General features: G+C 35.8%; 55 protein-coding genes and 1 tRNA gene (1 of these 56 only partly in view). 24 read left to right on the top strand and 32 right to left on the bottom strand.

Annotated features, from left to right (window positions below; genetic code table 11):
- Nucleotides 1-312: the final stretch of a hypothetical protein gene (locus tag OMO38_RS14150; protein ID WP_264750843.1), read on the top strand. 453 nt of this gene lie to the left of the window's left edge; only the last 312 of its 765 coding nucleotides appear in the window; the start codon falls outside the window, past its left edge; the stop codon is at nucleotides 310-312.
- Nucleotides 313-734: 422 nt separating this feature from the next.
- On the opposite strand, the gene OMO38_RS14145 is transcribed toward OMO38_RS14150, so the two are convergent.
- The 3 genes from OMO38_RS14145 to OMO38_RS14135 form a co-directional block, all read right to left on the bottom strand.
- A tRNA-Arg gene (locus OMO38_RS14145) sits at nucleotides 735-808 on the bottom strand.
- 72 nt (nucleotides 809-880) lie between these two features.
- A complete protein-coding gene (locus OMO38_RS14140; RefSeq protein ID WP_264750842.1) occupies nucleotides 881-2,650 on the bottom strand; it encodes a TonB-dependent receptor in 1,770 nt (589 codons plus the stop codon).
- 88 nt (nucleotides 2,651-2,738) lie between these two features.
- On the bottom strand, nucleotides 2,739-5,702 hold the full coding sequence (locus tag OMO38_RS14135; RefSeq protein ID WP_264750841.1) for a tetratricopeptide repeat protein: 2,964 nt from the start codon (nucleotides 5,700-5,702) through the stop codon (nucleotides 2,739-2,741).
- 253 nt (nucleotides 5,703-5,955) lie between these two features.
- Here OMO38_RS14135 and OMO38_RS14130 point away from each other — a divergent pair, with 253 nt between their 5' ends.
- From OMO38_RS14130 to OMO38_RS14120, 3 genes are all read left to right on the top strand, one after another.
- Nucleotides 5,956-7,623: an APC family permease gene (locus tag OMO38_RS14130; RefSeq protein ID WP_264750840.1), complete on the top strand. Its 1,668-nt coding sequence runs from the start codon at nucleotides 5,956-5,958 to the stop codon at nucleotides 7,621-7,623.
- Nucleotides 7,624-7,743: 120 nt separating this feature from the next.
- Nucleotides 7,744-8,067 (top strand): DUF962 domain-containing protein, encoded by a 324-nt coding sequence (locus tag OMO38_RS14125; protein ID WP_264750839.1) that lies wholly within the window; start codon nucleotides 7,744-7,746, stop codon nucleotides 8,065-8,067.
- Between the two features lie 26 nt (nucleotides 8,068-8,093).
- Nucleotides 8,094-8,441, top strand: a complete 348-nt coding sequence (locus OMO38_RS14120; protein ID WP_264750838.1) for a DUF4377 domain-containing protein — start codon at nucleotides 8,094-8,096, stop codon at nucleotides 8,439-8,441.
- A gap of 38 nt (nucleotides 8,442-8,479) precedes the next feature.
- Here the strand turns inward: OMO38_RS14120 and OMO38_RS14115 are convergent, their stop codons facing one another.
- On the bottom strand, nucleotides 8,480-9,421 hold the full coding sequence (locus OMO38_RS14115; protein WP_264750837.1) for an SPFH domain-containing protein: 942 nt from the start codon (nucleotides 9,419-9,421) through the stop codon (nucleotides 8,480-8,482).
- A 71-nt stretch (nucleotides 9,422-9,492) separates the two neighbouring features.
- Nucleotides 9,493-10,848, bottom strand: coding sequence for a deoxyguanosinetriphosphate triphosphohydrolase (locus OMO38_RS14110; protein ID WP_264750855.1), 1,356 nt, complete (start codon nucleotides 10,846-10,848; stop codon nucleotides 9,493-9,495).
- Nucleotides 10,849-10,919: 71 nt separating this feature from the next.
- On the opposite strand from OMO38_RS14110, the gene OMO38_RS14105 reads away from it, so the two are divergent.
- The 10 genes from OMO38_RS14105 to OMO38_RS14060 all read left to right on the top strand — a co-directional run bounded on the left by OMO38_RS14105 (nucleotide 10,920) and on the right by OMO38_RS14060 (nucleotide 19,110).
- Nucleotides 10,920-11,651, top strand: coding sequence for a DNA-formamidopyrimidine glycosylase family protein (locus OMO38_RS14105; RefSeq protein ID WP_264750836.1), 732 nt, complete (start codon nucleotides 10,920-10,922; stop codon nucleotides 11,649-11,651).
- A 578-nt stretch (nucleotides 11,652-12,229) separates the two neighbouring features.
- Entirely contained in the window at nucleotides 12,230-12,730 is a 501-nt protein-coding gene (locus OMO38_RS14100; RefSeq protein ID WP_264750835.1) for a MepB family protein, read from the top strand.
- Nucleotides 12,731-12,900: 170 nt separating this feature from the next.
- Nucleotides 12,901-13,611: an AAA family ATPase gene (locus tag OMO38_RS14095; RefSeq protein ID WP_264750834.1), complete on the top strand. Its 711-nt coding sequence runs from the start codon at nucleotides 12,901-12,903 to the stop codon at nucleotides 13,609-13,611.
- A 169-nt stretch (nucleotides 13,612-13,780) separates the two neighbouring features.
- Nucleotides 13,781-14,635 carry an aminoglycoside 6-adenylyltransferase gene (locus tag OMO38_RS14090; RefSeq protein WP_264750833.1) on the top strand — a complete coding sequence of 285 codons (855 nt, stop codon included), beginning with the start codon at nucleotides 13,781-13,783 and terminating at the stop codon, nucleotides 14,633-14,635.
- A gap of 262 nt (nucleotides 14,636-14,897) precedes the next feature.
- The gene (locus tag OMO38_RS14085) at nucleotides 14,898-15,383 is read left to right on the top strand and encodes a YfbM family protein (RefSeq protein WP_264750832.1); all 486 of its coding nucleotides are present in this window, start codon (nucleotides 14,898-14,900) and stop codon (nucleotides 15,381-15,383) included.
- Nucleotides 15,384-15,386: 3 nt separating this feature from the next.
- Nucleotides 15,387-15,833 carry a hypothetical protein gene (locus OMO38_RS14080; protein ID WP_264750831.1) on the top strand — a complete coding sequence of 149 codons (447 nt, stop codon included), beginning with the start codon at nucleotides 15,387-15,389 and terminating at the stop codon, nucleotides 15,831-15,833.
- Nucleotides 15,834-16,314: 481 nt separating this feature from the next.
- Nucleotides 16,315-16,875, top strand: a complete 561-nt coding sequence (locus OMO38_RS14075) for a Crp/Fnr family transcriptional regulator (protein WP_264750830.1) — start codon at nucleotides 16,315-16,317, stop codon at nucleotides 16,873-16,875.
- 179 nt (nucleotides 16,876-17,054) lie between these two features.
- The gene (locus tag OMO38_RS14070; RefSeq protein ID WP_264750829.1) at nucleotides 17,055-17,387 is read left to right on the top strand and encodes a DMT family transporter; all 333 of its coding nucleotides are present in this window, start codon (nucleotides 17,055-17,057) and stop codon (nucleotides 17,385-17,387) included.
- A 191-nt stretch (nucleotides 17,388-17,578) separates the two neighbouring features.
- Complete coding sequence (locus tag OMO38_RS14065; RefSeq protein ID WP_264750828.1) at nucleotides 17,579-18,064, top strand: toxin-antitoxin system YwqK family antitoxin; 486 nt, start codon at nucleotides 17,579-17,581, stop codon at nucleotides 18,062-18,064.
- A gap of 314 nt (nucleotides 18,065-18,378) precedes the next feature.
- A complete protein-coding gene (locus OMO38_RS14060) occupies nucleotides 18,379-19,110 on the top strand; it encodes a hypothetical protein (RefSeq protein ID WP_264750827.1) in 732 nt (243 codons plus the stop codon).
- Between the two features lie 414 nt (nucleotides 19,111-19,524).
- Here OMO38_RS14060 and OMO38_RS14055 read toward each other — a convergent pair whose 3' ends face one another.
- On the bottom strand, nucleotides 19,525-22,530 hold the full coding sequence (locus OMO38_RS14055) for a LamG-like jellyroll fold domain-containing protein (protein WP_264750826.1): 3,006 nt from the start codon (nucleotides 22,528-22,530) through the stop codon (nucleotides 19,525-19,527).
- 389 nt (nucleotides 22,531-22,919) lie between these two features.
- Here OMO38_RS14055 and OMO38_RS14050 point away from each other — a divergent pair, with 389 nt between their 5' ends.
- The 4 genes from OMO38_RS14050 (at nucleotide 22,920) to OMO38_RS14035 (ending at nucleotide 26,029) form a co-directional block, all read left to right on the top strand.
- On the top strand, nucleotides 22,920-23,699 hold the full coding sequence (locus OMO38_RS14050) for an SDR family oxidoreductase (RefSeq protein WP_264750825.1): 780 nt from the start codon (nucleotides 22,920-22,922) through the stop codon (nucleotides 23,697-23,699).
- Nucleotides 23,700-23,816: 117 nt separating this feature from the next.
- Complete coding sequence (locus tag OMO38_RS14045) at nucleotides 23,817-24,173, top strand: hypothetical protein (protein WP_264750824.1); 357 nt, start codon at nucleotides 23,817-23,819, stop codon at nucleotides 24,171-24,173.
- Between the two features lie 93 nt (nucleotides 24,174-24,266).
- The gene (locus OMO38_RS14040) at nucleotides 24,267-25,106 is read left to right on the top strand and encodes a BRO-N domain-containing protein (protein ID WP_264750823.1); all 840 of its coding nucleotides are present in this window, start codon (nucleotides 24,267-24,269) and stop codon (nucleotides 25,104-25,106) included.
- A 14-nt stretch (nucleotides 25,107-25,120) separates the two neighbouring features.
- The gene (locus OMO38_RS14035; protein ID WP_264750822.1) at nucleotides 25,121-26,029 is read left to right on the top strand and encodes a helix-turn-helix domain-containing protein; all 909 of its coding nucleotides are present in this window, start codon (nucleotides 25,121-25,123) and stop codon (nucleotides 26,027-26,029) included.
- 137 nt (nucleotides 26,030-26,166) lie between these two features.
- Here OMO38_RS14035 and gcvP read toward each other — a convergent pair whose 3' ends face one another.
- The gene (gene gcvP / locus OMO38_RS14030; protein WP_264750821.1) at nucleotides 26,167-29,025 is read right to left on the bottom strand and encodes an aminomethyl-transferring glycine dehydrogenase; all 2,859 of its coding nucleotides are present in this window, start codon (nucleotides 29,023-29,025) and stop codon (nucleotides 26,167-26,169) included.
- Between the two features lie 458 nt (nucleotides 29,026-29,483).
- Here gcvP and OMO38_RS14025 point away from each other — a divergent pair, with 458 nt between their 5' ends.
- Nucleotides 29,484-29,639, top strand: a complete 156-nt coding sequence (locus OMO38_RS14025) for a hypothetical protein (RefSeq protein ID WP_191735664.1) — start codon at nucleotides 29,484-29,486, stop codon at nucleotides 29,637-29,639.
- A gap of 48 nt (nucleotides 29,640-29,687) precedes the next feature.
- On the opposite strand, the gene OMO38_RS14020 is transcribed toward OMO38_RS14025, so the two are convergent.
- From OMO38_RS14020 to OMO38_RS14005, 4 genes are all read right to left on the bottom strand, one after another.
- Complete coding sequence (locus OMO38_RS14020) at nucleotides 29,688-30,335, bottom strand: DnaJ domain-containing protein (protein WP_056080995.1); 648 nt, start codon at nucleotides 30,333-30,335, stop codon at nucleotides 29,688-29,690.
- 384 nt (nucleotides 30,336-30,719) lie between these two features.
- Nucleotides 30,720-30,989, bottom strand: a complete 270-nt coding sequence (locus OMO38_RS14015) for a hypothetical protein (RefSeq protein WP_264750820.1) — start codon at nucleotides 30,987-30,989, stop codon at nucleotides 30,720-30,722.
- A gap of 88 nt (nucleotides 30,990-31,077) precedes the next feature.
- On the bottom strand, nucleotides 31,078-31,416 hold the full coding sequence (locus OMO38_RS14010) for a hypothetical protein (protein ID WP_263002348.1): 339 nt from the start codon (nucleotides 31,414-31,416) through the stop codon (nucleotides 31,078-31,080).
- A 12-nt stretch (nucleotides 31,417-31,428) separates the two neighbouring features.
- Entirely contained in the window at nucleotides 31,429-31,983 is a 555-nt protein-coding gene (locus OMO38_RS14005) for an RNA polymerase sigma factor (RefSeq protein WP_128414330.1), read from the bottom strand.
- 172 nt (nucleotides 31,984-32,155) lie between these two features.
- Between OMO38_RS14005 and OMO38_RS14000 the strand changes: the two genes are divergently transcribed.
- Nucleotides 32,156-32,743: a DUF6915 family protein gene (locus OMO38_RS14000; protein WP_264750819.1), complete on the top strand. Its 588-nt coding sequence runs from the start codon at nucleotides 32,156-32,158 to the stop codon at nucleotides 32,741-32,743.
- Nucleotides 32,730-33,230, top strand: coding sequence for a hypothetical protein (locus OMO38_RS13995; RefSeq protein ID WP_264750818.1), 501 nt, complete (start codon nucleotides 32,730-32,732; stop codon nucleotides 33,228-33,230). Before OMO38_RS14000 ends, OMO38_RS13995 begins: the two co-directional genes overlap by 14 nt.
- Nucleotides 33,231-33,347: 117 nt before the next feature.
- Here the strand turns inward: OMO38_RS13995 and OMO38_RS13990 are convergent, their stop codons facing one another.
- The 19 genes from OMO38_RS13990 to tpx form a co-directional block, all read right to left on the bottom strand.
- Nucleotides 33,348-33,791 (bottom strand): SRPBCC family protein, encoded by a 444-nt coding sequence (locus tag OMO38_RS13990; protein ID WP_264750817.1) that lies wholly within the window; start codon nucleotides 33,789-33,791, stop codon nucleotides 33,348-33,350.
- 106 nt (nucleotides 33,792-33,897) lie between these two features.
- Nucleotides 33,898-34,326 carry an SRPBCC domain-containing protein gene (locus tag OMO38_RS13985; protein ID WP_264750816.1) on the bottom strand — a complete coding sequence of 143 codons (429 nt, stop codon included), beginning with the start codon at nucleotides 34,324-34,326 and terminating at the stop codon, nucleotides 33,898-33,900.
- A gap of 41 nt (nucleotides 34,327-34,367) precedes the next feature.
- Nucleotides 34,368-35,201 (bottom strand): SDR family oxidoreductase, encoded by an 834-nt coding sequence (locus OMO38_RS13980; RefSeq protein ID WP_264750815.1) that lies wholly within the window; start codon nucleotides 35,199-35,201, stop codon nucleotides 34,368-34,370.
- 283 nt (nucleotides 35,202-35,484) lie between these two features.
- Entirely contained in the window at nucleotides 35,485-36,348 is an 864-nt protein-coding gene (locus OMO38_RS13975; RefSeq protein WP_264750814.1) for a VOC family protein, read from the bottom strand.
- Nucleotides 36,349-36,505: 157 nt separating this feature from the next.
- Nucleotides 36,506-36,742 carry a DNA-directed RNA polymerase subunit alpha C-terminal domain-containing protein gene (locus tag OMO38_RS13970; RefSeq protein ID WP_082482455.1) on the bottom strand — a complete coding sequence of 79 codons (237 nt, stop codon included), beginning with the start codon at nucleotides 36,740-36,742 and terminating at the stop codon, nucleotides 36,506-36,508.
- A gap of 33 nt (nucleotides 36,743-36,775) precedes the next feature.
- Complete coding sequence (locus OMO38_RS13965) at nucleotides 36,776-37,189, bottom strand: SRPBCC family protein (protein ID WP_264750813.1); 414 nt, start codon at nucleotides 37,187-37,189, stop codon at nucleotides 36,776-36,778.
- A 186-nt stretch (nucleotides 37,190-37,375) separates the two neighbouring features.
- Nucleotides 37,376-37,813 (bottom strand): VOC family protein, encoded by a 438-nt coding sequence (locus OMO38_RS13960; RefSeq protein WP_264750812.1) that lies wholly within the window; start codon nucleotides 37,811-37,813, stop codon nucleotides 37,376-37,378.
- A 65-nt stretch (nucleotides 37,814-37,878) separates the two neighbouring features.
- Complete coding sequence (locus OMO38_RS13955) at nucleotides 37,879-38,403, bottom strand: DinB family protein (protein WP_264750811.1); 525 nt, start codon at nucleotides 38,401-38,403, stop codon at nucleotides 37,879-37,881.
- A gap of 147 nt (nucleotides 38,404-38,550) precedes the next feature.
- Nucleotides 38,551-38,958: a VOC family protein gene (locus OMO38_RS13950; protein WP_264750810.1), complete on the bottom strand. Its 408-nt coding sequence runs from the start codon at nucleotides 38,956-38,958 to the stop codon at nucleotides 38,551-38,553.
- 35 nt (nucleotides 38,959-38,993) lie between these two features.
- Nucleotides 38,994-39,398: a VOC family protein gene (locus OMO38_RS13945; RefSeq protein ID WP_264750809.1), complete on the bottom strand. Its 405-nt coding sequence runs from the start codon at nucleotides 39,396-39,398 to the stop codon at nucleotides 38,994-38,996.
- Nucleotides 39,399-39,475: 77 nt separating this feature from the next.
- Nucleotides 39,476-40,066, bottom strand: coding sequence for a Crp/Fnr family transcriptional regulator (locus OMO38_RS13940; RefSeq protein WP_264750808.1), 591 nt, complete (start codon nucleotides 40,064-40,066; stop codon nucleotides 39,476-39,478).
- A gap of 279 nt (nucleotides 40,067-40,345) precedes the next feature.
- A complete protein-coding gene (locus OMO38_RS13935) occupies nucleotides 40,346-41,557 on the bottom strand; it encodes a DUF763 domain-containing protein (RefSeq protein WP_264750807.1) in 1,212 nt (403 codons plus the stop codon).
- Nucleotides 41,558-41,690: 133 nt separating this feature from the next.
- The gene (locus OMO38_RS13930) at nucleotides 41,691-41,918 is read right to left on the bottom strand and encodes a hypothetical protein (protein WP_264750806.1); all 228 of its coding nucleotides are present in this window, start codon (nucleotides 41,916-41,918) and stop codon (nucleotides 41,691-41,693) included.
- Between the two features lie 78 nt (nucleotides 41,919-41,996).
- Complete coding sequence (locus OMO38_RS13925) at nucleotides 41,997-42,875, bottom strand: YitT family protein (RefSeq protein ID WP_264750805.1); 879 nt, start codon at nucleotides 42,873-42,875, stop codon at nucleotides 41,997-41,999.
- A gap of 7 nt (nucleotides 42,876-42,882) precedes the next feature.
- The gene (locus tag OMO38_RS13920; protein WP_264750804.1) at nucleotides 42,883-43,467 is read right to left on the bottom strand and encodes an HD domain-containing protein; all 585 of its coding nucleotides are present in this window, start codon (nucleotides 43,465-43,467) and stop codon (nucleotides 42,883-42,885) included.
- 227 nt (nucleotides 43,468-43,694) lie between these two features.
- Complete coding sequence (locus tag OMO38_RS13915; RefSeq protein WP_264750803.1) at nucleotides 43,695-45,698, bottom strand: adenylate/guanylate cyclase domain-containing protein; 2,004 nt, start codon at nucleotides 45,696-45,698, stop codon at nucleotides 43,695-43,697.
- A gap of 12 nt (nucleotides 45,699-45,710) precedes the next feature.
- Nucleotides 45,711-47,702 (bottom strand): adenylate/guanylate cyclase domain-containing protein, encoded by a 1,992-nt coding sequence (locus OMO38_RS13910; RefSeq protein WP_264750802.1) that lies wholly within the window; start codon nucleotides 47,700-47,702, stop codon nucleotides 45,711-45,713.
- A gap of 11 nt (nucleotides 47,703-47,713) precedes the next feature.
- On the bottom strand, nucleotides 47,714-50,041 hold the full coding sequence (locus OMO38_RS13905) for an adenylate/guanylate cyclase domain-containing protein (protein ID WP_264750801.1): 2,328 nt from the start codon (nucleotides 50,039-50,041) through the stop codon (nucleotides 47,714-47,716).
- Between the two features lie 87 nt (nucleotides 50,042-50,128).
- Nucleotides 50,129-50,626, bottom strand: coding sequence for a thiol peroxidase (gene tpx, locus OMO38_RS13900; protein ID WP_264750800.1), 498 nt, complete (start codon nucleotides 50,624-50,626; stop codon nucleotides 50,129-50,131).
- A 171-nt stretch (nucleotides 50,627-50,797) separates the two neighbouring features.
- Between tpx and OMO38_RS13895 the strand changes: the two genes are divergently transcribed.
- Nucleotides 50,798-53,017, top strand: coding sequence for an NADP-dependent isocitrate dehydrogenase (locus OMO38_RS13895; RefSeq protein ID WP_264750799.1), 2,220 nt, complete (start codon nucleotides 50,798-50,800; stop codon nucleotides 53,015-53,017).
- Nucleotides 53,018-53,272: 255 nt separating this feature from the next.
- On the opposite strand, the gene OMO38_RS13890 is transcribed toward OMO38_RS13895, so the two are convergent.
- Nucleotides 53,273-54,457 carry an MFS transporter gene (locus tag OMO38_RS13890; RefSeq protein WP_264750798.1) on the bottom strand — a complete coding sequence of 395 codons (1,185 nt, stop codon included), beginning with the start codon at nucleotides 54,455-54,457 and terminating at the stop codon, nucleotides 53,273-53,275.
- A 161-nt stretch (nucleotides 54,458-54,618) separates the two neighbouring features.
- On the opposite strand from OMO38_RS13890, the gene OMO38_RS13885 reads away from it, so the two are divergent.
- Together OMO38_RS13885 and OMO38_RS13880 are read left to right on the top strand one after the other, a co-directional pair.
- Nucleotides 54,619-55,920 (top strand): hemolysin family protein, encoded by a 1,302-nt coding sequence (locus OMO38_RS13885; protein WP_264750797.1) that lies wholly within the window; start codon nucleotides 54,619-54,621, stop codon nucleotides 55,918-55,920.
- 184 nt (nucleotides 55,921-56,104) lie between these two features.
- Nucleotides 56,105-56,392: a GNAT family N-acetyltransferase gene (locus OMO38_RS13880; protein ID WP_264750796.1), complete on the top strand. Its 288-nt coding sequence runs from the start codon at nucleotides 56,105-56,107 to the stop codon at nucleotides 56,390-56,392.
- 1 nt (nucleotide 56,393) lies between these two features.
- Here OMO38_RS13880 and OMO38_RS13875 read toward each other — a convergent pair whose 3' ends face one another.
- Nucleotides 56,394-57,485 carry an MBL fold metallo-hydrolase gene (locus tag OMO38_RS13875; protein ID WP_264750795.1) on the bottom strand — a complete coding sequence of 364 codons (1,092 nt, stop codon included), beginning with the start codon at nucleotides 57,483-57,485 and terminating at the stop codon, nucleotides 56,394-56,396.
- Nucleotides 57,486-57,671 lie beyond the last annotated feature (186 nt).

Below are 57,671 nucleotides of genomic sequence, written 5' to 3'. Positions count from 1 at the left end.
CGCGACCAAATGATTGCTCAAAGTACTGATGCTTTAGGTTATTATGCCAATGAACCCGGATTGCGGCTGCGGAAAGAACCCAACTCCGAAAGCGAAATAATGGGTTCGGTACGTGGAGATTTATTTGAAATTAAACTTACAAAAAACATCTCTGGACAATGGTGTAAAGTGAAAGTGAAAAAATACAAGGAACATCCCTGCAACACTGAATTGGAAGAAACAGAAAATATAGAATCGCAAACTGAAGGCTGGCTAAAAATCATTGATGATAACGGAGAACCCAATCTTTGGAACTATACAAAAGGTTGCTGAGAAAACTTTTTACAGTATTGGTTTTTGTTTTAATCATCGCATTGTTTTCAATGATGTCATCCAGCAATGAAGGCTACAATTAAATAGCATTTCAGGTTTTTTCGAATTTACATTTTGGGGATTTTGTATTTTTAGAATCTTTAGTACTTCTGCATTTTGGGATTCATTTTTTGATAAGAAAAAACTCATGCGGTCATATAAGTTCATCAATCCATTCACTATTATCCAAGTGACAGTAACTGTTCTGTTATTTAGACTAACAAATTTTGGTTTATGTGTTCAATTTTTAATGACAACTTACATTTTATGAAGATGCTTATCGAACACCCAACTAAACTCTTCCCAAACTTATATTTTACTGATTAACAACACTTATAAAAGCGAAAAAAGATCACTATTAAAAAGTGATCTTTTCTATAAAGTGACCTCGGAGGGATTCGAACCCCCAACCCTCAGAGCCGAAATCTGATATTCTATCCAGTTGAACTACGAAGCCATTTTTATTATTGATAAATGATAATAAGTGAGATTATAGTCATTCATCGATCATCATTTATCAATAATTATTTTAGAAAGTAATCTTCACACCTCCCACAACCTGCGCACCAAGAACTTTGTAGCCTTTGTACGTTTGGTATTTTGAGCTCAGAAGATTGTTTCCGAGTGCGAAAATACTGAAATTTTTGTGAATTTTATACTCTGCAGACAAGTTTAAATCTGCATAACCTCCAACTTTATCATTCGTATCTTCTGTTGACTGGAAAATCACCGACGGACTTCCCACGCCCTCAAGCATATACGAGTTTGTCGTTCTGTCACTTGCAAAAATTCCTTTGAAGCCTAAAGACAGTTTTTTTTCAAACATCGTGTATTTTGCACCGATGCTTCCTGTCAATAATGGAACGTTGTAGATATTGTCGTAGTTTTTTAAATCATATTTTAAAAATCTAACATCAGCATCAACGATCAGGTTTTCTAATGGGAAATACTGTAAACTTCCTTTGATGTCACTCACATTTCCATCGTCGTAAATCGCGGAAAACGTATTGGCGAAATCATAACCTGGTCTGTCTACAGTAAATTCATTCGTGAAAAGATTATTAGCTCCAAAGAACATAATGTTTCTCATCTTTCCGAATCCTGCAGAAACATCATATTTAAAAGTTTCGTCGATATCTCCTCTTAAACCTGCATAAAAATGATATTGTGTCTCCGTTGGTCTCAACATCTGATCTGAAACCAGGAAAGGGTTTGTCTGCAACAATTCGCTGTACGTGTTCAGTTTTAAACCACCATCAACTCCACCATAAAATTTAAATTCTTTGGCAGCAGCCACCTGAAATTCAGCCTGTGGAAACCAATACGTTTTATTGTTCTTCAATTCTTCAGCTAAGATTAAATTTGAATTTCTCGCATTTAAAAATGAAAATGAAGAACCCAACATCAAATACGATTCCCCTTTCGCAAATGTTACTTTCGGGGCAATATCTGCATTAAAGAATGTAGAGGAGTTTTTATTTAATAAAGCAAAATCTGTTTTTACTGTTTCTAAACCTAAGCCTAAATCAGCATTCAAAACAACTCCGCTTTTTCCCAGTTCTACAGCATGTTTCGAAAGGTTGGCCCAGATGGAAGCCTGATTTTCTTTTGCATCAAAATGATCGCTTAAAAATGAAGATTTTACTCTTACATCATTTAAAATTTCATTTGAATAAAAATCATAATAACCGTTTACCTTAAACTGATTCACTTTCTGCTTCAAATCTACATCCGCAGAAGGAGTCAGGGCGTAAATTCCGTAATAGTTGTAATTATCTAATCCGTATTCAGCATTCACATTGATTTTTCCTTTCTCCCCATAAGAATTTAAGAAAGCTCCCAGAGTTGCCGAACTCTGATTGGAATCCCAATCGTAAACCTTCTTCAAACCATTAGTAGAAAGAACATGAACATCTGCTCCTACTTCAAGTTTATTCTCAAGCGTTGTAGAAATATTCGCATCGGCTACAATTTTTCCGTAATTCCCCATTCCGAACTGGAAATAGTTATTCTGCGCCGTTCTGTCAAACTTCGGGGCAACATCTTCTCCCTGAATGGTAGAAGTCTTAAAATCTGAAACCGCAGGAACATCTGTTATATTATACTTCACAGGATTCGCTGATTTCTCTTCCGGCGGATAATTTTTCACCGTTTCTACTGAGGTTTTCTTCTTCTCAATTTTCTTTACTTCCGGTTCTCTTTTCTTGTTAAGAATCAGTTTTTCCTCTTTAATCTGAGAAAACGCCACCGACGAAATTCCCAGGAATAATATAGATAATATTTGAATTCTCTTATTCATTGTTTATTTTTTGTATGAATGTATCATGTCGGATGTAAAATGTATTCGATGTTACACTATACTTTTTACATATATACATTGTACTTTTTTACTTTTTAATCTGCTTTTTTACCTCCTTCGCTTCTGCTACAATTTCAGGGAAATCTGCGTAGTTTGAAATAATCTGATCGCAGGTATAACTCGCCTGATAATTATCTTTCAAACCAATATAATTTTTCGCCATCAAAACCAGTGCTTTTGCGCCCCAGTAATCTTCAGATGCATAATTGTTAGCCAGCTTAAAAATGGTTTCATTAGAAGATTTAAATGCTTTTCCTTTATTCTGATAGAATGCTTTTGCGTAAAGAGCTTCTGCCGCAACTTCAGTGTTTGAAGATTTTTCAAGTGATGTATACGCAGTCTGCGCGTCTTTATCTTTTCCTGAGTTCATCAGACTTCTCGCCTTAATAACCTTTGCAGTTTCAATAACCGCCGCAGAGTTTTTATTGTTGGCGATTACAGCGTTCGCTAATTTTTCAGCTTCTGAGAAATTCTTTTCTTCGGCATACATTTTCATCAACTCAACATTCGCATAATTTCTCACGTTAATATTGGATGAATTTTTAATGTTTTCTAAATATTTTTTAGCTTCAGCAGAATTACCCTGCGCTATATAAATCTGAGAAACTCTCGTGGCAGCATCATCCTGATAATCATTCTGAATGCTGGCAATTTCCTGTAAAACCAATAATGCTTTCGTTGGATTATTCGTTTGATAATAACTTTCTCCCAATTCATATTTAGCCTGATAAAGACCTTCTCCGCTAGGATTTTGAGTTAAATATTTCTCGTAATATGAAATTGCATTTTTATAATCTTTCTTCGTGAAGTATTGTTTCCCGGTTGACAAATTGATTTCGTCGATTTCTGAAGCGTCGATATTAACTCCCACATTTTTTGCAAAATCAGCATATCCTGAAACGTCACCAGTTTTGGTGAAAATAGGTTTCGCAGCCTGAACAATCTTCTGTGCGTAAGCTGTATTTTTATATTGCGTTCCTAAAGATTTTAATTCAGATAACGCTTTGTCATTTTGATTTTGGTCGATATAATTCTGCGCTCTGTAAATCGATGCATTTGCCACCAAATCTTTATCCGAAGATGATTTTATGACCTTTCCGAAGAAATCATTAGAGTTGGTAAAGTCATCCTGAGTAGCATAAGCAACACCAATCTCGTACTGAGCATCATCGATATACTCAGAACCTGGATATTTAGAAATCAAAGACTTTAAGTTGGTGATTTTCGCAACATTATCATTTTTAAATCCTAAAGCCAATGCTTTTTGGTACAATGTATAATCAGTTGCATCTTCGTTTTTATCGTAAATTGCAATCGCCTGATCTAAGTCGTTGTTGGCGTAATTGATATCCGCTAAGCGAAGCTCAGCATCATTTTTAAATTCAGGTTTCGGATTTTTCAAATATTGTGTAAAATACTGTTCCGCCTGATCGAATTTTTTAGATTTAAAATAAGCGTAACCCAAATCGTAAGGCAACTGCTGCTTTTCAGGGAAAGTTTCGTTGGTCAGTTTTTCGTAACGGGTAATCGCAGAAGGATAATTTCCTTTCTGATAATACACCTGACCCAGCCAGTATAAAGCTCTGCTGTTGAATTCTTTATTAATATTAAATTCTAAACTTCTCAGGAAATATCTTTCCGCTTCGTCGAAATTACCTTTATTGAATTCTTCCGTTCCTAATAAGTAAGAAACTTCCTGATCAACTTTATCGGTTTCCGGAGTAGAGTTTGGCAATTTATCAATCGCATTCAAAGTTTCCTTAAAGTTCCCGGAATACAGATAAGACTTCACCAAAAGCGATCTCATTTCCGCATTTTTAGGACCACTAGGGTTGGACGTAATGTAATTTTGAATGACCGTGGTCGGACTTTCAAACGGGTTTCCGATGTCGTAACCCAATTTTGCATACTGCTCATGCGCCAGCTGTTTTACACTCGCATCATAATCCATCTGATAAGACGAACGGAATGCTGAAAGCGCTTCCTGCTTTTTATCAACCGCCAAATACGCATTTCCCAACTGATAATACGCATTCTGAGCCAACGCCGAATTACTGTTGATCAATTGGTTGTAATAAGAAACCGCTTCATCATATTTTTTAAGCTGAGCCGCCACAAATCCCATTTCATACAGATCATTTTCTGATGGGTTTTGCTGAACACTCAGATAATCTTTCAAGTGTGGGTAAGCAGATTCGTAATCATTCTTCATGAAATAAGATTCACCGATGATTTTATGAACTTCCGCTTTGTAAGACGCAGAAATATCTTCATTCAGCAAAGCATTTCCTTCCGAAATCGCCTTATCGTAATCTTTATCGTTGTAATGCATCTGCACATAGTACGGACGCACCAGTTTTGAAAATTTAGGCTGATCTTTTATCGAATCAAAATACTGAAACGCCTGATCGTTCTGCTTGCTTGAATAGTACAAATGACCCAACATATAAGCAATATCACCTTTCTGAGATTCGTCTGCCGTTTTGTGAGCTTCTTCCAGCGCATCAATTGCTCCTTTAGAATCGCCCATCATAAATTTGGCGTAACCCAGTTTCAGAATATACTGTGTATTTTCTTCCTTGGTCAGTTGGTATTGATTAACTTTTTTTAAAGTCTTTAAAGCTTCCTTAAAATCTTTTTTAGCCAAATAATAATCCGCCAAAGGTAAATTGGCCTGAGCAAAATATGCCGAGTTCGGGTATTCTTTCATAAAAGCCGTCAAACCATCTTCTGCATGATTTTTCTGAAGGATTACTCCGATCACATTATCGAAAAACTGAGCCGCCTCTTTTCTCGACTGCTCCAGATTCTGATTGTAGAAATACTGACGTGCATATTCGTATTGTGAAGCGTTGTATATTTTGGTTTGATAGAGATTCTGAGCAAGATTAAACCTGTAGTTTTCTTTTTGCGTAAAGTATTGAGACTGTTGCGCTTCGGAAACCCCGAAATAGAAAACAGCAGCCGCTAAAAGTATTTTTTTTGATTTCATTAACATCAAATTTTAAAAATGGATAAGCCTTCAAAAATAAGACCAAATATTTTAATTTTAAGATAAGATTTTATCCACAAATTATCAACGAAAATATCGAAAAGATATTGCATAAACAAGTCTTTTCACATAATGTTAGTTTGTGGATTATTTTTTAATACTAATTAACTTTTCAACAAGAAAACTTAAGAAAATCTTAATTATTTATCAGAAATAATTACATTTGTTTTTTTCAACTTTATATAATCATTGAATGAATCAACTCTTCAGAAGGAAAAACTATTCAGCAACAGATACTTCCACCAATCTTTTGCGGGTTTTAGGAACTTGGGACATCGTTTTTTTTGGAATTGCCGCTATCATTGGAGCCGGAAGTTTCAGCAGTTTGGGTGAAGCCGTTTTCAGAGGCGGCCCCGGCGTTATCCTACTCTATCTGATCTGTGGTTTTGCCTGTGGTTTTACCGCTTTATGCTATGCAGAATTTGCGAGCAGAATTCCTACAGCGGGTTCCGCTTACACCTATGCCTATGCAAGTTTTGGTGAATTGATGGCCTGGGTGATTGGCTGGGCATTAATTATGGAATATTCTTTCGGAAATATTTATGTCGCTTTCTCATGGTCGGATTATTTTACAAGCTTTCTTGAGCGGCTTGGAATGCATATTCCAGATTACCTCACGTGCAGTTATACTGAAGCGAAAAAAGCATTTCAAAACGGTTCTGAAAATAAAGAACTGATTAACGCCTGGACGTCTGCTCCGTTACTTGGAAGTTTAAAATTTATCGTTGATATTCCGGCACTGGTGATCAATGGTTTGATTACCTGGCTGTGTTACCGTGGAGTGAAGGAAAGCAAAAACTTCAACAATTCTTTAGTAATTTTAAAACTGGCCGTTATCGTTTTGGTGATCTTGGTTGGCTTTTCATATATCAATACCGAAAACTGGACACCTGTAAGTATTGAAGGTACCCGGTCTTTTATGCCGAACGGTTTTGCAGGAGTTATGAGTGCGGTTTCAGGAGTTTTCTTTGCTTACATCGGTTTCGATGCTTTAAGTGTACTTTCAGAAGAAACAAAAGATCCACAGAAAACACTTCCGAAAGGAATGATTATTTCTTTGGCTCTTTGTACCGTTATTTACATCTGCCTGACTTTGGTTTTAACCGGAATGGTCGACTACAGAAAATTTGACGGCGTCGGTGATCCTCTCTCTTTTATATTCGAAAAAACAAATGCCAATGTTGCCTGGATGGAACTGACGGTTTCATTCGTAGCAATTGTAGCGATTACCACAGTTTTATTGGTATTCCAAATGGGACAGCCAAGAATCTGGTACGCGATGAGCCGTGACGGTTTGATGCCGAAAAAGTTTCAGGAAGTACACCCAAAATTCAAGACACCGGCTTTTGCAACGATCGTTACTGGTATTGTGGTGGGAGTTCCTATTATTTTCACAGATAAAAGTTTCATTTTAGATTTTACAAGCATCGGAACTATTTTCGCTTTCGTGCTTGTCTGTGCGGGAGTTTTAATGCTTCCTGCAAAAGAAAAAATCAAGGGCAGATTCCACCTTCCTTACATTAATGGAAAGATTTTGTTTCCGGTAATTTTCATCGGAGCTTTAGTAGGTTTTTACTATTTCCAATCTGAATTTTTTGATACGTTAATGGATTGGAAAGATCCTAAAAACGGTGAATTCAGAGCTTCAATTTTCTTTTTTATCTTAATTAATTTAGGATTGTGTGTTTTGACATTTATTAAAAATCTGTCACTGATTCCATTAATTGGTTTAAGCTCCTGTCTGTATTTATTAACAGGAATGAGCCACGAAAACTGGTTCTATTTCGGAATTTGGTTTGCCGTAGGACTGGTTATTTATTTCTGCTACGGATATCAGAACAGCAAACTGAGAAACCCTTAAATTAAATAAATATAAAATATTGAGAGTCAAAATACATTCACGTATTTTGACTCTTTTTTTAGAAAAATGTATTTGGCGAAATAATTGCTAAAGCTTTTTAAGAACTTTAAAATTAATGCCATGTCTGAAAGAATCAAAACATTCAAAGAGTTCTACGGGTTTTATCTTGATGAACATAAAAAATTAGGAACGAGAATTTTTCATTTTCTGGGAATTCTGTTTGTTTTTATTGTCATCGGCTTTGTCATTTACACCGGAAAGGAAAGATTTCTTTGGTACATTCCGATTTTCGGATATGGTTTTGCTTGGCTGAGTCATGCATTTATTGAAAGGAATAAACCCGCCACATTTAAATATCCACTTTGGTCATTGCTTTCGGATTTTAAATTATTCTTTGAACTGTTGACTGGCAGACAGAAATTCAAAACGCAGGAAAAAGCTTAACTTTGATCACCCTTAAAATTTTAAATATGAAAAATATACTGAAAGCACTTTCCATCATAACTCCGATGGTGATGCTGTTTGTTTTAGTTCAGTGCAAACCGATGCCGGGTTCATCGTCAGGAGATGAAAAAACCTTTATTGTGGCTTCACAAACCGTCGACTGCACCGGAGTTGCGCCGATGAAATGCCTTCAGGTAAAAGAAAAGGAATCTGACAGCTGGGGAAATTTCTACAGTAATATCGAAGGATTCACCTACGAACCCGGATTTGAATATGTGTTAAAAGTAAAAACAGAAAAAATTCAAAACCCACCAATGGATGGTTCCTCCATAAAATATACTTTGGTACAGCAGGTTTCCAAAACCAAGAAATAAAAAAACCTCTCAGAATATTCTGAGAGGTTTTTCAATTTTTATTTGCCTGAGTGTCCAAAATCTTTCGGAGGTTTCGGATAATTTGCAGTGTTTAGTTCATCCATTTTTTGCGTGGCCGCCATTGAAACAACCAGGTCATTCAGCATAGAACTCGCCGCTGTAGGAGAATTGGGAAGTAAAACCAAATTACTTCTGTTATTAGCTCCAATAGACTGTAAAGTATCATAATGCTGTGTCACAACGATTAATGCAGAAGCTTCCTGAGCATTAATATTAGCTGCATTCAGCATTTTCACAGATTCTTCAAGACCTTTGGCAATTTCTCTTCTTTGATCTGCAATACCCTGTCCCTGTAACTTCTTAGATTCTGCCTCAGCTTTTGCAACCGCAACAATTCTGATTCTTTGCGCCTCAGATTCGTACTCCGCAGCAGTTTTTTCACGTTCTGCAGCGTTGATTCTGTTCATCGCGTGTTTCACCTGCTCGTCCGGATCAATATCGGTCACCAAGGCCTTGATAATATCGTAACCATAACTTTGCATGGCCTCCTGCAGTTCACTTTTTACCGCAACTGCGATATCATCCTTTCTCACGAAAACATCATCCAGTTTAGTCTTCGGAACCTCTGCACGTACAACATCAAACACATAAGAGGTAATCTGATTTTCAGGATTTTCCAAACGGTAATATGCGTCTTTCACGTTTTCTCTGATCACCTGATACTGCACAGACACTTTCATTTTAATAAAAACGTTATCCAAAGTTTTAGTATCAATGATTACATCCAATTGCTGAATTCTAAGATTCAGACGCTTTGAAATCTGATCCAGAAAAGGAATTTTTAAATGTAAACCGGCGTGGCTTACTTTTAAGAATTTGCCCAGTCGTTCTACAACCGCTGCAGATTCCTGCTTGACGGTAAAGAAAGAAGCAAATAATGTTACGAGTCCGAAAAAGACTAAAATGCCTAAATAAATCATATTATATAGTTTATGAGTGAAGTGATAAGATACAGCTTTTAAGGCAATAAATCAAATTAAAATGAATAAAATTACATCGTCATCCCAATATCAATCCCTTTTATTTTTCTATACAAATCTGTTGCATAGTTGTCGGTCATACCAGAAACAAAATCAATAACCCCCAAAACTTTCTGATATTCGCTTCCATCTTCGTACACAAACTGTTGTGGAAGAAGTTTGAGCGCCATTTTATCATAAGATTTCCGCTCATCTTTAGGTTTTAATATAGATGGAATAAAATGATCTAACAATTCGTACATAACATTATAACCTGCATTTTCAATCTCCACAACCGCTTTGTGATTGTAAATTTTTGCAATTGAATAAGTTTCTATTTCCTGCAACGCTTTATTTCCGTCACGATAGATATCAAGCAGACCTTTATCTAAATTACCTTCTAAAATCGTATCGAAATTTGTTTTAAAACTTTCAATCGATTTATTGATCAGGGCATTGATTACTTTCGCTCTCAGATAGGAAACCCTTTCATTGTCATTCGAGATGGCAACCAGTTTATCTTTCACTTTTTTGATGTCCTGATTTTCAGATTCAATAAGATCAAGGAATAGGTTTTCGCAGTCTGCACTTGAGATAATTCCGAGACGGTGCGCATCTTCCATGTCGATAATGTTGTAGCAAATATCATCGGCAGCTTCCACAAGCCAAACGAAAGGATGTCTTTTAAAAATATAAGGCTCATCATTTTCCTGAATCAGATTGACGCCTTTTGCAATTTCTAAAAACGTTTCTTTTTCATTCTGAAAAAACCCGAACTTCTTTCTGTGAATAATTCCCTTTTTCTTGGCAATGGCTTCACAGGGATATTTGGCAATACTCGCCAAAGTGGTAAACGTAAGCTGCGTTCCACCCAAATCTTTTCCCTGCTGTTGATGAGCGAGAACTCGAATTGCATTGGCGTTTCCTTCAAAATTCACCAAATCTGCCCATTCTTTTTCAGAAAATTTGGGTTTCAGATCATTTTCATTTTTATCAAAATAACTGGCAATTGCATCTTCACCCGAATGTCCGAACGCGGGATTTCCCACATCATGACAGAGACACGCCGCAGCAATGACATTTCCTAAATTATGCCGATAAAAATTTCTGGATTCCTCAGTAAGATCACTTGTATGATTTTCTGAAATATATTCTCCGATTACACTTCCTAAACTTCTTCCCACAGAAGAAACCTCCAGTGAATGCGTCAGACGGTTATGTACAAAAACACTTCCAGGAAGCGGAAAAACCTGCGTTTTGTTCTGCAGTCTTCTGAATGCTGAAGAAAAAATAATACGGTCAAAATCTCTTTGAAAATCTGTTCTTGAAGCAACAGTATTCGGATTGTTACCGGTGCGCTGACTGGTAAAAATCTGGTTCAAATTCATCATTTTCCAAAATTAATTCAAATTTTACTTTTAAAGGAATAATATTTGAGTTTTTCTTTAAAAACAAAGCCATGCCTGAAGGTCCAACTATTGTTCTCATGAAAGAAGATCTGCAAAAATTTGTAGGTGAAAAAGTTACTGATGTAAGCGGAAGCGAAGTTCCCAAAAATTTTAAAATTAAAGGAGAGATCTTACGCGAAATAAAAACATTTGGAAAACAGACCTTTCTGATTTTCGATACGATTATATTTAAAGTTCACCTGATGATGTTCGGTTCCTACAGTTTTTATAAAAGGAAAGATATTGATACATTACGTTTGGGATTGACTTTTAAGGATGAAGGAATGTTTTTTTACACCTGCGTTGTAAAAGTCGTGGATGAAAGTTTTCTTTCAAAAATAAACTGGGAAGCTGACATTATGAGCAAAAAATGGAGTGATGATAAAGCAATTGAAGAAATGCATCAGCATCCAGAAATGATGATCTGCGACGCATTGATGAATCAGGATATTTTTGCCGGCGTTGGCAATATCATTAAAAATGAAGCACTTTTTCGTGCACAAATTCATCCGAAATCTTTAATTAAAAATCTCACCGAATCAAAACTTAAAAGGATTATCAAAGAAACCAAAGAATACGGCTTCGAGTTTCTCAAATATAAACGAACAGAAACTTTAAGCAAAACATTTCAGGTATACCACAAAAAAAAATGTCCGAAATGTGGCGGAGAAATCATCAAGAAGGAAACCGGGAAAAGCAAACGAATGAGTTTTTTCTGTCAAAATGAACAGAAATTATACTGATCTCAAAAATTTCTTCAGTACAATTCTGATCATTAATTTTTATTCATCTTACATAAATAAGGCATCATTAAATGATGCTTTTATCTTTATTATGCAATGCATTTTTATATTATTTAGATTATCAACTCTGAAATACAAAATACAAATACATTAACAGATTCACATTATTTTACGAATTAAATAATTTATTCTTTAGACATTTTCCATTAAAAATTTAAAAATACTTAATCAAGATTCAATCTAAAATAGCTTAACAAGCTCGTAACAAACTGATATACATCATAATATTTGTATTGCCTGTACAATTTGAAAGCCGTAATATTGCATTACAGAATTCGCAACAAATAGTTAAATAAATAAAAATTCAAAAATTATGATCGCAATCGTCGGAGTAGCAACATGTGCAGTTTTAGTTTCATCTTACATCGCAACAGTGAAAAAAGAAAACAACTAACACTTTTTAAATAGTCTGCCTATAAAGCAAATTTATCAGTTAGTATTATTTATGTTTGCAGTCTCACTGACTGCCCGCTGTTTTACTCAACCGGAGTAAAGCAGCGCAAAAAAACATAAAAATAATGATTACAGAACTTGAGCAACTTAACAATTCCGTTTTTTCAAAGCTTAATGTAATTATTTCCCATCTCCTACCGGATCTTGAATGTGATGAATACCTGGGTTACAATTTCCAGTTAGATCAGTTCAGCATAAAATTCAGAAAGGCTAAAATCACACCCAAAAAAATCGGACAGTTTGTGACACTATGGAAGAGAAATCCTGTAAACAAACAGACCGAACCCTTTACGTACCAAGATCCTTTTGATTTTTATATTATCTTTTGTAAAAATGATGGCAGAACGGGCTTTTTCTTTTTTTCTAAACAAATTCTTATTCATCAAAATATTCTCACTACTCATTCCAAAGATGGAAAGAGAGGTTTTAGAGTATATCCAACTTGGGATTCTCCGGCAAGCAGACAGGCTTTAAAAACTCAGGCTTGGCAACAGTATTTCTTTATTGATTTTTCAGATAACAATTTCCTCGAAAAACTCCGTCAGTTAGACTGTTTTGCATTATAAAATAATGAAAAACATATCGAGAACCCGTGAACCAAGGAGATCAGTCTAATAATAGACGAATAATACAATTTTTCAAGACCAACTCAAAGTGACTTTAGTCAAAATCTAACATTCAAAAGTTTCTAAAGAATTATCTTTGTCATTCTAAACTCCCGTAATTAAAGCTAAAAATGAATCTTTACGACCTCATCATTCAGGACAAAGAAAAAGTAATGCTCGATGATGTTTTTCTTGAACCCCGAATAAGGGAACAGTTTGTACAGCTGATAAAAGAACAGACCTACGCCAAAGAACTGATGGAATACGGACTTCCCGTCAACAATAAAATCCTTCTCGAAGGCAGTTCAGGTTGCGGAAAAACCATGACGGCAAAAGCGGTTGCAAATGCACTAGCTAAAAATATCATCATCCTCAACCTCAGCAATATTGTATCTTCACGTATCGGCGAAACGTCTCAAAACATTAAAATGATTTTTGATAAAGCAGCTCGTGAAAGATCAGTTTTATTTCTCGACGAGCTCGATCAGATCGGAAAAGCCCGTGGAAGCGATGACAAAGATGTCGGTGAAATGAGAAGACTGGTAAATACTTTAATCCAGCTGATAGATTATTATCCTGAAAATGCGTTATTACTTTGCGCCACCAATCATGCAGAAATTATTGATACGGCGATCATCAGGCGCTTTCAGCTGAAAATAAAATACGAAATGCCATCCAGACAATTTTTAAATTCTTTCTACGACAGTCTTCTTGCAAAATTTCCGGAAGATTTAAGGAATATTGAAAGGAAGTATGAAGTTTCTTTCGCAGAAGCTAAAGACTATGCCTTTACGGTGGTGAAAGGGAAATTGATAAAAAAACTAGAAGGAAAAAAAATTTAATCATTTTGTGAAATTAGAAAATCGAAATTCGCTTCATTACCCACAAATACTTAGCTTTCTACCCAGTCGGAAATAAAATTGTTATTTATTGAAAATTAATTATTTTTAAACATAATCGTTTGTAAAGACCTACTGTATAATAATCAAAGTCTGCCACAAATTTTAAAACATGCGTAATCAAATCGAAATTTACACTACAATTCTCGACTTTGCAAAAGCTGATGACAGAATCAGAGCCGTACTTCTTAACGGTTCGAGGGCTAACTCTAACGTAGCTCCAGACAAGTACCAGGACTTTGATATTATGTTTATTATCAACGATCTTGATTCTTTCATTATTGACAGAAGCTGGATCAATACATTAGGAAAACCCCTGTTACAACAGCTTCCTGATGAAATGGAATTGGGAAAAGATGCCCATGATGAAAATTTCTCTTTTAGATTTCTAATAATGTTTGAAGACCAAAACAGAATAGACCTTACCCTGTTTCCCTATGAAAAAATCAAGACAGACTTTAAAACAGACAGCTTAACCATTGCTTTGCTTGACAAAGACTATCTATTTAATAACATTCCCAAACCATCTGATAAAGATTATCATATTACTAAACCAAATCAAAGAGAGTTTTCAGAAGTATGCAACGAATTTTGGTGGTGTATAACAAATGTTGCAAAAGGCTTGAAACGGGGAGAAATGATCTACGCAAAAGATATGTTGGAAACCGTAGTAAGACCAATGTTTTGGCAAATCATCGAATGGAATATCGGAAATGAAAATGATTTCAAAGTGTCCATTGGTAAATCAGGGAAGTTTGCAAAAAACTTTTTAACACACTTTTTTTACGAAAATATTTTAAAAACATATTCTGATTCTAATATCGAAAACAATTGGAACTCTTTAGAGCTAATGACTACAATATTTAAGGAACAGCAGGAAAAATTAGCAAAAGAGCTGAACTTAAAAAACAACCTACTGGAAGCAGAAAATTCAATAAAATATATAAAGAATATACGGACTGAGTAACGTACCGCCAACTGAAATTAGTGAATTCCTCAGCTGCAGTTAAATCCTCTAACACTGCCAAAATTTAAGTCACAGCGACTGCTCCTTCGCAAATTTTCCATCTTTGATCTTTTTTCATTTAGGTTTGAAAATGAGAATAGCTTTTTATTATATATTTAATTATTTTTAGCGCAATTAGTTGGAATTGACGCAATGCGTAAATCCAAAAGTTATGGGCAATTTTACAAAACCTTGGTATTGACAGACAAAAAACTAAAAAATTATGGGATTAAGAATGAGATTATTTCAACTGAACCAAGATAAACTTGACGAAATTATTGAAAATCCTGAAGAACTTTTTGAGATAGATTATTCAGAACAACAATACAACTCAATAGAGATTGACAAATCTTGGGGCGGGCTAAAATTTATGCTTTCAAAAATAGAAACAAGTAATCCGCTTAAATTATCAATGCTCATTTCAAGTGAACAAGAAATTGAGGGCATTGATGAATTAACGTCAGACCTTTATGATGTAAATTTTCTTACCAAAGAACAAGTTAGGGAACTAACAACGTTTTTAAATAAATTAACGGAAAATAATTTGAAAAATAATTTTGACTTCAAAACAATGAATGAAAACGACGTTTATGGAAATCCATTCGACAAAACTTATTTTTCATACTTTGCTGAATATTTTGAACATTTAAAGAAGTTTTATCAAACAGCTACAAAAGAAAGAAAAGCTGTAATAACATTTATTTCTTAACAGATGGCAAAAATTGACAAAAATTCTGTTTTAAATTATCGTAATAGCGATGAGTTAATTGATTTCATTGCTATGAATAGATATGAAGCTGAAAATCAGGACATACTTACAAATGGAATATTAAAAACTCTTCCAAGTTTTGTTCAAGATGTAATATTTATCATTGACTTTGAAACAGAGTTTGAAATGCAAGGACTTTTTACTTTGTTAGAAAATACGACAGGAAATTATCTTACTAAAATATCAAAGAGCTTCTATAATACAAAAAATATTGATATTTCAACTTTAATTAGTGAGTTACATACAAATGCAAGAAGACCAAATAGAGCAAATAGAAAAACAAATAACGAAACATATTTTGGAGAAAGAATTTTGGAAAAATGTATCAGAAACTATAAACGAAAACATAAAAAACTGCCCATAACAAGGATTTTGCGTCAGGCGGGCTGAAGTGCAAAATTCAACGGTAGTTTTTCAATTAAACATTAGTAACAAAACCAGCTTTTGTGCTTCGAAATCCCGCCCGAACGCAAAGCCCCCGAAACGTTGGTGGCAAGGCTAACAGATACTCTATAAGTATTGAAAAGTGATAAAATCAAATTACATAACAGACATTATAAATCTATTACTTGACAGTGAAAAACTTGGGCTTTTTTATTGACCTTAAATAAAATTGGTTCCGAATGAATATTTATTTATTTTTAGGCTAATTAGTTTTGATCGGCGTATTGCGTGAATCAATAAGTTTACGCCAACCTTTGAAAAAATCGCACAAAAAAAAAGAAAAGACAGACTCATCGAAATAATTATAAACAATGACATTTAACGACTGCCAACCCAAAAGTTTGAAATCCTTCGGTACAACTTTTTATTAATAAAAATTACACTTTACTAGACGATCTTTTCAAAAACACCAACATGACATCCCAAAATGAACCCGCTCATCTCCAAATTCAAAACGTACGGAAACCTACCTCCCGAAGTTGAAAAAGAAGTTGCACAATATGTAAAGTGCCAGACAAAACAAAAAGGCGATTTCTTTTTAAAAAAAGGACAAATTGTGTCAAGTCTTTTCATCATCGAAACCGGGCTTGTACGCGCCTTTTACCTCAAAGATGACTGCGAAATCAATTCGTGGTTTGGTTTTGAAAACATTATTTTGGGTTCTGTTTTTCCAATCTTTTATGACCAGCCATCTTCCGAAAGCATTCAATTTTTAGAAAAGACGACGTACCATTATATTTTAAGTAAAGACCTCAACGAACTTTACAGAAGATTTCCTGAAATGAACACCATCGGACGAAAGATGACGGAAGAATACTGTGTTATTTTAGAAGAAAGAATCAATTCGCTTCAAACGCAGACTGCGGAGGAACGTTACCATACTCTGCTCAAAAATGAACCTTCTGCCACACAGAGAATTTCATTGGGTAATATCGCTTCATATCTGGGAATTAAACCGGAAACTTTAAGCCGAATCAGAAAAAAGTAACCTTAATTTGACTTTTGTCAAATTCGTCCCTTCAATTTTACACTTTATTTGCACTGTTAATATTGCTAAACAGAAATTGTTACAGGCTGCCGTTGCAAGATTTCATTTTTAGATCTTTCACGGACAGGGATACCTGTGTAAAACTGAAAACAGATTGATAATAAAATAATAAAAATCAGATGAAATATTTCTTCTTAATTATGGCAATCGTCAGTGAGGTTGCTGGCTCTAGTTTTCTAAATGCTTCAGATCAGTTTAAAAAATTACCTTTTACACTCGGTGCAATCATCGCATACATCGGCTGCTTCTATTTTCAGGGGATGGCTCTGAAATATATTTCAGTAGGTATTGCATACGCATTATGGAGTGGACTTGGGATTATACTCACCGCCCTCGTCGCTGTACTTATATTTAAAAACAAATTAGACTTGCCTTCTGTCATTGGTATTGTTTTAATTCTTGCCGGAGTTATTGTCATTAATATTTTTTCAAAATCAATAGATCAAAACTAGTATAAGCTAATATATCAAACAACGGTTGGCCAAAAAAGGAAAAAGCTGAAGTCAGAACTTTGGCTTTTTTCATTTGTGCTTAAAATAAAAATTGTTAGTGATCGGAAATTTATTTACTTTTAGTAGAATTAGTTTGGATTGACGCATTGCGTCAATCCAAAAGTTATCTGTAATTTTAAACAAAGACCCCGATGAAAAGAATATTACTGACATTAACTTTTTCAATTCTAACTTTTGGAAATTTATTTTCTCAAAACATAAACTTAGATGAATACGAAATTTATGTGGAAGACACACTAATTGGAAAATCTGACTTTATTAAAAATGGACAAAATTTATCACCTGAAAAAGCAAAAAAACTTGAATTTAAACCAATAACTGATGGAGATAAAACATCTTATTATTTTAACGGAAATATATATTCCAAAGGTTTAATTAAAAATCTTAAAGAAAACGGGAATTGGGAATATTGGCACTCTAACGGGACTAAAGCACGTGAAGGTGAATTTATTGATGGAAAACCAAACGGGACGCACAAATATTGGTATGAAAACGGACAATTACGAGGAATTGGAGATTGGAAAAATGGTGTTTACGACGGAAAATGGGAAATGTATAACGAAAATGGAAAAGATAAAATAATTCAAAATTATAAAAACGGAAAACTAACTGACTAAAAAAACCACAGCTAACAAGGGTTTTGCAATAGTGGGGCGAAACTGCAAAGTTCAACGGTATTTCTTCGATTGAACTTTGTGCAAAATTGAAGATTTGTGCTTCGATTGCCCCACCATCTGGCGCGAGCGTCCCGCTCGTGCCCACCTCTTAGCAACACTTCACCTGCTACCGCAAATTCCGTCATCTGACCATAAAACAAAAAAAACTTCGTCCCCTGGCGAGGTTTTTCCATTTTAAAAATTCTGTCGCAATAACACTCACTTCAAAAATATTTTTATATTTGTTATGCTAACAATTTAAACACAAATGACTTATGGCATCAACATCCGAAACCGGACACGCAAAAAATGTTGCGAATTTCCACACACTAATCGAATTCGTTAAAGGGTATGGTACAGCCTACAATCCTTCAAAACAAAGCATTCAAATGCCGGCTTTACTTGCTCTAAAAGATTCTGGAGACACAGAAATGGCAAATACTTTATCAAAGAAAAACAATTACCAGAACAGAGTAAATGAAAGACAACTCGCATTTAGCGATGTTGAAAACCTGGCTTCAAGATTGGTCAACGCCTTAGAAGCAACAGATGCAGCCACAGGCAGCATTAAAAATGCAAAATCTTTCCGACAGAAAATATTGGGTAAACGTGCCACCCAACCCATAGAATCCACAGATCCCAATGCTCCTGATTCCAAAACAATTTCTGTAAGTCAGAACTCTTTTGATCAAATCACAGAGCATTTATCCGGACTGAAAACCGTGCTGGAAGCAGAACCCAACTACACACCCAATGAGACAGACCTGCAGGTAGTCACCCTATCAGCAAAAATTCAGAATTTATACGCCACGACAACTGCTGTCAACACAGCCCTTGCAGAACTTAGCACTTCCAGAATCAGCAGAAATAAAATTCTGTACACCGAAGAAAACAGCATCTACGAAACAGCTAAAGACGTCAAAAAATATATCAAATCAGTATTCGGTGTTAGCAGCCCGGAATTTAACCAGATAAAAGGTTTAAAATTTACAGGTTTAAAAAAATAATCTTATATATAACGCCGACAGGTTACAAATGGTCGGCGTTTTTTTTCCTCCTGGTTATCCCTACAGTCAATCTTATACCACCCAAAAGAAATCTCGCGCCACCTCAAAGAATTCTCATTCCACTCATAAGCAATCTTACCCCACCGTAGAGCAATTGTTATAATGAACAAAGCAAATTCACTTCGTAAAACAGCAATCCTTTCATTACAATAAGCAATCCAACTCCCGTAAAAAGCATTATTAGTTTCTCAAACAGTAATAACGTAACCACCCACCATTCCTCTTCCTCTCAGGGGTGGATTCTTCCGAAGAAAAATGGCGGTGTGATTAAAATTTAGCACAAAAAAAATCCTTTCAAATAAATTGAAAGGATTCTTCTAATAAATATGAAAATTAACTAAGTGTGCTCTTTTTTTACTGAACAATAATTTTAAAATTACTATTCAGATTATCTCCTGAAACATTCAGAATATAATTTCCTGAAACCTTTCTGCCTCCAAAATTTAAATTAAATAATCCGTTTCCGTTAGCATTCAATTTCTCTTTGATGATCACTTTTCCGCTCATATCAAGAACCGTCGCTGTCAGGCTTGATTTTTTATACTCAGGAAGTTTAATAAACAGTTGATCTTTCACAGGATTCGGATATACGGTTCCTACATTTTTGCTGATGCTGAATTCCGCATTCCCCAATACTGCCTGATTATACAGTGCAGACACTTCTGTAGCCGTCAATGCGTAGTTATACATTCTCAGTTCGTCAAATGCACCTTTGTAAGGAGCTGACGGATTGGCTGTTCCCAGGAACTCGAGTTCACCAATATTTCCGATAATGAAATCACTTGTTTCACCAATTCCGGTTACTGCCGTTTCATCTCCTTCAGCACTCAAAACGCCGTTCGTATAAATTCTCATTTTATGCGAAACAACATCCCTCTGAATAACCACATGCACCCAATTGTTGGTAAAATAATTGGCAACCGGAGATGTAATTTCTTTTTTCGTGACATCATCATCAATGGCGTATCTCAACTGTCCGCCCTTGATTTCTATATTAAAACGTTTCCCCGTTGCTCCTGTCGTAATATTTTTAGTGATCGAACCTTTACACAAAACGTAAAGACTCGTTGCCGACGACGACGGAATCATACTTGCCGGAGCCTTCATCCAGTAAGAAACGGTAAATGAATTGGTATTAAATAAAATATGATCCTGATGCGGAATACTCGCAATATAAGGCGGAGTAGCCGGAGCAGTTGCCAGATCTATAGCATTATTCTCTTTTCCGGGTACTCTTACATTCGAATTATCATAGGCTACATTTAATGTTCCATGATTGGCGTAAGAAGTTACATCTGCAATCTGTTCACCGGATAACGGAGCTTCAGCAAATGGCCAGTTCCCTACAAGACTTGGAGTAATCGCACGGAAACTCCATACATTTCCGGTTACAGCACCCAGTGCATTGGAAGAATCAATTCGCCAGTAGTAATTAGTCGAAGTACTCAATCCGGTCAGTTGGTGCGATGGTGTTGTAGAATACGGTACTGTCGCAACATTTGTTAAATTCTGAGGATCTGTTCCAAAATGAACGGTATAGGTTGTAGTATTCGTACTGCCTGTCCACTTTAAAAGTAGATTACCGTTATCAAGCTGAATATTGGTATTTCCATTGGCAGGAGTCGGATTCGCTGCCTGTGCCGGAGCCGATGGTACCGGTGGTGTAGTCACCGTTGCATTAGCGGTATACACAGAAGATTCCGTAGCATTGGTCGCTTTTACTCTGTAGTAATACTGAGTGTTTGGCGTTAAACCGGTTTCATTATAAGTTGTCGTATTTGCAGGTAATGTAGCAATTACCGTGAAAGCAGTACCGTTTGGAGATCGCTCCAGTACATAATTCGTTTCGTTCGTAGCATTGTCACTCCAGTTCACAGTTAAAGAACTTGCAGTAGGAGTTCCCGATGTCAGTGCATTGGTGAAATTTAAATTAGATGGCGGAATGATAAATGCCGGTGGAGCTACATTAGGTAAGTTATTTATATAAACTTCAATGTTCAGGTATGGTGCGTGTACAGTGCTCACAGCTAATGCGTCAGCAACGTTTGGGTTTAGTCCGTTGGCAGTTTCCCATGCGTCAGGCATTCCGTCATTATCGGTATCCAAAGGAGCCGGAGCACCATAAATGTGACCTGCACCTCCATTCGTAAACCCGAATTGAGTCGTTAAATCAGTCTGCACATAAACATAAGTCGCTGCTGTTCCTTTCGAAGAAAGATCTGAGATCATTAACTGATCTACCTGATCACGTACCGGATAAGATGCTCCAACACCTGAAACAATATTATTAAATGCAGCCTGTGCCGTCAGTGTCGGATTTTTCATCGGATAATCGTAGGAAGTGGGCTGTATGGCAGTGATGTCTCCTACAGGATATCCTGTTAAATCTTGTGGAACCAAAGTTCCGTCTAAAACACCGTTTTTATTGTTATCAAAATAATTCCCGGAACCGTATAAATTAAAATTCGCATTTCCTACACTGAAAGGGGTGGTAACAGCACTGTTTGTATTCGGTCCTCCGATAAAATAGTTATTGATAATGTTGGCATAAGAAGCTCCAGCGGAATCTCCACCCATAATATAGGCTTCACCTGATTGAGTATGTCCGTATGTATTCCCATAATTCCCCCAGTTGTAAACAACATTATTCACGAATTCGTTGATTCCTTTAATCTTATTATTACGTGTTTTATTACAGATGTATAAATTTCCGATCAGACTGATCTTACCTCCCGGTGGCGGCTGCATTAATCCTCCTGCAGAGTGATTGTGACGGTGCATTCCCTGTCCGATAATAGAATTCTGGATCGTAATATTGTCCGGAGCTGTTCCATTATTATCCCAGTTGACAGAAAATACCTCATCTGTACCCCATGTAAAAGTCATGTGATCCAAAATAATATTGGCTCCGTTGGCAATTCCTGATGCATCCTGATTCTGAGCCGTTCCTCCATAACGGATTCGCATAAATCTGGCGATGGTATTATTAGCTCCCGAAAATGAAACTCTCGGTCCTAAAAATAAGATTCCCTCTCCTGGAGCGGTCTGTCCAGCGATCGTGGTATTGGCGGCTACGGCGACAACAGACTGTAGATTAACAATCCCTCCCACTTTAAAAATCACGAAACGTCCAGGCTGGCTTACGGCATCACGGAAAGAACCGGCACCGCTATCGTTCAAATTGGTCACCAAATAGATTTGAGGATTGGCTGCTCCTCTCGCTCCTGTGGTATATCTGCCAAAACCGGTAGCTTCCGGAAATGCCAGTGTCTGAGCATCTAAATTAACTGCGGATAAGGTGACTCCACAAAGCAGTAAAGATTTAATTACCTGCTTAAAAAGTAAAGATTTATTTTTCATGGATATTAATTATTTTGTGTTTACCAAGCTAAACACAAACCCAAATATGAGCATCCTGCCCCATCCTGCTGAGGTATTAGAAATCAATCATTTACCTAAAGCTTTTTCAATAAAACTTCATTTTAAAGCAAAGATTGCATAGTGGCTACGGATTAGTAGAACGGTATAAACAGTAAAAAAAAACTCACTTGGAGTAACCTGCTCATACATGTTTTTAAAAATTTTTCTTCATGATTTTGGGGTTACAAGCAATTTTTATCCATTTATTGATGTTAAAAAAGTAGAACTGAATTAAAAAACACCTTCCACTTTGGCTACAGAATTCAGAATTTCGGCTACATCCACCAGTTGTTTTCTACAGAACTTTGCTTCAACAAAAAATAACAGCAATGGATTTAAAAAACAGCACCATCCTCATCACCGGAGGAACCAGCGGAATGGGTTTGGAATTTGTAAAACAGCTCACTGAAATCGGGGCTAAAATTATCGTAACAGGCCGTAACCTTGAAGCGTTATATGAAACGAAAAAGCAGTTTCCCAATGTGCATACTTTTCAAAGTGATGTAAGCAATCCCAAGGATATCAAAGATTTGTTTGACAACGTCACCACACTGTTCCCGGATTTAAATATCATCATCAACAATGCCGGAATGATGCGTCTCATCGATTTGCAGGATCAGTCTTTAGATCTGGAAAATATCAACCGTGAAATTGCCACCAATCTTACAGGAACAATTCAAATGGTACATCAGTTTTTGCCTCATTTGTTCAAGCAAAAATCGGCAGGTATCGTTAACGTAAGTTCAGGAATTGCTTTTATGAGTTATTCACCTGCACCGATTTATAGTGCCACAAAAGCCGGCATCCGTGCATACACTCAGGCTTTGCGACTTCAACTGGAAAATACAAATGTGAAAGTTTTTGAAATGATTCCACCGGGAGTGAAAACAAATCTCCAGAATGATTGGGTAAAACAACCTAATCCTGCAATGATGATGAATGCCGATGAAATGGTAAAAATTTCCATTGACGGACTTCTGAAAGATAAAAAAGAATTGAAACCTTTCCCTATCAGAATTATAAAGTTGGCCACCCGACTCATGCCAAATGTCCTGTTGAACATTGGTCACAGGGAATTCAGAGAAATCAAAAAATTGAAAAGTAAATAAGTTATTATTACTTCATAAATGATGTTTTAAACCTTTCGGTAAAATGATTTTTTTTAAATTTAAATATTTAAAGATTATTACATTCTTTACAAAAAATGTAAATTAAAAATAAAAACAATGGTAAAAAGTATTATTTCTCTGGCATTATTGCTGGTTTCAGTTTTTCTGGCATTCAAACATGGTTGGGACACTCTGAATTACAAGAAACATCCCGAATCTTTAAAGATGATGAACGAGCTCGGCATCACCGAAACTATGATTCCCATCTTTGGTGGATTGACGATATTGATTGGTATTTTGCTGATCATTCCTAAAACTTTTTTCCTGGGAAATATGCTGAATGCAATCTCGATTGTGATCATTATGGCATTGGCAGTAAAATCAGGAAATTTCAAAATGGTTTTAATGGAAATTCCGTTCTTGATTATGCCTTTGGTGTTGATCTGGTTGAAATATCCTTTTGTAAAATCTTAATATAATTTGGATTTTTTCGAACACAATAAACTCATCAGTACAGATTTTTTACGGAGTAATTTTGTAAATTAGTGGAAACAAAAACTCAAAAAAATGAAAGAAAACGCCGTAAAAATATTTGAGCAAAAGAAGGTGCGTACACATTGGGACGAGGAGGAAGAAAAGTGGTATTTTTCTGTTATTGATGTGATAGAAGTTTTGACAGGAAGCAGTATTCCGAAGAGGTACTGGAGTGACCTGAAAAAGAAACTTACCAATGAAGGAAGTCAGTTGTACGAAAATATCGTACAACTGAAGTTTCAATCATCTGATGGTAAAAAATATGCTACAGATTGTTTAGATACACAGAATTTGTTACGACTCATCCAATCCGTTCCATCGCCTAAAGCGGAGCCTTTCAAACAGTGGCTTGCAAAAGTCGGTTACGAAAGAATGCAGGAAATCTCTGACCCTGAACAAAGCCTTGACAGAGCACGGGAAAACTGGCAAAAACTGGGGAGAAGCGAAAAGTGGATACAGCAACGAATGAGCGGTCAGGAGACCCGCAACAAACTCACTGATTACTGGAAAGAAAATGGTGTGGAAAAATCTGACGAATTTGCTTTTCTAACCAACATCATTCATCAGGAATGGACAGGTCTGAAGGTAAAAGAGCATAAAAATTTAAAAGGTTTGCAAACTCAAAACCTTAGAGACCATATGAGCGAGGCAGAACTTATTTTCACTGCCTTAGCCGAACTCTCGACCAGGCAAATTGCTGAAGTTGACGAAGCCAAAGGAGTACCACAAAATGCCGTTGCTGGCAAAAAGGGCGGAAAAATTGCGAAAGATGCAAGACTTGCATTAGAAGATCAAACCGGCAAAAAGGTCATCACATCAGAAAATTTTCTTCCACCACCGACAGAAAAGAAAAAAATCAGTAAAAAGAAATAAGCATATAAACTATAATGAAAAAAGGCAGCCCACTCCGGATAAAATCTATTTCTGAAGTTCACAAAATTGCAGGACTTCCCCAGCCCAACCATCCTTTGATCAGCATTGTAGATGTTTCAAAATTTACAAATGATTCTGATGTGAATGCTGTGGTTTTTGATTTTTACGCAGTGTCTCTGAAACGGGGTTGTGATAATTTATTGTACGGTCAGCAGAAATATGATTTCGATGAAGGGTTGATGGCCTTTATGGCGCCCGGACAAATTTTGAGAGGCGAAGAAAGTGGGATTCCGCCAAATCTGGAGGGCTGGATGATGTTTATTCATCCCGATTTTCTGTGGAATTCTTCACTGGCAAAAAAGATAAAGCAATATGAATATTTCGGATACGCCACCAACGAAGCCTTGTTTCTTTCCGACAAAGAAGAAACGATGATGAACGGGATCATAGAAAATATTCGTGGCGAATACAATTCGAATATTGACAAATTCAGTCAGGATGTGATCATTGCCCAACTGGAATTGCTTTTTACTTATGCTCAACGCTTTTATGAACGACAATTCATTACCAGAAAAATCACGAATCATAAAGTTTTGGAACGGTTGGAAGATGTATTGAATGATTATTTTAACAACGAAGATTTGGTCTCAAAAGGTTTGCCTTCAGTGCAATTTATTGCTGATACGCTGAATATTTCAAGTAAATATTTAGGAAGTTTGTTAAAACAGCTGACTGGGCTTTCCACACAACAGCATATCCACGAAAAGCTGATTGCAAAAGCAAAGGAAAAATTATCAACATCAGAATTATCTGTTTCAGAAATTGCTTATGAATTGGGATTTGAGCACTCACAGAGTTTCAGTAAATTGTTTAAAACGAAGACCCAGCAAAGTCCTGTGGAGTTTAGGGCGGGATTTAATTAGATAATGAATGTTTTTTGTAATTAAAAAAATTAACCAGCAAGTAGAATTGGTTGTTCTGAATTATTAATCAATCAATTTCGTTTACAAAAAATCCCTCTCAAAACTGAAAGGGATTAATTATATAAAAAAACTTTTAATTACATATAAGCTTCAATCGGCTCACAAGTACAAACTAAGTTTCTGTCTCCGTAAGCTTCATCAACTCTGGAAACTGAAGCAAAGAATTTGTGCTCTCTAACCCAGTCTAATGGATAAGCTGCTTTTTCTCTGCTGTATGGTTTATCCCATAAGTCAGAAATTACCAATTGCTCGGTGTGAGGAGCGTTTTTCAATACGTTGTTTGCCTGATCAGCTTCGCCGTTGGCAATCTCGTCGATCTCATATTTGATAGCGATAAGAGCTTCTGCAAAACGGTCGATTTCAGATTTGCTTTCAGATTCTGTAGGCTCGATCATCAATGTTCCTGCAACCGGGAAAGAAACCGTAGGTGCGTGGAAACCGTAATCCATCAATCTTTTCGCAACATCAGCCACTTCAATTCCTAAAGATTTGAACTGACGGAAATCTACGATACACTCGTGCGCTACTCTACCTTCTGTATTTGAATATAAAATAGGGAAATGCTCCGCTAAGATTTCTTTTAAATAGTTTGCATTTAAAATCGCGTGCTCAGTTGCTTTTTTCAAACCTGAAGTTCCCAACATTTTGATGTAAGCATAAGAAATATTTAAGATCAATCCAGAACCGTAAGGCGCTGCAGAAATTCCTTCGATTGCTTCTTTTGAACCTACTTTAATGTTGGCATTGGTTGGTAAGAAAGGAACCAAATGTTTCGCAACACAGATCGGACCAACACCAGGACCTCCACCTCCGTGAGGAATAGCAAAAGTTTTGTGAAGATTTAGGTGACAAACGTCTGCTCCGATGTTTCCTGGACTTGTATATCCTACCTGAGCGTTCATGTTGGCACCATCCATATAAACCTGTCCGCCGTGATCGTGAACCAATTGGGTAATTTCTTTAATATTGGCATCAAAGAATCCGTAAGTTGACGGATATGTGATCATTACACAAGAAAGATTTTCAGAGTGCTGTTCCGTTTTTGCTTTGAAGTCTTCAAAATCAATTTCTCCGCTTTCAAGGTTTTTAACGACAACAATTTTCATTCCTGCCATAGCTGCAGAAGCCGGATTGGTTCCGTGTGCAGACTGAGGAATCAACACCACATTTCTGTGACCTTCACCTCTTGAGATGTGATATTCTCTGATCACCATTAATCCTGCATATTCTCCCTGAGCTCCAGAGTTGGGCTGAAGAGAAGTTCCTGCAAAACCAGTAATTTCAGAAAGATCTTTCTCTAATTCTCTAATCATTTCCTGATAACCTCCTGCCTGATTTACCGGTACAAATGGGTGAATACTTCCCCATTCTGCCCATGAAAGCGGCAACATCTGAGTCGCAGCATTCAGTTTCATAGTACAAGAACCAAGAGAAATCATTGAATGAGTTAATGATAAATCTTTTCTTTCAAGACGCTTGATGTAACGCATCAATTCTGTCTCTGTATGGTATTTGTTGAATACTTCTTCCGTCAAAATCTCATCTTTTCTAAGATTTTCTTCAGGAATGCTATATCCTTCTTTTATTTCTAATTTAAAAGTCTGCTTGTCTTTGAACTGAGCGAAAGAAGCCATCAAAACATTCAGTTTTTCAAGCGTTGTACTTTCGTTGATCGCAATGCTGATAACGCCTTCTGTGAAATAGTTCAGGTTTAATTTATGATCAAGCATCATTCTCATTAATCTTGCTTTCTCATCTTCAGCCATCACGATTTTTACCGTATCAAAGATCGGCTCTTCAACCGTCTGATAACCTAAAGCTTTCAATCCGCCTTTCAAAGCATTGGCTTTAAAGTGAATCTGGTCAGCGATATAATTTAATCCTTTTGGACCGTGATAAACAGCGTACATTCCGGCCATAACCGCTAAAAGAACCTGAGCAGTACAGATGTTTGAAGTCGCTCTTTCTCTTTTGATGTGCTGCTCTCTCGTCTGTAAAGCCATTCTCAATGCACGTTTTCCGTACATATCTTGAGAAACCCCGATGATTCTTCCCGGAATATCTCTTTTATAATCTTCTTTACAAGAGAAAAACGCTGCGTGAGGACCACCGTACCCCAATGGAATACCGAATCTCTGCGAAGTACCAACTGCACAGTCAGCGCCCATTGATGCAGGAGATTTCAATTTAACCAAAGCCATAGGATCACAGGCAACAACAACCTGTAAGTCTAATTTTTTGTAGTCAACGATATCTTCTGTGTAGTCTAAAACGATTCCGTTTTTTCCTGGATATTGCAGTAAAACTCCGTAATATGATTCGTCGAACTGGTGCGTTTTGTGATCACCTTCAACGATTTCGATTGCTAAACCTTCAGCTTTTGTCTTTAAAACAGAAACGGTTTGAGGTAATACCAAATCAGAGATAAAGAACTTGTTGGCTCCTGCTTTTTTCTGATCTTTAGTTCTGTTGTTGAAGAACATGTGCATTGCTTCTGCAGCTGCCGTAGATTCATCCAACAAAGATGCATTTGCCAAAGCAAAACCTGTCAAATCGCACACAACAGTCTGATAGTTAAGCAAAGCTTCTAATCTTCCCTGCGCGATTTCTGCCTGGTAAGGCGTGTACGCTGTGTACCAGCTTGGGTTTTCAAAGATATTTCTCTGAATCGCCGATGGCAACAGGGTATTGTGATATCCAAAACCGATATAGCTTGTATAATCAGTGTTCTTCGCCGCCAATTCTTTCGAATGGTTCAGCATCTGATATTCTGAAAGCGGTTCTGAAATGTTCAGATCATTTTCTAAACGGATTGATGATGGAATGGTTTGAGAAATCAATTCTTCGATACTTGAAACGCCAACTTTTTCCAACATTGCCTGCTTATCGGCTTCGTTTAGGGAAATGTGACGGCTCACAAACTGCTCTGTATTCATTTTTATATATTAGATTTTGTTTGAAAAAAAAGATTCGTAAAATTACGATTTTTAAAATGATTTCGCAACCTAAGTCTCTGTCGGAGATTGCCTTTTTATAATTGGCTTTAAAATATGGGTTTTGAATCTTACTAATCTGTGATTATAATTAGTAAAGCAGAATTTATTTAAATCTTCTATCGGAACGATTTTAGTCATTAAGTTGTTGATAGAAGCCTAATTTTAATACTAAAAACATTAGGTTTTTGCTTATTAGCGGTTCTTAAGTTTCACAAAGCCGTTTGACATCGTCGAATTTTCGATCTAAGTTATAAAAGCTGAAGGTTTTTGTGATTAATTAATGAAAATCATCTATAAATATTCCCACAAAATATTGTCTCAAATCCTTTGCTAATCAGCAATTAAAGAAATTTTAAATTTTATTAATTATATTTATTCTAAATTAATATATTTGCAGTATGAATAACATTACTCCGTTTAAAGTTCCGCCATTGACTCCGGTATTTTCTTTCACGAATGAAGAAATGTTCTGTGGCGACAAAAAATCTTGCTGTAAAAAATTCAAGAAAGGTAAACGATGCAAAAAATGTCCGGGAAATAAAAAGCTGGCTTAATTTGGTTGGAGTGTTTTAGTGTCTGAGAGTTTTTGGATTTCTTAAATCTTAAATAAAATTGCTGATCCAGAAATAGATAGCAATTGCTAAAATAATAATTCCCCAAATCAGCAACATAATCTTTGGATAACCTCGTCGGTTGATAACCGTTCTGGGTTGTGGCTTAAATAATTCCTCCGCTCTGTCTCTGAACTTTTCTCCGTCAGATTCAAAAACTTCCGTTATTGTAATACCCTGAACTACAGTTTTATGCAAAAGCGAATTGGTCGCATGCAGCAGCAACTGAAATTTTCCGTTTTTAAATTCAGTAATCTTAAAAATTCTTTCTCCATACGCCTTTTCCAAACCAAACGGTAAAACTTTCACCACATCAGCATTCTGAGTTTGCCAAGTGATGATGATTTCCTCACCTTTTTTCGCATGAATTTTATTCGCAGAAAAAGTCTTAATTGAAGGTGGAACGGTATATCTGAAACTTTTCTGAAGGCTTTCTAAATTCTGGTCGTAAGTAATCCTTCTCCCTTTATCGCTCAGCGTTTCGTACGCTTCCTGAATTTCTTTAAAACGTTCGGCAAAAAAATCGTCGTTCTGGTTTTTATCAGGATGGTATTTTAACGAAAGTTTTCTGTAGGATTTTTTGATGTCTTCATCTGAAGCATCACGAGAAATCCCGAGAAAATAATAGTAGTCTTTCATTTAGGCTAACAAAAATAAGGATTTTGTTCTTGCGGGCAAAAATAATGATGCCGCGAATGCACGAATTTTATCAGAATGCGCATATTATTTTAACGCAAAGGTCGGTAAGATCCTTTCTAATTCTTTGCGAATCTTTTCGTTTGCAAAGGTGTTCTACTCAGCAGATGATTGCGGCATTATTCAGTTTTTATTTTGAGTGAACGATTATCGTATTTGTTATTTTTTCAGGAATTTAAGGATCCATTTATCTTCGTTGACAAGATTCCTCCGGAATAACAAACTTTGTGTTGATTTAAATTTAAATAAAATTCGTGCATTCGTGGCAAACAAATTCCGACACATTTTTTGCGCCGGAATTAACAATTTCATTTAGTTACTTTCTATTTATGCTTCTGCAAAATCTTCTTTTCCCGCATCTTTTCTGCAGCATCTTGAAGCAAATTCTTTCTTAAACTTTCCTTTCAGTTCCTGATACTGCTCCTCATCCATTTCTCTGATCTTGTCTGCCAATCCGAAAGGCGATTTTTCTTTGATTCCATATTCATTAAAAATACCTCTTACAAATCTTTTTCTTTCAATTACTTTTTTGGCAACCACTGCAACTCCTGCAACGGCAAGTGCTCCAAGAACACCTTTTAATACTGAATTTTTCATTTTCTTAAATTTTAAATTTTACTACTTCTTGTTTTTTTATAGAGACGAATTTGTTTCAGTTTTTACTTTACTACTTCAAAAATTTAAACTATTCGTTATTTCTGTTGAAAAATCCGCTTGAACATTTCTGTCTCCAGACTTCTTTGAATTTTTCTTTTTCCTCGTCAGACATCCCTTCCATCTTATGTTGCAGATGTTTCTCTTTCATATCTCTCATTCCTCTCCCGAATTTTCCGTGAAATCCACCAAAAAGAATTTTACTCAACACCAGAATTCCCATTGCCTGCCAGTAACTGATACTTTTCACACCAAGAACTTCTGGTAAAATGCAGTTCCAAAGCCACATTACAATCAGCGCAACAGCAAGGAAAATCAAGGGCGGACATAAAATCAGAAGTGCCCAGCTTTTTTTATATTTATTGTTCATTTTGCTTTATTTCTAATTATTTAAATCTTCGTACAACTGTCTCAGTCTGTTTCTCAAATGCTTTACTGCGTAATTTTTACGGCTGATGATCGTTTTGATATTTTCTCCCTGTTCATCAGCGATCTCCTGTAAAGTTTTATCATTTAATTCATTTTCCATGTAAACCAGTTTCTGTTTTTCCGGAAGTTCTTCTAAAGCTTCAAACAGTTTTTTCCAAATTTCATCCTGAAACATCTTTACATCGGGTCCCGCACTGTCGTCGAGCAACAGAATATCTTTTATCGAAAACGATCCGTCTTCATCTTCGTAGACAAAATCTTCAAGGTTTTCGGTTTTCTTTTTCCGGTATTTATCAATGATTTTGTTGGAAGTAACGCGGTATAACCATCCGCCGACATTTACAATTTCAGAAAGATTGGTCAAACTGCTGAACTGATACCACACCTCCTGCAGAATATCTTCCGCATCTTCGGTATTTTTCACTTTCGGGCGAATGAAAGACATCAGTTTTCCACCGTAGTTTGATACGGTCTGCGAAATAATGTTTTCCTTTTCCTTCTGTGGCATTGTTATTTTCTCGGCAATCTCCATATTGCTATGACGATTGTTGTTTTTGTTTTACTTTAATGATTTTAAAATAATTTTGTGCAGTAACACAAATTTAGATTTAATTAAAAAAATAATGAGATAAATTATCAGGTTTAGAACTAAAAATAATATTTTCACAAAAAATTACGGGATGAATTATTGGAAGCACAGCCTATTATCCAGGAAAAAATTTGGCGGAAATCCTGAAGATTACCTGTCAGTTCATAAATTTTTAGATTCGAGCAAGCTTTTTTATTACCATTTAAAGCACCGCATACTCCTTCACAATACTTATGGAATGGAAATCTGCATATCTAAATTTGGAGAGTTAATCACGAACAGTGACGGAAAAAAGATTCTTGTAAGAGACATCGTTGCCGAACATTGCAAAGAAGATCTTTATGGTGTGGTTCCTACGCTGAACAATTGGTTTAAATATTACGATGAAAGAATTTTTGAAGATTTTGATTTAATAGAAACTGATGACAAGGTTTTAAATGACTTCTTACTGAAACCGTTAATGATGTCCGGCTTAAAATCATCACTCATCATCACACATAGTAATTTCGGGGTCTACTTAGCCAAAGAAATTTTAGGAGTTGATCAAGCTTTAAAATTGTCAGAATCAGTAAAAAATAAAAGTATTAATGAACTTTTACAACACATTAAACTTAAAGAAAAATGGCAATTCACGCCGAACATGGAAGAACTAAAACAAATAAATGATGAGCATATTTAATTTTTTTTCAAATCTCTTTTCCAGGAAAAACGATTTCCAAAACGCCTCTGATCTACAGACTTTCCAACCTTCAGCGGATTACAATCCTGATGCCTGGGAAAAGGAGCAGTTATCAAGAATAAATGAACTTGAACTTAAGATAAAAGACAGATTTGTGGATTTAATCAGGTCTAAAAATAACCATTTAAAATTTTCATGGGACAGTGGAAATGATGAGGCTTTTTTAAATTTTGAGGGTCACGAAAATACTTTTGATAACGAAGAATTTTGGGAACTTGAGGAATATTTAATTTTAAAGTTGGATATCCCAGATGCAGGTGAATTTGAGATGCATGGTGAAGGTTTTCTGACGATCGAAAACCATACTATTGTCGCAGATTTTTGGTCGACTTTACGATTTATGGAAGATTATGATGAGGAAAAAGAAGAAGAAATATGGTCTGAGGCCGAAACAGAAAAGAAGGTTGAAAAACTATTTCAGATTTGATAAAGATTTTTGATTTCTAACTTTTACAAATTTTGAAATCTTACTGCTAGAAACAACCCTGCCAGCGTGTGAAACGCTGGCAGGGTTGTGTAATTGAATTGTAATTAAAAATATATTTTACTTCGCTTCTGAAAGATTTTTCACCACTTCCAGACCTTTGGTAAAACCATTCTGCATGTGCTCTTCCCAATCTTTCTCGGTCTGAACTTCCACATGAAGTTTGGTTTTGCCATCATAGTCAATGAGAATATACTTTTCAAAACATCCGCTCCATTGCTTGATTTCCATGCTTTCAGTGTCTTCTACCCCATTTTCATCAATCATTCCAAGATGTTTAAAAATCATTTGATCCGGTTCTTCAATATTGTCGATGGTAGAAACCATTCCTGCACCTTTGGGATTTACGAAATAAGTTTTGCCACCAACTGTCCAGTCGGTTTTCATTTGCGATCCCGGACCGAAAAATTGAGTCCATTCGCTGTAAGTTTCTTTTCCAAATAACACATCCCATACTTTTTGCTTGGGTGCGTCAATTACGGTTTCATAAGATAATGTTTCCATATTTTTAATTTTTGTGACTAGTTTAAACATGAGCAACACTAATTTCCACACTGAGAACACAGGTGATAATTGTATTTTGGTGCTGATTTCGTGAAACTTGTGTTATTTATAATTGATTTTCAGATAAATTTTTAACATTTTGAAGAGCCTGAGGAAATTTATCTTCGAAAAACTCTTTAAACTCTTCTGATGTCTTGATTCTTGCAATCAATTTCGTTCCTTCTTCGGTTTCTTCCAGTAGATAAGTCTCGGTCGCATCGCCCCAATCCTGTGGAACTTCCACCCCATCAAAAATTTCACCCAAATGTAGAAAAACCATTTCTTTATTCGGATCATTTTTCAGTACACGGCTGAACATTCCATTGTTTTCAGGATCTAAAAATTTCATCATGCTCTCCTCTTCCCATGTTCCTAAATAAAATGAGCCTTTTGTAAATGCAGAAGTCCACTGTCGGTAACTGGTTTCGTCCCACAGTGCTGTCCATACTTTTTCCGAAGTAGCGTCAATTTCGATTGTATATTCTAAAGTTTCCATATAATTTATTTTTTAATGTTTGGTGTTGGTGTTAAAATTGATTATCCGCCTACAAAATCTCCGCCGTTAATGTGAATAATTTCTCCGGTGATAAAACTTGAATCTTCTGATGCAAGAAAAACATAAGCCGGCGCAACTTCACAGGGCTGACCTGCTCTTTTCAGAGGAGTGTCTTTTCCGAAAGATGCAATATCTTCAAACGTTTCTTTCACTAATGGCGTCCAGATTGGGCCTGGTGCAACTCCATTCACGAGGATTTTCTTTTCTGCTAAATTGACGGAAAGCGATCTGATAAATGTTGCAATTGCACCTTTTGTCGAGGAATAATCGATAAGGTGATCGCTGCCACGATAAGCCGTAACCGACGTTGTGCAGATAATTCTTCCGCCCTTATTCATTAGTTCTAAACAATCTCTGGTGAAAGAAATCATGGAAATAATATTAACATCAAACGTTTTTGAAATTTGGTCATCCGTTATTTTTTCAAAATCGGTTTTCGGAAACTGAATTCCTGCATTATTAACTAAGATATCTAAAGTTTTCCACTGTTTTTTAACGCGTTCAAGACATTTGGTTCTGAACGCTTTTTTAGAAATATCACCTTTCATTAGAATGCACTGCTGACCTTCTTTTTCAACGAGTTTCTGAGTTTCCCTGGCGTCCTTGTCGTTTTCCTGATAAATAATGGCAACATCAGCACCCTCGCGGGCGAAATGAACTGCTACCGCCTGACCAATTCCGCTGTCGCCACCTGAAATAATGGCTTTTTTATTAAGTAATTTTTTACTTCCGAGATAATTTTTACGGATAATCTCCGGATGAAGTCCATCTTTCGGGACTTTTGATAATGATTTTGACTTGTTCTGCGTCTTCATAGGCAAATCTTTTTTCCACTGATAACAACAAACAGCAAGCCGAAACGGGGTGAGAGATTCAAGATTCAAGATTTTGAATTTGAGATTTGAGATTTGAGATTTGAGATTTGAGATTTGAGAAAGTAAATATTTTATTATTTGGAATCATTCAAATATTACTTATTCATCATCGCTTGAAATTCCCTTCAATATCCAAAACCCGGATTTCGAATTCTCCATCTAAATTTTTATAAAAGATAACCCGCTCCCAAATCCCGATCTTCAAACCAGAAACCCGTATTTCTCAACTCATGTAAGCCAGCTCCAAATCCTTAATTACAATTTTCTGCATTTTCATCATCGCCTGAACGACTTTGTGTGCTTTTTCCTGATCAGAATCATTCATCAGCTGAATCAATTTTTTGGGAACAATCTGCCAGCTGACGCCAAACGGATCTTTCAGCCAGCCACACATGCTCTCTCTGCCGCCATTTTGGGTTAAAGAGTTCCATAAGTGATCGGTTTCCTCCTGGTCATCAGTCATTATCACGATTGAAATACCTTCATTAAAATCAAATTTATGGTCATAAGAATTGTCCATACAGAAAAAACTGTAGCCATCTATTTCAAAATGAGCGTGCTGTACATTTTCCGGAACTTCGTGATTTTCGTCTCCGACACTTTCTCCATACTTTAAAACCCCTCCAATCTTGGAATTTGGGAAAATTTCAGTGTACAATTCCATCGCTTCCATCGCTCTTCCATTGTTTTCATGAATGTACATCAATGTTGGAATCAGTTTTTGCTCGCCCTGTTTTTCGCCCAGATACAGTTGCCATGTAGTTCCAAACTGATCCCGAACCCAACCGTATTTTTTGCTCCATGGATATTCTCCAAGATCCATCAGAACGATTCCGCCATTGGATAACTGATTCCAGTAATTCTGAACCTCATCTTCAGTTTCACACAATACCATAAAAGAGATTGAAGCGTTTCTTTCAAACTGCGGACCGCCATTTAAAAGCATTAATTTCTGCCCGAAGAGTTCAATATTCATTACCACGGGAGTATCAGCAGTGACTGTTCCGTTGAAAACTTTACAGTAAAATTCTGCAGCTTCTTTTGCGTCTTCATTGTGCCAGAGACACGGGAAAATATCGTTGTTCATATTATTTATTTTTTCTAACTCATTATTAGACGTCGAATTGCCCGCAGCCCGACTTGAGTGGAGCTCTTTTTGTAAGCCACGGGAAAAGCAAGGCACAAAAAAGCGGGAACGGAGGGCGGATAAAGGCGCCCTAAAAATAACAATTTTAGCCGACAGATTAAGGTTTGAAGGAGAAATGATGATGATTCATATATATCTTTAGCTTTTCGACTGAATTTTTCCCGAATCCATGAAATTGTAATATTTCTTTTTCGGTATAATCTGAAAGTTTTTCCAGAGAATCTATTTTTTCTTTTTGCAATGCTCTTCTCGCAGGCATGGCAACCACTCCCTTCAAAAAATCTCCTGAAACTTCATGACAGTCACTACAAAAAGGTTTTAAATATTTTGCCATAATTATCAGATTGATCATGACTGAAAAATGATGCTAATTGTTTTCCACGTACTTGTGGAAGTTGTTGAGTATCGCATACCAACCTTCACGCTGCATTTCTACAGAGTTTTGCGTTTCAGGATCGAAGCTGATCTTCACCTTTGTGGTATTTTCGTCTGCTTTTTCAAAAACGATTTCGACGTTTCTGCCATCTTCCATGTGGTATTTGATCAATTCATTTTCCACGACTTCATCATAGATTCCCACAAAATCAAACCCGAAACTTCCGTCTTTGGCTTCCATTCTGTTGTTGAATTTCCCACCTACTCTGAGGTCATTTTCAGAACTCGGGCATTCCCATGATTCGTGGGCAAAATTCCACTTTACGATGTGTTCAGGATCGTTGTAGTAATCCCAAACTTTTTTTACAGGGGCTAAAATTGTGATGTCTATTTTTATTTTTTCCATATTTTATTTTTTTGAATATCTGTTACTTGGAGTATTATTTAATTTAACGCAAAGTCAAAACAAAGAATTTTAAATTTTAAGCGTTTTTTGAATAAGACAAAGGCGTAAGCTTAAAAAAAGAGATACAAAGCTTTTTAATTATGACAGTTTGTGGAAAATCATAATTTCTTCAAATATCGTTTTATTTTACCCTTCGTAGCCCTGATCAGTAGAAAAATTGATCATCCAGTAGACTCCGAATTTATCCTGAAAACTTCCGAAATAATCTCCCCAAAACTGATCTTCAAGAGGCATTTCAATATTTCCGCCGGCAGAAAGTGCTTTAAAAATTCTGTCAGCATCTTCTCTGGAATCCGGAAAAATGGAAACATAATTATTGTTCCCGACCGTTAAATTCTGTCCGAATGAAGGCACAATGTCTGATGCCATCAACAGATCACCACCCACACGGAGCGCGATGTGCATGACTCTGTTTTTTTCTTCGTCTGACAGGTTCTCAGTTCCGGGAGCATTGCCCATTTTATGAACTCCGCCGACGAATTCGCCGCCGAAAACTGTTCTGTAAAAATTGAAGGCTTCTTCGGCTTTGCCGTCAAAATTGAGGTATGGATTTAATTTAGGCATATTTTAAAATTTAGGTTGATGTTAAGGTTAAGGTTGATAATTAGTTTAGTTTTAGTTAGGACTGCTTAGTATTTCATGTTTTCGTCGAAGTCGTATTTCATTCCTTCGTAGTTTAGGATTCTTCGCATTAAGCCGATTTGTCCGGAAAGGTAATCTTCGCGTCCGATGCACATTCCGACGAAATTGAGAACATTTTCAGGGAAGAAATCGATGTTCATTCCCATCGGAAAATCTTTGTCTAGTTCTTCGTCTGAGACTTCCAGTAATCTACTGTAAACCAAAGGTGAGATGTGGTGAAAACTGTCTTTTAACTGTTTTAAAGTCGGATATTTAAAGCTTTCATCCAGTGCTTTTCCTTCGGAGAAATATTCTTTGAATTCAAACTTTTCTTCCAGTCCGAGCACATTTCCCAATGCATAACGCATGTCGAGAAAGTTTCCTACCATCCAGATGATGTGATTGGTTCTGCCTTCGATTCTCTGCAAAGCATCTTCCTCAGAAATTCCGTCGAGAACCATCAGAAAATTCTGACTGTGACCACGGAATGCCGGGATGATGATGTCTAGTTTTTGTGATTTTAGGGTGTCCATAGATTTATTTGAGATTTGAAATTTGAAATTTGAGATTTTGTTTCGCACAGATTTTACGGATTTGCACGGATGATTGTGGGAATTAATTTGAGGTTTGAGATTTGAGGAGATTACCTAAAAAAACTGCTCAATCTGCGAGAGCCAGATTTACTCAGTCGGCATTTGAGACATATCTGCAAAAGTGACATTCCAGCCGTGACCGTTGATGTCCCAGAATGAGTTTTGATACATCCAGCCATAATCCTGCGGCTCTTCGTGCTGTGTTGCTCCATTTGCAACTGCTGCGTTGACAATCTGATCAACTTCCTCGCGGGTATCCATGCCGATAGCTACCAAAACCTGCGTGGTATCGCCCTTGGGAACTGGTCTTTCGGAAAAGGTCATAAAATATTCTTCGGTGATAAACATCACGCAGATATTTTCGCCTAAAATAAAACATACCGCTTTTTCATCGGAAATATTTTCGTTAACCGGGAAACCAAGATTCGTCCAAAACTCCTTTGTTTTCGGAATATCTTTTACCGGAAGGTTCACATAAATTTGATTGATTTTCATTTTATTGCAATATATAGTTGGTTAAAATTCTATTCTCAAGGAATCTGAGATACATCTCCGTGCATTACTTCCCACTGATGACCGTCGGGATCTGCAAATGCCCACTGATACATCCAGCCGTGATCTCTGGGTTCGCTGTATTCTGAACCTCCGTTTTCGGTAGCTGTTTTTACCATTGCATCTACCTCATCACGACTGTTAACACCGATTGCCAAAAGAGTTTGCGTAGTTTTTCCGTCTGCAACCGGCCGGTCGGTGAAGGTTTTGAAAAAGTCTTCATGAAGAAACATAGTGTAGATGTGATTTTCTTTCATCACTACACAGATTGCTTTTTCGTCAGAAAACTGTTCATTGATAGAGAATCCTAATTTCGTCCAGAATTCTCTCGCTTTCTGAACATCTTTTACAGGAAGGTTGACATAAATATCCGTGATTTCCATTTTGTAATTTTTTAGTGTTAAACTTTAAACCAAAATTACCAAGTCAATATGAAAATCAACTTGCCATAAGACAAGATTTAAACTTTTCTGGGATGTGAAACAATTTCTTTACGGATTCTGCTGAGTGAAGTGTCTGTAATGCCAAGGTAGGAAGCAATTTGCTTTAACGGAGCGAACTGTACCACCTGCGGTTTCTGTTCTAAAAGATTGAGATAGCGTTTCGTTGCCGAAAGTGTAAACATTTCCACAGAGCGTTGTTTGTAGGCAAATAGTTCCTGTGACATCCACGCCCTTCCCCATTCACTGAGGTTTTGAATTTTGTGATATAATTCCTGAAATGTGTCGAAATCTATTTTCAACAGCTCACAATCTGTTATGCAGACAATGTTTTCCTGGGTCGGAATTCTCTGAAAAAGTGAGGAGACCTCGATTACGATCTCATTTTCCACAAAAAAATGTGTCGTAACATCATTTCCGTTAAAATCTGTTACAAATGACCTCGCCAAACCTTTCTCTAAAATATAATATTCATTGGCTGTTTTGCCTTCTTCAAGGATTAAATCTCCCTTCTGAAAAACAACTTTTTCGTGAGCCTGAAAGATTTCTGTAAGTTCTTCTTCAAAAAAGAACGGAAAATCTGAATATACTTCAAAGGCTTTACTGGTCATGAATTTCCTGTTTGTGTTAAAGTTTTAAAATTAAAGTTTTTATTGGAATAATGGAGAGAAAATTTTTGCGCCAATAAAGATTCTTTCTAATCCAAAAATTTTAACATACTCGTTTTCTGAAGATGGCTGTTGGAATACAAAAGAAAACCCATAAGTTTTAAATAATCTTAGATTCTTATTAAGACATCTCTTTATCACTCCCGCGCAATTCATTTAAAAGTTTAAACCATTTAGATTCCTACGGGATGACAAACTACACGCTGATTGTAATGTTAAATTTTAAAACAAAGAAAGCTGAATCGGTTTTGGCTTAAGAGGTTTTTCAGCGTCACCGAAGACCGTTTTGCCACCGAAGCGCCATGAATTCTGACGTTCGTCTTCAATTACATCATTGATATCGAAATCGGGAGTAAAATTTTTCTCAGCTTCGGAAATAATCGTGTGAAGCTTATTAATTGACTGCAATTTATCTGAATTTCCTAATTTCGATTTTTCAATACCTTTCTGTAAAATATTGATCGTTTCATCATAAACATTGATCGGTACGGGAAACGGATGACCGTCTTTTCCACCATTGGCAAAGGAAAACCGTGCAGGATCTCTGAATCTTGACGGTGCACCGTGAATGACTTCACTTACCAAAGCCAGACTTTGTAATGTTCGCGGGCCAACACCTTTCAGCAACAACAATTCCTCAAAATTTTCAGGCTGATTTTCTCTGGTCATGTACAAAAGTGTTCCCAGCTTTTTCAGATCGACATCGGATGCGCGTACGTCGTGATGAGCAGGCAAAATCAAATTGGCAAAATCCTGCATGATTTTTTCTGAATTGGTATGTGAAATTTCTAAAATTCCTTTCCGGCTGTCTGCCGCTTCGTGAGCAGTTAAGTTTAAAATATTTCCTCGGTTGATTCCCTGAATGCCTTTGTGTGGTTCGTCGACAAAAGATTCCATATTCTCGGAATGCCAGTGGTATCGACGGGCAGTTCCGTCTGCATCATTCATTCCCTGTTGCACAACCGCCCAATTTCCTTCATCAGATAAAATAAAATTATGAAGGTAAAGCTGATAACCATCCTGTATAGCCGTGTTGTCCACTTTTGCTGAAAGTTTGCTCGCACGGATCAAATCGTTTCCGTTCAGTCCGGTTTTATCAGCAATGACCAAAAGTTCATTCGGAGTTTCTTTGGAGAACCTTCCTTTGCCTCCACAAATATAAATTCCGAGCTCTTTAGAATTGGGATTGATGCTGCGTTTCAAAGCACCCATAACGGAAGTTGTAATTCCTGACGAATGCCAATCCATTCCCATCACTGCCCCAAAACTCTGGAACCAAAACGGATCTGCCAATCTGCGGAGAACTTCATTTTTTCCGTAATCTGCCAACATCACTTCTACGATGGAAAGTCCGAGCACAGCCATTCTTTCGTAGAGCCAAGGCGGTACTTTTCCGTAGTGAAGAGGCAATGTTGCAGTTCCGGAGCGTTTCATTCTTTATGATTGATGATTGATGATTGATGATTGATGATTGATGTACAAAATTAAAGCCTTATAAACGAAATTCATAAGGCTTTAAGCATATTTTTTATTTTAATATAAGTTTCTGCGAAAGTACAGTCAGATTTCACGAATTTCCTTTTTTTTGAAAATTACCAATTTTAAAGAACATATTTAATATACCCAAAATCAATCCTGTACCGACAGCTATCACTAAGGATTTCAGCAGCAGATTTTTTAATGCTTCCCTATCCGAAAAATCGATATCAAATAATCCAAAGACCAGAATTCCTGCAAAAAGTCCGGCAGAAATGGGTATAAATGTCATTTTAAAATAGGTAGATCTGTTTGTCATCTTTTAAGTTTTAATTATAATTAATATTAAATCTGAATAAATCGATGCTGAAAAGTAACGTTCTCAAATAAAGAAATTTTAATGCTTAATAATTTCCTTTACAATTCCGCCCTGAGGTTCTCTAACCGTTTGAGTGAAAATAAATGCCTTCGGATCAATGGCACGAACAATATTCTGCAATTTTCTCACTTCCAGTCGGGTTACAATTGTGAAAATAATATCGGCATCGGCACTTTGTTCGAAAGATTCTTTCATAAAACCTCTTTCGCCTTTATACACAGTAATCCCTCTGTTCATCGTTAAAACCAAAGCTTTTTTGATTTCTTCACTGTTTCCGGAAACGATGGTTACGCCGGTGTAGGCTTCGATTCCTTCAATCACATATTTTGTAATCTGACTTGCGACCAAATACGTCATAATCGCGTACAAAGCGGTTTCTACTTTTAAGAAAACGGCTGCGATAATGAAGATGATAACATTCATTCCCAAAATAATTTCGGTAATGCTAAAACTGCTTTTTTTGAAAGTTAAAAGTGCTAAAACTTCCATTCCGTCGAAAGTTCCTCCTCCACGCATGGAAAGTCCGATGCCGATTCCCAGAAAGAAACCGCCGAACATGGCGACCAGTAATTTATCGTGTGTCAGTTCGGGAAAAGGAACAAAGTACATCGTTAAAGCAATTAAAAGTATCGTTAAACTGCTTCGGATGGCAAAATGTTTCCCGATCTGAAAATAAGCGAGAATGATAAAAGGAATATTTAAAATAAATAAAGTCAGTCCTAAATTTAAATGATAAACTTCGTACAGTAAAAGTGAAATTCCGGTTACGCCACCGTCTAAAAAGTGGTTGGGAACGAGGAAAGATTTTAAAGCAAAACTCGCAGAAATTACGCCTGAAAACAGATAAATGATATCTGAAACGGTAAATAGCGGGCCATGTTTGGTTGCTGAGCTCATAAGATGATCAGTAGTTTTTTAGTTTTGTTTTGATGATATTCAGGTTGTCCTGTTTTTTCTGATTTCGGCTGTTGATGGCAGTTTCAGTGAAATAGTGGTGACTTTCGAGGAATTTTTCCTGCAAAAGATTCCAGTCGCGTTCAGAATTCACGATTCCGAACATAGAAAGTTCTTCAAATAACTTATCTCCAATCACAAAGAAATCATCTCTGCCGAGATAATCTAAATCAGCGTCAGCTAAGATTTGCTCTAAATGATTGTGCGGCGTCTGCGGGATTTTTGTCGCCATAATCATTCCTTTGATTTTTTCGGTCTGTGTTTCCGAATATCCGAAATTTGAAAGATATTCTTCAGCAATCTCACACGATTTTGCTTCATGCTCTTTTGAGCCATACAAAAATCCGGTGTCGTGAAATAGTGCAGCTGTTTTTAGCAAAACCAAATCTTCATCATTTACCTTTTCTGATCTGGCAATTTTTCCGACAGAATCGATAACGTCTTTCACGTGCATAACGCTGTGATAAGACAGATGCTCAGGGAGATTTTCCTTGAGACGTTTTAATATAATTGTATTTAATTTTTCGTATTCCATATTTAAAATAGAAAATGTGTTTATAATTTTTAACCACAAAAGTCACAAAAGCTTGTGGTTTAGTTTTAAAGCTCAAATTGTTACTTTGAAAAGTTCAAAAATGGCAAAACTTAATCCTTTATTCATCTTCTCACAAAATAGAATAATTTTTCTAATAAACTTCTGTGCTTTGACTTCGTAGAATCTGCGATTTGTGGTTTTTAAATTTCTCTAATTTTTGATTGTGGTTAATCCTTTTTAGTTTCCAATGCAAAATACATATCCATATCGCCTTTTCCTTTGGTGTGAATTTTCCCTCTGTACTCGCAGTGAACCTTATCTTTTACCAGCTGATACGTCGATTCTGAGATATTTATTTTTCCTTTCTCACTGTTCTGTTCCATTCTCGCAGCGGTATTTACTGTATCGCCCCAAATATCGTAAGCGAATTTTTTCACGCCGACAATTCCTGCAATCAAAGATCCTGAATTGATTCCAACTCTGATATCGAGAGCTTCCGGATGTGTCTTTTTTCTTTCTTCAATAAAATCAATAATATCCAAAGCTACCAAAACCGTTTGGTATGCGTGACTTTCATTTTTAATGGGAAGTCCGCAAACCGCTAGATACGCATCACCAATGGTTTTAATTTTTTCCAGACCATGTTTTTCCATAATCATATCGAATGCGGTAAAACATTCATTGAGCTCAACCAACATTTTCTCGGCGCCCATTTTCTCTGAACTCTGGGTAAAATTAACAAAATCAGTAAATAAAACAGTGACCTCGTCATAATATTTCGCCTCTGAACTTCCGTTTTCTTTTAATTCTTCAGCTACTTCATGAGGAAGAATATTGAGAAGTAAATTTTCTGTTTTCTGCTTTTCATTCTGTAACTCAAATGTTCTTTCGTCTACCTGCTTTTCAAGCAAGTCATTCTGATCCTGAAGAATCTGCTGTTTTTCCTGTTCCTGTTTTAAATTGATATCAGAAAGTCGGTTGACTTCGTCAAGCTGTTTTACCAGACTTAAATTGGTGGAGGCGAACTGCCAACCTAAATAAGCCGAAATTGAAATTGGGAAACTGACAACAATCAAAACCAGCAGAGACATACCAAATTCATCGCTTGAGAGTATTTGAGGAACAGCAATATTTAGTGATTCTAAAATATTAAAAATAATGACGAGAATAATGATTGCAAAAAATGTAAGAATTCCTCCGCCCACAATAAACGCAGACTTTTCTCTTCTGATCATTGCTCTGATAATGAGATATAAAGACTCAAACCAAACGAAAAATATATAGAAAATTACAAAACCGATCGCTGCTCTGGTACTGAAATAATAAAGAATTAGAAGTATTGCAGCAATACCTAAAAGAATTTTTAATCTGATTTTGCTTCTTCCAAACAAAGTATTAACGAAACCTGTAAGAGAAGCCCCGAAAGCAAGTATTGAAAGAAATGATAAGAACCCAAAAGTATCAACATCTGCAGGATCTGTTATTTCGTAAAACGAGAGAACCATATAGCTCAATAATCCTATAGAAAGATTGTATGTTGAAAAATACAGGTTGTAGAGCGCTTTTCTGTAAAATAAGAATAAAAGCAAATGAATAAAACCTAAAGCAGAAAAAACACCACAAATCAGCATTGCTACAAAATTGAATCCCTGCGTCATCTCTATTTTCTCATCCATAAACTCCTTTGTGGAAGCCAATTTTAGATCAAGTGCTACAGGACTGTAATTGATGGTCATTTTTTCTTCATCCACAATCGGTAAAAAACGGATTGCTATAACATTGATCTCCGTATCATCCAATGAAAAAATTTGCGGAACATTATTTCTAATTTTAAATTCTGATGCATTTTCTTTCCCTATTTTTCCTACCGTTTCAATCTTTTGACCATTCAGATAAATTTCAGAAGCACCTGCCTGTTTGATATCAAAACATAACGATTTATTAATTAAAGTTGAATCTATTTTGAAATAATATCTGATCCAATAAACCGTATTTTTTTTATAAGTTTTTTTTGAATTAAAATTAATATTCTTCCATGCAGAGTCATCAAATTTCGGCGAAGCAAAAACCTGATTATCGCCTTCAAAAAATTTACTTTTCTCTTTAATCGATACACCAGATTCTATATCTTTTTCGGTAAAGATTCCAGGTTTCTCACGGGAATTCTGAGCAAAGCAGAACGTCTGCATACCCAGCAGAAAAAGGAATGTAAAGAATAGATGTTTTTTCAAAATTTTCACAGTTTAGTTTGACGAATTTACAAAATACATATCCATATCGCCTTTTCCTTTTGTGTGAATTTTTCCTCTGTACTCGCAGTGTATTTTATCTTTTACTAATTGATAAGTCGATTCGGAGATATTTATTTTCCCTTTCTTGCTGTTCTGTTCCATTCTCGCAGCGGTATTTACTGTATCGCCCCAAATATCGTAAGCGAATTTTTTCACGCCGACAATTCCTGCAATCAAAGATCCTGAATTGATTCCGATTCTGATATCGAGAGCTTCCGGATGTGTCTTTTTCCTTCCTTCAATAAAATCAATAATATCCAAAGCTACCAAAGTTGTTTGGTAAGCGTGATTTTCGTTTTTAATGGGAAGTCCGCAAACGGCTAAATACGCATCACCTATGGTTTTTATTTTTTCCAGACCATGTTTTTCCATGATCATATCGAACGCAGTAAAACATTCATTGAGCTCAACCAACATTTTTTCGGCGCCCATTTTCTCTGAACTCTGCGTAAAATTAACAAAATCAGTAAATAAAACAGTGACCTCGTCATAATATTTCGCCTCTGAACTTCCGTTTTCTTTTAATTCTTCTGCCACTTCATGAGGAAGAATATTGAGAAGTAAATTTTCTGTTTTCTGCTTCTCTTTTTGAAGTTCAAAAGTTCTCTCGTCCACCTGTTTTTCAAGCAAGTCATTCTGACCCTGAAGAATCTGTTGTTTTTCCTGTTCCTGTTTTAAATTAACATCAGAAAGCCGATTGACTTCATTAAGCTGTTTTACAAGACTCAAATTTGTAGAAGCAAACTGCCATGCCAGATAAGCTGAAATGGATACCGGGAAACTTATAATTATTACTAGAAAAAAATAGGCTCCAACATCGCCATCTTCCAAATTTCGTGAAAAAGAAATATTAAGATTGTCCAGAATGTTCAAAATAATCGTTATGACTACAAAAACGAAAAACGCCAATATTCCACCTCCAACAATAAAGGCCGCTTTCTCTTTTCTAATCATAGCTCGAATAATCAAATAGAAAGATTCAAAAGCCGTAAAAATGATATACAGTAATCCAAGAATTACTGCAGGGGTATAACTGAAATAAAAAAATACTATTAAAGATGCAGCTATAATCAACATAACCACCAGCCTTTTCTTGGTTTTTGCAAACAAGGTATTGACAAATCCACTCAAAGAAGCTGCAAAAAGTATCCCTGAGAAAAATGTCAAGAATGCATATCTTTCAATAATCTCAGGATTTCTCATTTCATAAACCAGTATGATAAGATAACTCAATAAAGAAATTGAAATATTATATAGCGCAAAAAAAAGATTATACAGTGCTTTTCTGTAAAAAAGAAACAGTAAAAGATGAATAAATCCTAATGCTGAAAATACTCCACAGGTAAGCATCATAAAAAAGTTTACTTCCTCCGCTACTTCTATTTTTTCTTTGACGAGAGTATCTGCATGTTCAAATTCAATATTCAGCAGTTTAGATTTTTCAATAAATTTAAATCTATTTGGTATTGGTAAAAATCGTATCGCTAAAACATTTACATTGGTATTTTCTAAGGTAAAAAAAGTTGGAACATCATTTTTGATTTTATATTCTCTCGATTTTCCGTCACCTATCTTTCCAATACTTTCTATTTTTTTTCCATTAAGATAAAATTCGGATGCACCAAGCTGGCTTATCTCTAAACCGACTGGTTTATGAATCAGAGAAGAATCTACCTTAAAGTAAAAGCGAATCCAGTATGGTTGATCTTTTCGATATGCATCTTGATTATTAAAATCAAAATCCTTCCAGGCAGAATCATCAAAATTAGTCAGAGCAAAGTTGTGGTTATCACCTGCAAAAAATTTATTTTTTCCTTTAATAGCCGCTCCAGATAAGATATTTTCAGCAGTAAAAACTGTTGGCTTCTCACGGGAATTCTGAGCAAAACAGATCGTTTGGCAAATGATAACAAACAAAAATGTAAAAAGTATATTTTTTTTCAAATGTTTTAGATTTAGATTGATGAATTTACAAAATACATCTCCATTGCACCTTTACCTTTAGTTTCAATTTTCCCACGGTATTCAAAAGTAAAATCATCCTTTATTAATTTATAGGTAGCTTCAGAAACATTTAATTTTCCTAAAGAACTGTTCTGCTCCATTCTAGCAGCTGTATTAACGGTATCACCCCAAATATCGTAGGCGAATTTTTTCACCCCAACAATTCCCGCAATCACAGGTCCTGAGTGAATTCCGATCCGGATATCTAGAGCATTAGCATTATCTATTTTTCTTTGCTGAATATAAGCAAGAATTTCTAAACTTGCACTGACTGCATTTTTAGCATGCTGATCGTTGGAAACCGGCAATCCACTTACTGCCAAATATGCATCTCCAATGGTTTTTATCTTTTCTAAACCATATTTTTCCATGATTCTGTCGAATTCTGTGAAACATATGTTCAGTTCGTTGAGAATTTCCTGAACTCCAATTCTTTCTGAGCTAGATGTAAAATTGACAAAATCTGTAAATAGAACCGAAACTTCATCATAATGTTTTGCACTGGTTTTCCCTTTCTCTTTTAGCTCTTCAGCAACTTCATACGGAAGAATATTAAGCAGCAAATCATCTGATTTCTGTTTTTCTTCAGCGATTTTTCTGTTATCTTTTCGTTTCTGATTATAAGAAAATCCTGCAAAGCCTAATAAGAGAAGTGATAATCCAGCTCCGACTGCCCACATATTTTTTTCAGTTTTCGAACTTTCCAAATCCGCTTTGGCAATGGCATCTTTTTTCTCCTGATTAATTCTGGCGATATTTTTTTCCTGATTATATCTCAAAACAACTGCTTTCTGTTCCTGATCAAATTTAATCTGAATTTCTTTTTGTTTTAAATCTTCTTCAAGCGTCAACCTTTTTCTTTCTTCTTCTGTTTTGGCAATTGCCTGTTTTTTTTCATATTCAAAACGGAGCGCTTTTAATTCAATTTCTTTTTGGAGTTGAATGCGTTTGGTTTCTTCTTCGAGTTTTATTCTTATTCTTTCGTTGGAAATTTCTGTTTCAGATTGAAGATTAGAGAGCTCTTTCATCTTTTCACTACCAAATCCTTTTTCTTTCTCCCTCATCGCTTTCTGAAAAAACTCATGAGCATTTTTGTAATTACCTAAAAGTTCGTAGGCGTTTGACAGAGTTGTATAGTCTGAAATCAATAAATAGGGATCTGAATACCAATTTTGGGTATTAGCTCCATCGATATTTTTATGTAAATTGGAGATAATATTTTTTAATTCTAACTGTCTTCCTTTATCTTCTTTGATAAGCAAACTATCTTTGGTCATATTATACACTTTTATTTGAGCATAATAAGAAATGTTGTATAAATTATCTGGCCAAAGTTGTGTTGCTAAACCAATCGCAGTTTCGGCTTTCTCATAATCTCCCTTTGCTACATGCATATGCGAAATGAGATTCTGAACATCAGCCATTTTTTCCTTATTACCAACAGATTCAGCATATTCATAGGCTTTAGTAAAATATATATTTGCAGAGTCAAGCTTTTTTAATCCTGAGTAGGAAGCACCTATATTCCTATTAGTCAAAGCAATATTTTCATAATCTTTATTTTTTAGATGAAAAGGCATCACTTTTTTAAACGTTTGAATTGCTTTCCTAAAATCATTAGTGGATATATAAAACTTACCCAAGTTATTATAAGCCTCTGCTAAATTCTCAGGGTAGTTTTTTTTAACAAAATCAATATACGTGTTAAGATATTTATACGACTCACCGTAATTCTGTTGTACAAAAAGATTTGAAAATAAAAATTCATAACTGTACAAAATATACTGTTTATTGACCTTCTTTTTATCAAGGTAATACTGAATATTTGTTTTTAATAAATCCGTAGAAGCCTTATATTTTCTATTGATTGAATTTATAAGTGATAGATTGTAATTAACAATAACTTTACTCTCAAAATCCGATGAATTTTTCAGGTATTTTTCAGCCTCCATTAAAAATGGTGTAGCATTTTTATAATCTTCTTTTGAAATATAAAGCTTTGATATACTTGAATTTAGGCTAATTAATCTCTCAACATAATTTATTCTCACATTATATGGAATAGCTTTTTTACCATAGGCAATTGCACTGTCTAATGACTTTATTTTAATATAATGGTTTGCAATTTCTCGTATAATTTGATCTACCTTCTTTTCATCAGAAGTTTTTGTAAGATTATTTTTCAATTCCAAAATCTCTCTGGAATCCTGAGCTTTGACAAATGCATTTCCTGAAAATAGAGAGCATAAAAAAAGAATTGAGGTAAATCTATTTTTCAATGGTTAGTTATTGTGTTGACGCACAAAAATAAAAAAATCATTCTGTAATACAACAGAATGATTCATTTTAAAGAGAAATACTTTAAATTATTTTAAAGACGCAATAGCTGCCTCATAATTAGGCTCCTGTCCGATTTCCGGAACCTGCTCTGTATAGATTACGTTTGTTTTTTCATCCAGTACCACAACTGCTCTGCTCAAAAGTCCTTTCATAGGAGAATCTGTAAGGGTAACCCCGTAATCTTCACCGAAATTACCTCTGAAATCTGATAAAGTTTCAACATTTTTCAAACCTTCAGCTGCACAAAATCTTGACAGTGCGAAAGGCAAATCTCTTGAAACATTGATAACAACTGTGTTTTCAAGGTCTGAAGCTTCTTCGTTAAATTTTCTTGCTGATGCTGCACAGATTCCTGTATCGATGCTTGGGAAGATATTCAGGACAACTCTTTTACCAGTATAATCTGCAAGATGTTTTTCAGATAAATCTCCTGAAACCATGGTGAATTCCTGAGCTGTATTTCCTACTTCAGGAAGACTTCCTATAGTGTTAATTGGGTTTCCTTTAAATGTGATTGTAGACATAGTTTATAAATTTAAATTTTTATCAAATTTATTTAAATTTCGGCCTATTTTGTTTCAAATAAAGGTTAAATAATTCTTAAAGTAGAAAATCTCATTGATTATTAAAGTGTAAAAAATTAAAATTTAACTAAATTTGTGAAACTAAAACTTTAAATAATAAATAACAGTATAATGTCAGAAAAATCAAAAATCTATTACACACTTACAGATGAGGCTCCAATGTTGGCAACACACTCGTTTTTACCAATCGTAAAAGCGTTTACAAAACCAGCAAACATTGAAATCGCCGTTCCGGATATTTCTTTGGCAGGAAGAATTTTAGCCAACTTCCCTGAGTTTTTGAAAGATGATCAAAAAATCGTTGATGCATTAGCTCAATTGGGAGAATTGGCAACTCAGCCTGATGCAAACATTATCAAATTACCAAACATTTCTGCTTCTGCACCACAGTTAGATGCTGCAATCGCTGAATTACAGGCTAAAGGTTTCGCAGTTCCAAACTATCCTGCAGAACCGAAAAATGACGAGGAAAAAGCGATCAAAGCTAAGTATGCTAAAGTTTTGGGAAGTGCTGTAAACCCTGTATTAAGAGAAGGAAATTCTGACAGACGTGCTCCGAAAGCCGTTAAAAACTACGCAAAAGCAAACCCTCACAGAATGGGTGACTGGGCATCAGACAGCAAAACTGACGTGGCTCACATGAACAGCGGAGATTTCTACGGAACTGAAACTTCGACTACGCTTGAGAATGCTACAAAATATAAAATCGTTTTCAAAGGTAATGACGGTGCAGAATCTTTATTAAAAGATTTCGCCGGTCTTCAGGCTGGAGAAGTAATCGATTCTTCAGTAATGAATTTAAATTCTTTAAAATCTTTTGTTAAAGAAGCGATTCAGGAAGCTAAAGATAAAAATGTATTACTTTCTGCTCATTTGAAAGCAACGATGATGAAAATCTCTGACCCAATCGTGTTCGGAGCGATTGTTGAGACTTTCTTCAAAGATGTATTCGCTAAATATGCTGAGACTTTTGATTCATTAGATGTTAATCCAAACAACGGTTTGGCTGATCTGTTCGATAAAATCAAAGGAAACGCTCAGGAAGCTGAAATAAAAGCGGATATCGAAACTGCTTTGGCAAACGGACCAAGAGTGGCAATGGTCAATTCTGACAAAGGAATTACCAACTTCCACGTTCCTTCAGACATTATCGTTGATGCTTCTATGGCTGCTTTGGTAAGAGGTGGCGGTAAAATGTGGAACAAAGAAGGTAAAGAAGAAGATACAGTATGTATAATTCCAGACCGTTCTTACGCAGGTTTCTATCAGTCTGTAATTGACGATATGAAAGCGCACGGAAAATTAGATCCTACTACAATGGGTTCTGTTCCAAACGTAGGTTTGATGGCTCAGAAAGCTGAAGAATACGGATCTCACGACAAAACTTTCCAGGCTACAGCTGAAGGAACGGTTGAAGTTCAGGACGAAAACGGAAACGTTCTTCTTTCTCAGAAAGTTGAAACCGGAGATATCTTCAGAATGTGTCAGACGAAAGATGCTCCAATCCAGGACTGGGTAAAACTGGCGGTAAACAGAGCAAAACTTTCTGATACGCCTGCAATTTTCTGGTTGGATAAAGGAAGAGCTCACGACAGAGAAATGATCAAAAAAGTTGAAAAATATTTGGCTGATCACGATACGAACGGATTAGACATCAAAATTCTTGATGTAAAAGACGCAATGACTGAGACTTTAAAAAGAGCAAGAGAAGGAAAAGATACTATTTCAGTTTCAGGAAACGTATTGAGAGATTATCTTACTGACCTTTTCCCAATCTTAGAACTTGGAACTTCTGCAAAAATGCTTTCTATCGTTCCATTGATGAACGGTGGTGGTTTGTTTGAAACAGGTGCCGGAGGTTCTGCTCCAAAACACGTTGAACAGTTCATCGAAGAAGGTTATTTAAGATGGGATTCTTTAGGTGAATTCCTGGCTTTACAGGCATCTTTAGAGCATTTGGCACAGACTCAGGGCAATACAAAAGCTCAGGTTTTAGCTGATGCATTGGATGAAGCAAATGCTAAATTCTTAGCAACTGATAAATCTCCTGCAAGAAAAGTAGGACAGATCGACAACAGAGGTTCTCATTTCTATCTGGCAATGTATTGGGCGGAAGCTTTAGGAAATCAAACAGCTGATGCTGAATTAGCTCAACAGTTTGCTCCGGTGGCAGAAGCGTTACAGGAAAGCGAAGAAGTAATTAACTCTGAACTGATCGGTGCTCAGGGTAAGCCTCAAAACATTGACGGTTACTTTAAAACTGATACTTACAAAACATATGAGGCTATGAGACCAAGTACTGTTTTAAATGAAATTATTGACGGAATTTAATTTTTAGATTTAATATAAATTGAAAGCTCCTTTTTTCTTAAAGGAGCTTTTTTTTGATGTTTAAGTACAGACTGAAGATCGAAGACGCCAGTTTTCACCAATAATTAATAAACATTTAATTAATTCATCGGAAAATAAGTTTTGGCTAAAGCCAATCGATCTATTTTAATTTAAAACGGGCTAAAGCCCGTTCCTATTGATATTACTCAATTTTAATCTAAAAATTAAAAGAGTTTACTTATCATTTTCTATAATTTAAGCATGTGCTTTTCTCCATTTTACCATACTCAAAATCAGTAACCCTAAAATTCCCATGATAAAATATCCTTCTGCAACTTCCAACTGAATTTCAGGCTTAATGATGGCTGCAATTCCGTAGCTGATCGCGGAAGTTATGATAAATACTACTCCACCCGTCATTCCGCCTGCAAGTCCTGCTGAGTTTGGAAATCTTCCGATACAGTAGGTGAAATAATTGTTAAAGATAAATCCGGCAGTCACATGAATGACAAAGGCAAAAGCGACCAGACTGTAAATCGTATTTGAAAAATATGATGCTACAAACATTAAGACAATTAAGAATAACTGAATAAAATTAGCATATCGAATTTTGGGTAAAAATGCTTTTTCGATCAATGCTTTTCCTAAAAATCCGCCTGCCATCCAGGCAAAACCGAGGATCAGAGAAACATATCCGGCAACAACTTCTGAGTACCCCATTTTATGTTCAATGATGAAAGATCCGCACAGATTGAAAAACATAATCATCGAATAACTTACTCCACACATCAGCATTCCGTAGAAAAAATCTTTGGCTCTGAACATCCTCTTATATTCTTTCAGTAAAAACTCAACACGAAAAGGATTTCTAGTCTTCAAGGTTTCGCCGGAAAATATCAATTCTAAAATTAACAGAACCAAACTGTAGCCAGCCAAAACATAGAAATTTGACTGCCATCCGAAAATATTCTGCAAATAACCACCGATAAACGGCGCAATAATCGGTCCCACCGACCAAACGATGGTCATAATACTGAGGTAATGTTTCCGCTCATCCCCATCGTAAACATCGACAAAGAAAGCACGTTTGGAAACCACAGCAAATCCTGACAAAACACCTTGTAAAACACGCATTGCATAGATTACAAAGATATTCTGAGTTGTTGCAGTAATCAGAAAAGAGATGATAAATAAAGCCAAAGAAGCCATAGAAATCCTGTATCTTCCGAAAGAATCTACAATGCTTCCTGTGAAAAACTGTGTTACACCGTAACTGATTAAAAATATAGATAAGGTAAGCTGAATACTGCTTTCCGGCTGATGAAGCTCGGTTGCCATACTCGGCATTGAAGGCAGATAAATATCTGTTGCCAAACCCGACATCGGAATCATCGCAAATGCTAAAATCGTCGCAATAAATTTATTTTTCTCTTTTAACATTCTTAAAAATTTTCAAGCCACAAAAGTCCGACTTTTTATTTATTTAAGCTGGTTTGCTTAGATGAATAATTTTAAAATAGAATATTATTAAATTCAATCGTAAAAGAGGCTTAATTTTCTTTTCATTTTCCTTATTTTTATAATCACCACCAAAATATACTATGGAAATCTTCATCATTGCAGTACTCATACTTCTCAACGGAGTATTTTCAATGTCGGAAATGGCATTGGTCTCTTCCCGGAAATTTAAACTCAACAGCATTAAAAAGAAAGGAAATTCTAACGCAAAAACGGCCATTAAACTTTCCGAAAATCCCAACAAATTTCTTTCAACAGTACAAATAGGAATTACCTTAATCGGAATTCTTCTTGGAATTTATTCCGGAGATAAACTTACTGCCAATTTCGCAAAATACATTTCTCAGTTTGAAACTTTTTCAGAGTACTCAAAAGGAATTGCTTCGGTTTTAATTGTTGCACTCATTACATTTTTATCGATTGTTTTCGGTGAATTGATTCCAAAAAGATTGGGTTTAAAATTCCCTGAGAGAATTTCAATCTTCATTGCAAAGCCGATGTATTTTCTTTCCACACTCGCCTCCCCTTTCGTGTGGCTTCTGACGATAACCAATGAAGGAATTTTAAAACTTTTCGGAATTAAAAATGACAAGAAAGAAACCGTCACTGAAGAAGAAATAAAATCTATCATCAAGGAAGGAAGTGATGGAGGAATTATTGAAGAAAAAGAACACGACATTCTCAAAAACGCTTTTGCTTTAGGCGACAGAAAGGTGAATTCTTTGGCAACGCACCGGTCAAAAATGATCTCTCTGGATATTGATGACGACTATGAAACGATTAAAACGAAAATAAAAAGTTGCTCTTATTCAACGTATCCTGTTACCGAAGGAAATAATCTCGACCATATCATTGGAATCGTAAAAATGAAAGATCTTTTTGATTTTTCGCATCAGAATTTTTCATTAAAAGACCATCTAAAAAAAGCAGTTTTTGTAAGTGAGAACTCATTTATCTATCCTCTTTTAGAAAGTTTCCAGAACAACAGATCGCATATTGCCGTAGTTATTGATGAGTATGGAACGACGAAAGGACTTATCACACTGAATGATATTCTGGATGATCTCATTGGAAATATTCCCGACGGAACTGATGTGGAACCTGAAATTATTAAGCGAAATGAGAGCTCATGGCTGATCGATGGTAAATGTTCGATTTATGACTTTAAAAAGTATTTTAATATAGAAATCGATCAGGAAGTTGAAAAGAAATTTGTAAGTGTTTCAGGATTGTTTTTTCATGATTCTGATGATATGCCAAAAACCGGCGACACGGTAAAAATCGGAAATCTGCTACTGGAAATCGTTGACAAAGACGGAAACCGGGTTGACAAGATTTTAGCCAGCAAAATTCTGAATATCGATGAGACAATATTGAATGAGTAATTGATCTACAATTTCAGAAATAAATAAAAAATATAGTCTTAAGTACTGAAAAATGCTGAAGTTATATAACAGTGATTATTTAATTTAAATCATTATAAATTAGTTTCATTTGTCCGAAAACATCCTGTAATAAAATTTTATTTTGTAATTTTAAAACAGAGTTTCACCAAAAACATGAGAAATTATGGAAAATATAAAATTTGAAATCACCCCTTATCAGGACGAATTACAGTTGTTGATAGACGGCAAAAAAGTTGGATATATGTCGATTTCGGTAGACGGAAGATTGATGAATGTGTATTACACAAAAATCGACGAAAATCTGGAAGGTCACGGTTACGCCAAGCTTCTTTTGGACAGATTGGTAAGCTATGCTGAAGAAAAAGATTTAATGATTGATCCGGAATGCGATTTTGTAAGAAAGCAGTTAGAAAATCATCCAAAAAGATACAAAGGAATCTGGCACGAGTAAATCATTCCCACCAATTCTGAAAATGATTGTCAGTTTTATTTAAATCTAATTTCTCACCGATTTTCGGCGTTAGAATATGTAAATTTTTCTCTTTTCCAAGGGTCGTTACTTTTTGCAAAGGTTCATTCCACGGATGCAAAGCCAAAGCAAATTTACCAGAATGTACCGGAATAATATTTTTCGCCTGAATATCCAGACTTGCCTGAATGACATCTTCCGGTAAAGCATGAATATATTTCCAGGCTGGGTTGTACTGTCCATTTTCCATAATGGCATAATCAAACGGACCGTATTTTTCACCAATCATTTTAAAATGCGTATCATAACCGCTGTCTCCGCCCAAAAACAGTTTTTTTGTTGGAGTTTCAAGAACGTAGGAAGTCCACAGTGTATTATTTCTGTGAAGTTTTCTTCCGGAGAAATGTCTGGCAGGAGTGAAAGTAATTTTAAAATTATTTTTTAATTCTACAATTGCTCCCCAATCTTCTTCTATCAGCTGATCCTGAGCATATCCCCATCTCTCAAAATGTGCTCCGACGCCAAGAGGCATAATTACTTTCCCTACTTTCTCACGGATTTCTTTTACCGTCGGAAAATCCAAATGATCGTAGTGATCATGAGTTATAACCAGATAATCAATCTTTGGAATATCCTCAGGCTTAAACAGATCTGAACCATCAAAAGCTTTATTAAAAAACTTAAATGGTGAACCGAATGTGCTTAAAACAGGGTCAATCAGGAAAGAAACGCCGTCAATTTTGATGAAATATGAGGAATGTCCCATCCAAATAAAAACATCTTCATCATTTGGAAGATTTTTCAAATCGGTCTGAACGGTAGGAATGATCTGCAAAGGCTTTAGTAAGGGATCTTTTTTAGAAAAGAAAAAGCTGTACATTACTTTCGGCATACTGTAGCCTTCAGCAAATGACGGTGTAAAGCTAAGATTCTGGAACTGTTTGTTCTTATAATTTTGAGATTTCAACATTCTTTCTAAACGTTCTCCTTTCGGTTCTGCTCCAAAAACCTGCTGCGACATTACTAAATACGTTGTAATTGCGATAACTGCAATCAGTATGATGAAATAAATCATTGTAAAAATTTGAGATTCAAATGTAAAAAACTTTCTTTAAGTTTCCCACTCTTTCATCAATGACGCCTGAAAATGAATTTTACTTTTTTTTGAATGAAATTTTTAAGTCTGATTTTTAACAATTAAAAGAAGCAAAACTTTACTTGCAGATCAGTTCAATTTTCGGGGTTCCGTACAGTTTCGGCG

Source organism: Chryseobacterium kimseyorum (genome assembly GCF_025971945.1).
In the GTDB taxonomy this organism is placed as follows: Bacteria; Bacteroidota; Bacteroidia; order Flavobacteriales; family Weeksellaceae; genus Chryseobacterium; species Chryseobacterium kimseyorum.
Note: the sequence above shows the minus strand (reverse complement) of the source record. Positions and strands in the feature narration are given on the sequence as shown.

Excerpts from the sequence above, each read along its gene's own strand:
- OMO38_RS14140 (WP_264750842.1), bottom strand. The coding sequence starts at position 2,650 with ATGAATAAGAGAATTCAAATATTATCTATATTATTCCTGGGAATTTCG.
- OMO38_RS14135 (WP_264750841.1), bottom strand. The coding sequence starts at position 5,702 with ATGAAATCAAAAAAAATACTTTTAGCGGCTGCTGTTTTCTATTTCGGG.
- OMO38_RS14130 (WP_264750840.1), top strand. The coding sequence starts at position 5,956 with ATGAATCAACTCTTCAGAAGGAAAAACTATTCAGCAACAGATACTTCC.
- OMO38_RS14125 (WP_264750839.1), top strand. The coding sequence starts at position 7,744 with ATGTCTGAAAGAATCAAAACATTCAAAGAGTTCTACGGGTTTTATCTT.
- OMO38_RS14120 (WP_264750838.1), top strand. The coding sequence starts at position 8,094 with ATGAAAAATATACTGAAAGCACTTTCCATCATAACTCCGATGGTGATG.
- OMO38_RS14115 (WP_264750837.1), bottom strand. The coding sequence starts at position 9,421 with ATGATTTATTTAGGCATTTTAGTCTTTTTCGGACTCGTAACATTATTT.
- OMO38_RS14110 (WP_264750855.1), bottom strand. The coding sequence starts at position 10,848 with ATGAATTTGAACCAGATTTTTACCAGTCAGCGCACCGGTAACAATCCG.
- OMO38_RS14105 (WP_264750836.1), top strand. The coding sequence starts at position 10,920 with ATGCCTGAAGGTCCAACTATTGTTCTCATGAAAGAAGATCTGCAAAAA.
- OMO38_RS14100 (WP_264750835.1), top strand. The coding sequence starts at position 12,230 with ATGATTACAGAACTTGAGCAACTTAACAATTCCGTTTTTTCAAAGCTT.
- OMO38_RS14095 (WP_264750834.1), top strand. The coding sequence starts at position 12,901 with ATGAATCTTTACGACCTCATCATTCAGGACAAAGAAAAAGTAATGCTC.
- OMO38_RS14090 (WP_264750833.1), top strand. The coding sequence starts at position 13,781 with ATGCGTAATCAAATCGAAATTTACACTACAATTCTCGACTTTGCAAAA.
- OMO38_RS14085 (WP_264750832.1), top strand. The coding sequence starts at position 14,898 with ATGGGATTAAGAATGAGATTATTTCAACTGAACCAAGATAAACTTGAC.
- OMO38_RS14080 (WP_264750831.1), top strand. The coding sequence starts at position 15,387 with ATGGCAAAAATTGACAAAAATTCTGTTTTAAATTATCGTAATAGCGAT.
- OMO38_RS14075 (WP_264750830.1), top strand. The coding sequence starts at position 16,315 with ATGAACCCGCTCATCTCCAAATTCAAAACGTACGGAAACCTACCTCCC.
- OMO38_RS14070 (WP_264750829.1), top strand. The coding sequence starts at position 17,055 with ATGAAATATTTCTTCTTAATTATGGCAATCGTCAGTGAGGTTGCTGGC.
- OMO38_RS14065 (WP_264750828.1), top strand. The coding sequence starts at position 17,579 with ATGAAAAGAATATTACTGACATTAACTTTTTCAATTCTAACTTTTGGA.
- OMO38_RS14060 (WP_264750827.1), top strand. The coding sequence starts at position 18,379 with ATGGCATCAACATCCGAAACCGGACACGCAAAAAATGTTGCGAATTTC.
- OMO38_RS14055 (WP_264750826.1), bottom strand. The coding sequence starts at position 22,530 with ATGAAAAATAAATCTTTACTTTTTAAGCAGGTAATTAAATCTTTACTG.
- OMO38_RS14050 (WP_264750825.1), top strand. The coding sequence starts at position 22,920 with ATGGATTTAAAAAACAGCACCATCCTCATCACCGGAGGAACCAGCGGA.
- OMO38_RS14045 (WP_264750824.1), top strand. The coding sequence starts at position 23,817 with ATGGTAAAAAGTATTATTTCTCTGGCATTATTGCTGGTTTCAGTTTTT.
- OMO38_RS14040 (WP_264750823.1), top strand. The coding sequence starts at position 24,267 with ATGAAAGAAAACGCCGTAAAAATATTTGAGCAAAAGAAGGTGCGTACA.
- OMO38_RS14035 (WP_264750822.1), top strand. The coding sequence starts at position 25,121 with ATGAAAAAAGGCAGCCCACTCCGGATAAAATCTATTTCTGAAGTTCAC.
- gcvP (WP_264750821.1), bottom strand. The coding sequence starts at position 29,025 with ATGAATACAGAGCAGTTTGTGAGCCGTCACATTTCCCTAAACGAAGCC.
- OMO38_RS14025 (WP_191735664.1), top strand. The coding sequence starts at position 29,484 with ATGAATAACATTACTCCGTTTAAAGTTCCGCCATTGACTCCGGTATTT.
- OMO38_RS14020 (WP_056080995.1), bottom strand. The coding sequence starts at position 30,335 with ATGAAAGACTACTATTATTTTCTCGGGATTTCTCGTGATGCTTCAGAT.
- OMO38_RS14015 (WP_264750820.1), bottom strand. The coding sequence starts at position 30,989 with ATGAAAAATTCAGTATTAAAAGGTGTTCTTGGAGCACTTGCCGTTGCA.
- OMO38_RS14010 (WP_263002348.1), bottom strand. The coding sequence starts at position 31,416 with ATGAACAATAAATATAAAAAAAGCTGGGCACTTCTGATTTTATGTCCG.
- OMO38_RS14005 (WP_128414330.1), bottom strand. The coding sequence starts at position 31,983 with ATGCCACAGAAGGAAAAGGAAAACATTATTTCGCAGACCGTATCAAAC.
- OMO38_RS14000 (WP_264750819.1), top strand. The coding sequence starts at position 32,156 with ATGAATTATTGGAAGCACAGCCTATTATCCAGGAAAAAATTTGGCGGA.
- OMO38_RS13995 (WP_264750818.1), top strand. The coding sequence starts at position 32,730 with ATGAGCATATTTAATTTTTTTTCAAATCTCTTTTCCAGGAAAAACGAT.
- OMO38_RS13990 (WP_264750817.1), bottom strand. The coding sequence starts at position 33,791 with ATGGAAACATTATCTTATGAAACCGTAATTGACGCACCCAAGCAAAAA.
- OMO38_RS13985 (WP_264750816.1), bottom strand. The coding sequence starts at position 34,326 with ATGGAAACTTTAGAATATACAATCGAAATTGACGCTACTTCGGAAAAA.
- OMO38_RS13980 (WP_264750815.1), bottom strand. The coding sequence starts at position 35,201 with ATGAAGACGCAGAACAAGTCAAAATCATTATCAAAAGTCCCGAAAGAT.
- OMO38_RS13975 (WP_264750814.1), bottom strand. The coding sequence starts at position 36,348 with ATGAACAACGATATTTTCCCGTGTCTCTGGCACAATGAAGACGCAAAA.
- OMO38_RS13970 (WP_082482455.1), bottom strand. The coding sequence starts at position 36,742 with ATGGCAAAATATTTAAAACCTTTTTGTAGTGACTGTCATGAAGTTTCA.
- OMO38_RS13965 (WP_264750813.1), bottom strand. The coding sequence starts at position 37,189 with ATGGAAAAAATAAAAATAGACATCACAATTTTAGCCCCTGTAAAAAAA.
- OMO38_RS13960 (WP_264750812.1), bottom strand. The coding sequence starts at position 37,813 with ATGCCTAAATTAAATCCATACCTCAATTTTGACGGCAAAGCCGAAGAA.
- OMO38_RS13955 (WP_264750811.1), bottom strand. The coding sequence starts at position 38,403 with ATGGACACCCTAAAATCACAAAAACTAGACATCATCATCCCGGCATTC.
- OMO38_RS13950 (WP_264750810.1), bottom strand. The coding sequence starts at position 38,958 with ATGAAAATCAATCAAATTTATGTGAACCTTCCGGTAAAAGATATTCCG.
- OMO38_RS13945 (WP_264750809.1), bottom strand. The coding sequence starts at position 39,398 with ATGGAAATCACGGATATTTATGTCAACCTTCCTGTAAAAGATGTTCAG.
- OMO38_RS13940 (WP_264750808.1), bottom strand. The coding sequence starts at position 40,066 with ATGACCAGTAAAGCCTTTGAAGTATATTCAGATTTTCCGTTCTTTTTT.
- OMO38_RS13935 (WP_264750807.1), bottom strand. The coding sequence starts at position 41,557 with ATGAAACGCTCCGGAACTGCAACATTGCCTCTTCACTACGGAAAAGTA.
- OMO38_RS13930 (WP_264750806.1), bottom strand. The coding sequence starts at position 41,918 with ATGACAAACAGATCTACCTATTTTAAAATGACATTTATACCCATTTCT.
- OMO38_RS13925 (WP_264750805.1), bottom strand. The coding sequence starts at position 42,875 with ATGAGCTCAGCAACCAAACATGGCCCGCTATTTACCGTTTCAGATATC.
- OMO38_RS13920 (WP_264750804.1), bottom strand. The coding sequence starts at position 43,467 with ATGGAATACGAAAAATTAAATACAATTATATTAAAACGTCTCAAGGAA.
- tpx (WP_264750800.1), bottom strand. The coding sequence starts at position 50,626 with ATGTCTACAATCACATTTAAAGGAAACCCAATTAACACTATAGGAAGT.
- OMO38_RS13895 (WP_264750799.1), top strand. The coding sequence starts at position 50,798 with ATGTCAGAAAAATCAAAAATCTATTACACACTTACAGATGAGGCTCCA.
- OMO38_RS13890 (WP_264750798.1), bottom strand. The coding sequence starts at position 54,457 with ATGTTAAAAGAGAAAAATAAATTTATTGCGACGATTTTAGCATTTGCG.
- OMO38_RS13885 (WP_264750797.1), top strand. The coding sequence starts at position 54,619 with ATGGAAATCTTCATCATTGCAGTACTCATACTTCTCAACGGAGTATTT.
- OMO38_RS13880 (WP_264750796.1), top strand. The coding sequence starts at position 56,105 with ATGGAAAATATAAAATTTGAAATCACCCCTTATCAGGACGAATTACAG.
- OMO38_RS13875 (WP_264750795.1), bottom strand. The coding sequence starts at position 57,485 with ATGATTTATTTCATCATACTGATTGCAGTTATCGCAATTACAACGTAT.